The following is a 57,671-nucleotide window of genomic DNA, read 5'->3' as shown; positions in this document are numbered from 1 at the left end:
CAGACCATCGCTAACGGCCGCTATAGTTGGCCGGTCCCATGCTGCTTGCAAGGGTTGAAAGGGAAATAAACCCAGAGACAGAGCAATTATGCTGCTAACAACCTGTTTCTTCATCTCAATTCTTTTTATTTACTTTTGAACCTCAAAGGCATTAAGCAGAGAGAATATAGCCTACTCTGTCAATCATAGTTCAACCTTAAATAAAAAAAGTTCATTATTTAAGGAAAACTAAATATTTTCAGGTTGTAGGGGTCAACGGCCGTTGACCCCTACGAGAAACTCCTAGTGACATCCTCCCACGCACGCCACTACGTTTTGTGCGGGGAACCTCCCTAGCTCACGATAGGGCATTCCTGGTTATTCTCGTTGATACGAGGTTTCGCCACTTATCTAGAACACATTGGTACGAATGATGAGTACATCTCCCACTGTTGGTTCCCTGACAGAACGACTAATCAGGCGTTTTCGTTTCCCAGAGCCCCTGGGTACTTTATCAGATTTATGCAATTTTTCTCGTATTTCCCAAGCTCTGGAGGTTCCGTCAATGACTACCTTTCACTCTCATCTTGGATGGATACATTCCAAGTTCGGCTACAATTCAGGTACATACCTTACGGCCGCCTTTAGTCTATCACAAAAATTCTGTCCTGGCTCTCATCCCTCGATTTTCGTTCCTCAATCGGGGATTTCTCGCCAGGGGGGTTAAAAACCAGCGCTCGCAGTCCCTGGAAAGCCTAAAACCCCGTCGCTAAGGACAGGGTTCAAATTGTTGTTGTTCTTCGAGGAAATCAGTTGGCGCATTCCCAAATTTGCTAACCATCGATTTCTATAAACGAATTGTAACATCAGACACGAATTTTTGTAAACAATATTTAAAATATTTGTCTTAACCTTGATTTTTTAGATAGTATTGGATCTTATGTGGTTTTCCCCAAAGCACCTTTTCTCGTTTATAGATAACCATCCCTGGTTTGGCTCCTTTGGGCTTATAGACGTATTTGGGTTCTGTATAGACCACGGGAACTTGTTCGCTTTGACGGGCCCGACTATGATAAGCAGCCCAGTCAGCAGCACAGTTAAGATCAGCCTCATTGGGTTTGGCCCCCGGTTCAAGTCTCAATAATACATGACTGCCAGCACTTTCTTGGGTATGAAACCATAAATCATAGTCCCCGGCAGTACGAAAGGTGAGGCGATCGTTTTGTCGGTTATTACGACCGATCCACACTTCAAACCCCGATGGAGTTTTGTGTTGATAGGGTTGGGACTCATCGGGAATATTCTGAGTTTGTTGGGTTCGAGAGGTTAAATAATTTTGTTGTATTAATTCTTCTTTGATTTCTTGTAGGGTTTGTAAGTCTTCTGGGGAATTATAATTATCTATTTGTTGTAAGCTGTCTTCTACTTGTTCTAAATAATTAATTTCTTCTTGAACTTCCTTTAATAATGGCTCTACAGCACCTTTTGCCCGTTTTAATTTTTGATGTTTTTTATACAAGTTTTGGGCATTTTGTATGGCATTTTTTTCTGGGTTTAAAGGGATTTTTATGGGTTTATCTGTTTCAAAATCCTTCAAAGTCATAGAATTCATTCCTGGTTCCCACTGGTAAGAATGAGCCATTAATAAATCCCCTTTTTGACGATATTCCTCTGCTTCTGAAGATTGCTCCATTTTTTGCTGAAAATTATTGGCTTTGTTATATAGTTTTTTAAGACATGATTTGAGTTTTTGTTGTAGTTGGTGTTTTAATTGTTTAAATTTTTCTTGATTAATTTCCTTAGTATAATAATTATCTATCAAGGTTTGAATATTAATCTTTGGCTCAATTATTCCCCAACCTAAAACAGTATAACCGTTTTCAGTATAGCCGGGTTGAAAATTTTGATTTTGAAAACTTTTTAACCATACCTGCCATAATTTATATAATTCATTCCACTCAGCTACTGTTAAATTTTCTGTAGACTGTTCTGTTTTTAATCCAGCTTTTTTAATCAGAGAAGCAGCAACAACAGGACTTAAACCTCGATAACTGTTTAATAATTGTTCTTTGATAGAACCAGGAATTAAACTAACCCTTTCTTGCCATCTTTCTTGGGATTCTTCTGATTTTGGGAATGTCCCTGTTAAAGTTGGTGGAAGTTCATAACTTCTTCCTGTTTGTACTGTCCTAACAGTAGATTGATTGGCGTTAACTTGATGAGCAACAGTAACGATTTGTTGTTTATTATCCGTTAAAATAACATTGCTATATTTACCCATGATTTCTACATAAAGATGCCAAACTGTTTCATCTCCTGGGCGTTTAGCAAATTGTAAATTAACCACCCTTTCCCAAGGAGAAATCATCTTTAAATTGACCAGTGCAAAGCCATTTAATTGATGACGTAATTGATCGCTAAAAGTGAAAGTATCGGGAGTTCTTGGTGGGGGATCTCCTATACATAATCTAGCAGCTTGGGGATGCCAAGAAATGGTTAACCAACTGCGTTTTTTTAGGGTACGCAAAGCGATAGAAATGGTGTAGGGATCTTTTTGATAAACCTGTTCAACTTTAGCAGGTAGCCAATGGCTTTGTAAATCATGACAAATGGCGGTTAAGGTGGTAACGTCGACGGACTGCATGGTAGTTAATTGATAACTGATACTTTTCTATTTTCGCAAATTTTAGCTAAAATGAAAAGCAGCATTCTCTTGTTTTGATTAACGCTTACTGGGAATAAAGCTTAGGGTTATTAGTTCTCCTGATTCGTCTATTTCTAGAGAGTTAATGATATGAATATTCTTATTCGATAAATAATTGAGGTTTTCGTTTTCGTCGTATTGCAATGGTTCAGTAATCGTTAATAAAGCAGTTTTTGAACCTCGAAATAAGCTCAAACTAGCCAGAGGAATACTCTCCATAATTGTTGGTTCTTGTTCTTGATTCTGACTCAAAGGAACTCGACGACATTGATTATTGCTTTGTTGACATATAACGCTTTGATTAGCAGGAATCAACACTTGATCCTTAAACTCAATCGATTGAATATCACTTAAGGGAATACCTGCAACGTAATCTTTAAAACTAATAATTAAACTAAGGTTATTCAAATCAAGAAAGTTCCCTGTAACCCTATTTCCTGACTTCAATGAAACAACCACAAAATCAGGAAAAGCAACTTGAATTTCTCGTGTAATTTGTTCTTCTTTGTTTTGCTGAGACGGTAGCAAAGAGGGTGATAGAGGAATGCTTAATGCTGTATTAGTAACCGTAATAACAGCACTCATCAATAACATAGATAACAATCGTTTCATGGGTAAAACTTCTCTAGAAAACAATAACAAGACCCTAAGAGAAATATGATACTATAGCAACCAATTTCGTAGCAACCAATTTCGTAGGGTGGGCAAGTCTTTTAACTATTATAATCCCTTGCAAATAAGTTTCTTACTTGCCCACCTTATTATCTTAAGATGTCATTTAGAAATCATTTCTTAGAAAATAGCGTTAAGTCAATCATTAAAACTTATGACTGACATTATCAATTTTATTCAACTTATGTCAACGAATGGCAAACTGTAGAATCTCAACTTAAAACAAGTCTCCTACCGAAAGTTAACAATCAAGTGGTAACATCAAAATCTTGTGTTATCTTGCAACAAAGTTGAGGAAACTGTAATGGCTAATAATGTCCTTAACAAAATCAATCTCAATCAATTGGGAGAACGACTCCAACAAGCTCGAAAACAGTGCGGAATGACCCAAGCAGAGGCAGCTAAAATCATTAAAGTTGCCCGTACTACCATCGTCGCTATTGAAAAGGGAGAACGTCGTTTAAAGTCCTCTGAATTGATAAAACTCGCCCGTGCTTATGGACGGAATGTCAGTGATTTTGTCAAAGAGACTCCCGTTGCAGAATCGTTTGACGTACAGTTTCGTAAAGCTTATAGTCGTGGTGAAACCATCGAGACAGAAATCAAACCCGTTATTTTAGAGTTTGAAAACTTGTGTCAAAACTATCTCGAATTAGAGAAAATAATGGATGCTCCTCTTACTCGAAATTATCCACCAGAATATCATCTGGAAAATATGCCGTTAGAGAGTGCTGCTGAAAGTATTGCCAATACAGAAAGACAACGGTTAGGATTAGGCGATCGCCCCATTCCTCTATTAAGGGATATTTTAGAACAAGAAGTTGGATTACGCATCTTTTATTTAGTGATGCCAGCAAAATCTAAGTGTTCAGAAATGTATAGTTATAACGAACAAATGGGGGGGATGTTTAGCTATCAATGCTTATCATCCCAAAGAACGACAACTTTGGTCATTGGCACATGGTTATCTTCACTTTTTAGCCCATCGATATAAACCAGTTATTGATTATGAGAACCAATGTCAAAGAATGCCCATTAGTGAACAGTTAGCAGAGGCGTTTCCTAAATATTTTCTAATGCCAACCAGTAGTTTATTGAAACAATTTAATGATATGTATCAAACTCATGGGAAGTTTACCCCAACAAATTTATTAACCTTAGCTCATTATTATGGTGTATCGGTTCAAGCATTAACTTATCGTTTAGAAGAAATGAAATTAATGCCATCAGGAACTTGGAAACGCTTAAAAAATAGGGGTTTTAAAGTGAGAAAAGCACAACAAGAAATAGGACTGAAAGATCGTGAATCAAGGAATGATTTAACCCCTATTCACTATCAACATTTAGCCATAGAAGCATTCGATCAAGGATTAATTACAGAAGGACGTTTTGGTAATTTTCTGAGAGTTGATCGTCTAGAAGCGCGTCGCATTGCAGAAATTTTAAGAGAATCTTCTAGTGGGATGACAGAAGAAAATAGGAATTTAGATTTGTGTAAAAGTGAAGAAAATGGGAGATAAAATTAAATAATTTTTATTAATAATTATTTAATTTTATTAGATGCTTGTCCAGATATTATTAAATATTGAACCGACATTACTAGAGTTGTGATTCTGAAATAGATTCTAAAATATTCTCGCTTTCTTCTGGAATAGACTGTTGAATAATATAGGGTAAACAAGCACCTTTTAATCCTTTTTTGATTCTCTCCAAGCTATGTTCAAAGACAACAAAGAAAGGATACACTTTCTCTCCTCCTTCACTCAACATATGAGCTTCTTTCATGGGCATTAACCATTCATAATCTTTATCTAAATGAATTTGAGTTTGTCGCCAACGCCCCAATAAATGGGAAAAATATTCGTGAGGACGATGAATAAAAACAATAATATCTGACCCTAACTTAATTTTCCATTCTGGGTCACACATAATAATAGCTAAATCACAAGGTAACTGAATCGCTTCTTGAATATTGGGAGAACCCAAACGACTTTCGCTTAAAGGTTGTGGTTGACGAACTTTAACCACTGGCAGAGGAAGAGTAATCAGACTTTCTTCGGGACGACGTAAACTAGGGAGCATTTCTAAATAGGAACGATGCTGTTTTAAGAGGGAAATAGCCCCTAAGCGATCGCTATATTCGCATAAAAGTTGTTCATAGTGAGATGGTTTAATCGACATAAGAAAATTAATAATAAAATAGACTCAAAAAATATAATAGAGACGTTAGAAAAAACGTCTCTATTAGTGGGAAGCATTGAAAAATATTTTATACCACTTGGTCGAAAATTGCGAACATAGGTAAATACATAGATAAGAGGATAACCCCTACCATACCAGCGATCAAAACCATCATTAAAGGTTCAATAACACTGGTTAAAGCTTTCACCGCTTGTTCTACTTCATCCTCGTAAAAATCAGCTACTTTCATCATCATAGCATCCAGTTCCCCTGTTTCTTCGCCAATACAAATCATTTGAATAGCTAACTGAGGAAAAACATTGGCATTTTGTAGGGCTAAACTCATCATTCCACCCTGCTGAATTTCTGATTGGGCCCCAGCAACTGCGTTAGCAATCACCTTATTTCCCACCGTGTTACAAACAATTTCTAAAGAGGTAAGAATAGGAACACCAGAACGAGTTAACTTCCCAAAAACCCGACAAAAACGTGCCACAGCAGACTTTTCATTCAAGTCACCAAACAGAGGCATTTTCAGTAAAAATTTATCAATGTGTAAACGTCCAATAGGGGTTTTATAGTATTGTTTAATACCAAAAACTAAACCAGAAAAACCCACAATAGGAATAAGAATTTTCCAGCTTCTCATTATGCCACTTAAATAAAGCATAAATTTGGTTAACGCAGGTAATTCTGCCCCCAAACTTTCAAAAATTCCTGCAAAAACAGGGATTAAAAAGATGGTCATAGCAAAGAAAACAATTACCGCTAAAATACCCACTGTAACCGGATAAGCCATAGCAGATTTAATTTGGTTTTGTAGTCGGGCCATATCTTCGAGAAGTTTAGCCAAACGGTTTAATACTTCATCGAGTCCCCCCCCATTTCTCCGGCTTCTACCATGCTGACATACAGTTGATCAAAACAGTCAGGATGTTTGTCTAAAGCATCAGATAAACTAATCCCTTGTTGTACCTCAGCACTAATAGCTGATAAAGCCTTTTTCATTTTAGGATTGGTAGCTTGATCGGACAAAACTCCCAAACAACGAACAATAGCAACCCCAGCATTAATCATTACAGAAAATTGACGGGAAAAGACAGCTTTATCCTTAACACTAACTTTACTTAAAGCTCCTTCGATCCCTGAAAAATCAAATTGCATTCCTGCTTCACTAACTTTTCCAATAGCAGGATATTGCTGTCTAAGCATTGCTCTGGACTGAGCCGGTGAGGTTGCTTCAACTTTTTCTTTAGAGACTTTTCCTTTTGTGTTCTTGACTTGAACTATATAAGTAGGCATTTTCTTTCATATATAATAAACAGTGATTTAAACCCCGTCCTTAACTTAACGATGGGGCCTTTAAAGATGTTAATTAACGACGAGATTTCGTTTTTGCTCTCATGTTTGCGCCACCAATTAAGCGTTGTAACTCATCGGGTTTACCACTTTTAGAAACCGCCTCCTCAAAGGAAACTGAACCACTAACCACTAAACTAGCCAAAGCTTGTTCCATGGTTTGCATTCCCAGTTTCATTCCTGTTTGAATAGCTGAATAAACTTGACCAGCCTTTCCTTCTCGCATCAGGTTAGCGATCGCTGGGGTAACAATCATAATTTCTTGAGCCATTGCCCGACCAAATTCTCCAGGTTTGGGTTTATGTTTCTTAACTAAACATTGACTAAACACTGCAATCAAAGAGTTAGATAACATCGCCCTAATTTGTGCCTGTTGATTCGCTGGAAATACATCAACAATACGGTCAATAGTACCGGCGGCTGAATTAGTATGTAAAGTCCCAAAAACTAAGTGTCCCGTTTCTGCTGCGGTGATAGCTAAACCAATGGTTTCCCAGTCCCGCATTTCCCCCACCAGAATGATGTCAGGATCTTCCCGTAACGAGGCTTTTAAGGCATTAGCAAAGGACTTTGTATCTTCTCCTTTTTGTCGTTGATGAAAGAGACTTTTAACATTAGGAAAAACATACTCAATAGGATATTCCACTGTTAAAATATGTTCTTGTCTAGTGCTATTAATTAAGTCTAAAATCGCTGCCAAAGTAGTCGTTTTACCCGATCCCGTTTGACCAGTTACTAACACCATACCCCGTGGACGTTCAGCCATTTCTCGTACAATATTGGGCAATCCTAACTGTTCAAAATTAGGAATTTTGGAAGATAAAGCCCGTAAACAAGCAGCATAACAACCCCGTTCCTTATAAACATTGACCCGAAAACGTGCCAACCCTTTAACCCCATAAGAACAATCCAATTCCCAGTTTTGCTCTAACTCTTTTCTTTGACTATTATTGAGCATACTGAAAATCAACTTTTGACTTTCTTGAGGAGAAAGAGGTTCATCGTCAATGGGGGCTAATTTACCACTAGCACGAAAATAAATGGGCGCACCAGCTTGAATGTGCATATCAGAACCCCCCATTTCCACAAGTTGTTCCATCAAGTCTTCAATCATCATTTCCATAGCATTTTTCTCCTTAAAATTAAATTAGGTTATAAGATTCCGTTGTTAAAGACGGGGTTGAAATTAAGTAAATCTGGGAGTCATACAATAAGGACAGTCCATCCACTCCGGTTCGAGTATCGCAGAACAGGTTTTGCACTCCAGAGAACTCTTGCGCTTTGCTTTTAATTCCGCCTCAAGTCCCGTATCCGTAAACGTTACCCGTTCCACTTCTTCAAGGGTGGTGTAACCTTCTTGGACCAGTTGTAAACTATAGGCAAGGATGGTGATCATCCCTTCTTCCACGGCAGCTTCTTTGAGGCGATCGGTGGTGGCTCCTTCGTTAATCAGGCTTTGAATGCGTTCAGTATTGCGCATTACCTCATAAACCCCAACCCGTCCCTTGTAGCCACTACCCCCACATTTTGGACAGATAGAGCCATTTTCTTTGGCTTCGGCTATTTCCTCTGAGGTCAATTTATTAGCCTTATAGATGGTCATTTCCTCATCATTAGAAGCAGATAAACCAAAACGGGCTAATTCTTCTTTGGTTGGTTTGTAAGGCACTCGACATTCACTACACACCCGACGCATTAACCGTTGCGCCAGTACCCCTAATAACGCCCCAGAAATCATAAAAGGTTCAACCCCCATTTCATCCAGACGAGCAACTGCCCCAGGGGCATCGTTGGTGTGCAGGGTGGTTAAAACTAAGTGACCGGTTAAGGCTGCTTAGATCGCAGTTTTTGCCGTTTCTACGTCCCGAGTTTCCCCCACCAGAATAACGTCGGGATCTTGTCGCATAAATGCCCGTAAAATAGAGGCAAAGTTCATCCCTTTTTCGCGAATAACCTGAACTTGGGTAATGCCGGGTAAAGAGTATTCGATGGGATCTTCGGCGGTACTAATATTTACCCCAGGATTATTTCTTTCGGCTAAAACTGAATATAAACTGGTAGATTTACCCGAACCGGTTGGCCCCGTAACCAAAAATAAGCCAAAGGGACGACTAGCCAAGTCTCGGACAATATCTAGGGTTTCCTGGTTAGTAATTCGTTTATCTAACCCTAACTGAGTCGCAGAGTTATCTAAGATCCGTAAACAAACTTTTTCCCCGTAACGACTGGGTAAGGTATTAACCCGAAAATCCACTTTTCGACCTTGATAAATGCGTCGAATCTTACCATCTTGAGGAAGACGACGTTCAGCAATATCGAGATCCGCCATAATTTTGAACCGTGCTACCACCGCCGCAGTGACTTTACGTGGTAGGGGATCAAAAGCCTGTTGGAGTACCCCATCTTTACGGAAACGAACGCCAAGGGTTTCTTCTTGGGGTTCAACATGAATATCGGAAGTGCCTTCCTGGAGGGCTTTAGCGAGGATTTTGTTGACTAAATTAATGACCGGTGCCTGACCAGCATCGTTAGCATCTAGGGCATCGTGGCTCTCATCTTCTTCTTCACTTATGTTTGCATCGAGATTACCCACAATGTCGGTGAGATCCCCCATTTTATTGAGGGCTTCTTCTTTAGAGATGCGTTCTTTCTCTACATCAAGCTCCTGTTGAATTTCATGATACTGTTCTAATAAGCTGTCATAATCTTCTTGGGTTATGACCATACGCCGTAGGTCTAGGTTTCTCGCCCTCAAGATGCGGTTCAAGTCGTCTTGTGCCGCAAGGTTATCGGGGTCAACCATGGCCACCAAAACAGAAGGAGGATCTCCTTCGTGTCGAGATAAGGGTAAGATTTTATGACGACGACAAATATCAAAAGAGATTAAGGAATTAATTAATTCAGCCATCTGGAGATCCGCAACAGGAGAGACTTCGGGATCGATGGAGTCTACACCATAGAGGATTTTTAGTTCAAATAAATGGTGTTTTTTATATTGTCGTATTAAATCTGGAGATAAGGGTTCCCCAGTCATCACCTGTAACACATCGGTTAAGGGACGACCGGTTTTACGAGTTTCCACAAGGGCCTGTTTCATCTGATCTGGCCCGGCGTATCCGGCCTCGATCAGTTTGTTGCCAAAGGGTGAAAAATAATTACGTAGCGCAACTGCTCGGTTGCGCTTGGAAGCGGTTAAGTTTGAGGTAGACAAAGATGACATAAGGCAGTAATCATAGGCTGCTTACGTGCTTATTGTTCCCAGAACCGCCCTCAAAATTACCATCTCAGAGAAAATTTTTTCTCTTAAAGCCTAAATCAACTTAAAATGTGAGTTATCTGTTCATCCGTTCATAGTTTTGAATTATTTGTTTTGTTACTGTATGATTCTCCCCTTAGCCAATCCCCTTCTTTAAAGAAGGGGTAATTATTAATTATTAATTATTCATTATTAATTGCTGAAATCTCCTTGTTAATTTCTAAGGGTATCTGTTTAAACGAAGGTATTAGAACTTTATTGGATATTACTCCTCTGTCTTATCTTTCACACCCCGAACAATACGAGATAATTCGGTTTTTTCATCCACACTAATACGACTGGGAGAACCACTAATAATCCGTTCGTAATTTCGGAAGGAGTCTTGGATAATAGGCCCATCTTGATTGATCATGTATTCTCGGATACCTTTATCGTGCCATGAACCCCTCATTTTAAAGACATTAATGGCCCGTGACATTTCTCCCCGAATTTCTACATATTGCAACATTAAAATAGTGTCGGTAATAGTAGAAATATGAGATTCCGTAATGGAATGGGCCCCCATAAATTGATCGGTGGTATTGGTAAAGAAACCCGTAATTTCTTCCTGTTTAGCATACCCCGTAACTCCGATCACAAATTGACGGAAAGCATTATTAGTAACACCCCTAGCTAATGCTGATAAAGAGTCAATAGCAATTCTTGAAGGTTTAAATTCAGAAATTTCTGATTTAATAATTTGTAAATGGTCTTCTAAACCAGCAGATTCTGGATAGGTACATAACAGTTTTAAGAGTCCTTTTTGTTCCATTTCTTCAAAGTCAATACCCCAAGAAAAAGCATTACGAGATAACTGGGCCCGAGACTCTTCGTAGGCGAATAAAATCGCCCTTTCTCCTTGACGACAACCCTCTTCTAAGAATTTACTAACCAGTAAGGTTTTGCCCGTTCCGGTTGCCCCTGTAGCGAGGATAATGGAGTCTTTAAAGAACCCGCCACCACACATTTGATCTAGGGTTTTAACACCAGAAGAACTGCGCGCATTAGATGATCTTTGTGTCAATCTCATAGCCCCCAATGGGAAGATATTAATACCGTCATTGGTAATAGTAAAAGGATATTCTCCTTTCATGTGGGTTGTTCCCCGTAATTTGAGAATTTCAATGGTACGGCGACGACGTTCCCCTTCCAAAACATTCCGAACAATAATAACATTATCAGAAACAAATTCTTCGACCCCAAAACGGGCAATTTGTCCATATTCGTCCACCCTTTCCGTGGTTAAAATAGAAGTCACCCCTAACTGTTTTAAACGGGCAACTAAGCGAAAAATCTCCCGTCTCACCACAGAAGCTGCATCGTATTGTTGAAAGACTGCAGTAACCGAATCGATGGAAACTAACTTAGCGTTGTACTTATTAATAGCGTATTGTATGCGTTCGATCAAAGCAGATAAATCAAAACTTCCCACCACTTCTTGACCTTCGGGATCGGGGGAAGCATCTAAAATAAATAATTGACCTTCATCGATCAATTGTTGTAAGTCCCAACCAAAACTATAGGCGTTTTCAATAATATCACGGGGAGACTCTTCAAAAGTAACAAATAGCCCCGGATAATCGAAATACTTAATACCATGACAAAGAAATTGTACCGCCAAAAGGGTCTTTCCTGTTCCCGATGTCCCACTGGCTAAAGTCGTTCTTCCCAGGGGTAAACCACCGTGGGTAATCTCATCTAAGCCTTCGATCATTGTCCGAATTTTACGAACCCCTTTAGGGGTTAATTGTTGTGGTTGATTTTCACTCTTTAGCGGCTGATTCATGACCTATTTATAATAGTTTTATAAGTGAAAGTATGAAAGGTTATAAAAAAATGCAAGGGTAATATGGAAAAAAATCTAATTTAAACACTGTCGTTAAAAACTAGGTATTTATGGATCATTCTCCCGTTCCCGAATCTCCTCATAGAGAAGATCCAAACCAATTAAAACTTTCTCCCTATCGGAAAGATCCCCAATAATTTTACGTACAGGAGGTGGTAAAATTTTCGCCAAGGTTGGTGTTGCCAAAATTTTATCTTCTTCGGCTAATTGTGGATTTTTCAAAACATCAATAACTTTCAATGCGTAAACTCCCTTAAATTCGTCTTCGAGGATATTTTTTAAAGTTTTTAAAGCCCTCACTGAGTTGGGGGTATTACCAGCGACGTAGAGTTTGAGAACATAGGTTTTTTTGAAGTCAATCATGGCCACATATTGATAGAGCAAGAAAAATCATTAGACAAATTTTACAGGTTTAGGGAACAATAAGAATTATTTTAGTAGAGTTTTCTCGTCCTTCACTACTTTAATCCATTTGATTTAATAAATCAAAAAGTAAATCTCCTCTAGGAATGCAACGACGATACATTTCTCCCAAATGGGCCAAAATGTCAATAATGGTTAGGCGATAGTCTAGCAGAATTTCTTCACTGCGTCCTTCTAATTTGAGTTGTTGTGAGAATTCGTCCATCAGTTCCATGTGCAGTTCTAAGACACGGGACACAGAAATATCAGCAAAGAAAGCTTGATTGACAAATTGATCAATAGCTTGATTAATGTCGGCATCTTCGCCAAAATAATTTAAAATTATCTCTCGATAATTAGTCATTAATTCTTTCAGTAAGGCTTGTTTATCTTCTGGGGAAAGATTGCGATAAAAATATTGAGGATTTCGCTTATAATATACTCCTAAATAACCTAATCTTTCTTTGAGTTTTTCCGCTAGACGACGCTGTTGTAACAGTAAAAAACTCTGATGTTTTTCTGTATCAATATCTCCTTGAGCAGACAGGGAGCGATCAGCAAGACAACAACTAGGCCCCAAGTGCAAAAACTTGGTGATGGCACGATCAATAGTCATCTGAACATCCCCCAACTGGCTCACCCCATGACGCACCTCAGCACTATGGTAGAGAAAAGTGGGTGATTCTACATTAGCCAAAGCTATGGATGGATCTTCCCCCTTCTCGACAATAATAACTGGTAAGAGGGTTCCTCTTTCATACAGTTGGTTGAATAAGGGCAGAATAGATGCTTCCTCTCTGACAATTAAACAATCTATAGTTTCACTATGAGCCTTTAAGAAAGGTATTAACTCTTCTACTTGATCGATGATATGTAGACGATAGCGATCGCCACTCAGATGATTGGCCAATAACTGAGTGAAAGGTTTATCACTGCTACAAAGACAAATGGATAGTCGCGTCTGCAATGGTCTGTGGATAGATAAACACAAATAGTGAGAGTAAAACTCCCCTCTAAGAAGTTACCATAAAAGTCTCTGGTTTGTTATGCACAGAGAAAATTAATCAAGTCCGTGAATGACTAACTCATAATAGTCTTGATGAATAGCTTCTAACCCTTGATATAATCCGTCTGAATGTATCCACCCCACAAACCCGGCATATAAACATTGTTCTTGTTCACTGGACACAAAAACATGAAGAACGTTTAAAGGATTTTTCCACAATTTAATAGAAATTCCTCTTTCAAAATTAAGGTAAGCTTTGGCTTTTTCAAAGTCTCTAGAATGGGCATCGGTCATCCCTGGAATTAATTGTAGTCTTTCGATCAAAACTGTAGGAAAATCCTTTTCAAATAAGGCCGGGGTTGGAGAAGTTTCCCAAAATTTTTCAATAACATCTACTAAGGTAGGATGGTTTTTTAATTGACTATGGGAAATATTGGGTAAGCAGACAAAATAACTATAGGTTAATTTGGTTGATGAAATGGGAATAGTACCGTCGCTACCATTATCACTGTTACCGGCAATCACTAATGTTGGCACAATTTTTGTGATTCTATCTGCTTGCAAACGGCGGTTTTTTCCTAAGTCGGCAGCAACACCAACGCCAATGGATAATGGGTCAATAATTCTGGCTAAATCTGCCCCCCCAACGGGAGATCCAATTAAGACCAAAGAATGAATTTTTCCCCACCATTGGGGATTTTGATGGAGAATTTCTAGCCAAATTAAGCCCCCCATGGAGTGACCCATAATTCGCCACGGGGTTTGGGGATATTTTTGGCTAATTTCTTCAGCTTGTTCAGTGACCTTCTCAATTAATGGTTCCATACTTAACCAAGTTTTTAGGCAACCTAAATTGGGGCTAATAATCAGGGTTTTATCATTGGCTAATTTAGTGGCTAATTTCCTTATTTCTTCGTTCGTATCAGCCCATCCATGTTGAGCAAATAGTATAAAATCTGGACGATAATTCATAGTTTATTGGTTTATCTTAATAGTATAGTTTAGCAGCTAAGGCAATAGCAAGGGGAAAAATTTTATGTTCTTCTATTTGAATTCTATTGTGTAAGGTCTCTAGGGTATCGTTAGGTAAGATAGGGACTGCTGCTTGTAATAAAATCGGTCCACTATCCACCTCTAAACTGGCAAGATGAACTGTACATCCTGTAATTTTAACTTTTGCTTCTAAAGCTTGTTCTATTGCCTTAATTCCTTTGAAACTAGGTAACAAACTAGGATGAATATTGATAACATGATTGGGAAATGCTTCTAATAACACTGGGGTAACAATTCTCATCCAACCTGCCATAATTACCCAATCAACCTGATAAGATTTGAACAAATCTACAATAGCTTGATCTAAGTCTTCTCGTCCCTTAAATTCTCGATGATTGAGGAGTTTGGACTCAATGTTTAAAGCTGTTGCTTTTTCCTTGACTTTAGCTTGAGGATTATTGTAAATTAAGAGGGGAATTGTCGCGTTTAATTGTTGTTGATTGATAGCATTAGCGATCGCTTCAAAGTTAGTCCCACTTCCTGATGCTAATACACCTAATTTTAATGGGATCTCTAATATCAATTCTTCCCTAGATACTTGAGGAGAAATAAAACTAGGAGTGGCATTTTCCATCGTTGGTTATAATCGTCATATTGGTTATCTTTGTGGATTATACCATCTTCCTTTATTTGATTTTGCTCTTGATGTACATTTTGCCAAAAATGACACAAAAAAATAGTTTCAAGTCTCTAGGGTAATTCTAAATTCTAAATTATGATTGATTCTTTTTCTGCTTGTTTTTTGATAAATTTTTGAACAGCAGGAATAGTGGGGTTTATTTCATAGGTTGGTTCTCGGAGTTGTTGGTCATAAGCTTGTTGTTCTTGTTCTATCATAATGATATCTTGCTCAACCAATCCATCTAACATGGTTTGTGCTGTTCCATAGAGTCTATCCTTGATAAACTGTCTAAACCATTTTGGTAGTTTATGTAACCGCCAAAAAGCATTTAAAGAGGTAAAATGAATTAAGTAAGCTTTGGTATGAGTAAGACTAATGGGACAAAATAAACAATATATTGTAAAATCTTTCCCTAAAGTCGATTGCCAGTGAGGATAACAATAATTAACCATTAAAGGTTCGGGATGTAAAGAACGAAAGCGAGGAAAGAATAGCTGAGAAATTGACCAAATCTTATCAATTTTATAATAACTTTGTGCTTCGTATAATCCCTTAACTCCTTCTTCAGTAGTGAGTAATTCTTTTAATTTGGCATCTGTCCAAGCTTGATAATCATCATGAAGATGTCCATGATACATATCCATTAAATTTTCAATAAGAAAAGAAAAATGAGCCTGACAATCGATTACAGAAACTGTCCCAATATAATTAAGATGCTGCCATTCAGGAATACTCATTGGTTGAACTTGTTTAGACTCTAATAGGTGTTTTTCTCCTAAAAATATCCAGACAAAACCATCGTCTTCTTGGACAGGGTAACTCTCAATCTGACTCCTTGGTAAAGCTTGATTCTTGGAAAACTTTCCATTAAGATTCGAGTTTAAATAAGGGATAAAAGTACAACTTCCTTGGCCATTAAATTGCCAACCATGATAAGCACATTCCAGAGAATTTCCAACCACTTTACCCTCACTGAGTTTAACCTGACGATGAGGACAACGATTATCTAAACCATGAATTTTTCCCGTACTATCTCGATAAAGGACAATGGAGCGATACCATAGCTTAACTTCTATGGGTTTTGTGGTAATTTCTCTACTTTGTGCCACCACATACCAATGGTTTAAATTGATTCCGCAGGTTCTAACATCCATAATTAAACTATTATTCAAAAAGTTAGTATGGTAAATTTTATCAACAAATATAATCAAAAATTATTATCTATGGTAATATAACACTTAAAGAGGAATTTGGACAAACCAACAGCCATGACCCCAGAATGGATAACCATTAAAGGCACTATTAGGGAAGGCCATCAAGTTGCTTCAGGAATAGCAAAAGATAGTCCTTATTCTCAAGGAACCATTGAAATGCAAACTCCTTTCTTTAAACAGCGAGGATTAGACATTTCTTCTTTTTTCCCAGGAACTTTAAACGTTAAGATTAGTCCTTATAAGTTTAAACTGTGTAATCCTCAATATACTTTTGAACTTGTAAAATGGAATCTTGGCTCACCAGCAGAAACTTTTTCATTTTCTTTTTGTCAGGTTATTTACAACAAAGGCAAATATACTGGACTAATTTATTATCCTCATCCTGAAACGAAACCGAACCATTTTCAAGACGACTCAACCCTAGAAATTTTAACCCAACCCCTTGATTTTATTGAATATGGTCACTCTATAGAACTAAATCTAAACCCTACTGAAATCGATATTTTCTCTGATTAGAGATAGAATAGATTATGATGAAACTAGCGACGAAAATAGAAGCGATTCTTTATCTCAAAGGTCAACCCCTAAGCTTAATGGATATTGCTCAATGTGCCGAATGTGAAGTAGATACAGCACAAGAAGCGATGATGGAGTTAATTTCTGATTATGCTTATCGTGACAGTGCCTTAGAAGTAGTAGAAACTGAAACAGGTTACAGTCTACAATTGCGCTCAGTTTTTGATGATCTCACCGATGATATTATTCCGGCAGAACTCGGAAAAGGTGCTTTAAGAACCTTAGCGGCCATTGCCCTGAAAAATCCAATTGTTCAGACCGAATTAATCGAACTAAGGGGAAGTACAGCCTATCAGCACGTTCAGGAATTAGTTGAGATGGGTTTTGTGCGTAAACGTCGTCAAGAGAGCGGACGTTCTTATCTTCTCGAAGTTACCAATAAATTTCATCAGTATTTTGAAATTGATCAGTTTCCACAGTAGCACTAAAAGCTTGTGCTGAGGAATTGATTCTCTGGAAGTCCCTTAACCTGTGTCATGGCGATCCGCTTAGCTAATCAACTTTATGGCTTTATTATTCGCTCCTTTCTTCAAAATTGGGAATCTTTGACTTGGGGCATTGTGATGGGACTGGGAACTTCGTCTCAGTCAGATTACTCTTCTTAAGAGGAAGTGATTACTAGGTTAAAAAATATGGTATAAGCAACCCGAAAAGTTCAAGGAGAGATTGATTTATCGATCAATTATCAAAATTTATAACTGGAAAAAATCATGAAGATAGGGATGATGCAACCCCACGATAGTGTCTGGCAGGGATGTTTTGGCTATTGGCAAAAGCAATTCATCCAACAAAATTTTTTATTGATCGGATACATTGCTTGGAACGGTTATCTAAACACAGGCAGGGGAATGGTCGTATGCACTGTTGTCGATACCATCCCTTCCTGCATTGACTGGGAGGTGGATACTTTGACCTATGATCAAGTATTCATTCCACAAGCGCAAGTAGGGTGATTTCCACACTTGAATATACCTGCTTTTCCAATTATTCCCCCCTTAAAAAGGGGGGTTAGGGGGGATGGTAAGGGATCTCCTTTATCAGAAATCACCTAGAAGCGTACCTGCAAGTGCTGGAACTGCAACCAGAAGTCGTCACAACATTGCTAAATGCAATTAACACCTATGTCCCAACTCAGGCGATTGTGCTTCTGGTGCTTGGTAATGGTGTTGTCTATATTAACCTGCTAAAAAACCTCAAGATTTCTCCTGCCGGCTGTTATGCGCAGGTGCAACACCGTTGGGCAGAGTTTCAACCTAACTTAACCCCCCAAAGAGGCACTCATGAATAAAGCTGAGTTCGTTTTGACCACCTACATCAACAGCAGTAACCTGCGGGCAACTTATCAAATTCTCAATACCGTTGTGCCTTATGTTCTTTTATGGATTTTAGCGGTAAAAGTAGCGTCTATTTCTCTATGGCTTCTCCCCCCGATCATTGTTCTGCTGATTCTCTTTTCACTTCGCTGTTTCTCTTTGATGCACGATTGCGGACATTATTCTCTCTTTCAGTCAAAATCGGCTAACCGTATTTTTGGGTTCGTGCTAGGTGTAATCAATGCAATTCCCCAATATGGCTGGTCTAGAGATCATGCCTACCATCACAAAACCAATGGCGACTGGGAACGATATCGAGGCGTTGCCGATTTTTTATCTACTGAAGAGTTTTCTAAGCTCGATCCGTTCAATCAAAGACTATATGAACTCCTGCCACATCCATTAATGGCGATTCCTGGCGGCTTTTTCTACCTTGCCATCAAGCCCAGGCTCATTTTAATAATGGAAGTTTATGAGTTTATCCAGCATATATTCACTGATTTCAAGAAAGGTTCAGAGTTTAACTTAGCACAGACGATATCTGCCCACCAATCCAAACATTGGCAGTCGGCTACTGAATTTTGGGATCTCCTGCTCAACAATATTTGTGTGGTTGGTAGCTGGATTTTTCTGAGCCATTTATGGGGAGTTGGGTTGTTTTGGAGTATTTACTCCATTACACTCAGTTGTTCTGCGACGATTTTCATCTGGCTCTTTTTCGTACAGCACATTTTTGAGGGAGCTTATGCTCACAAAACAGCCGACTGGAACTATATTCTAGGTGCAGTTCAGGGCAGCAGTTATTTAGAATTACCCGCTATTCTCAGATGGTTTACTGCCGACATCGGCTATCACAATATTCATCATCTTTGTGAAAGAATTCCCAATTATCATCTTGCAGCCTGTCATCGTGAAAATAGTCATCTGCTCTCAGATGTGAAGACCCTACGAATGAGAGATTTGGCGGACTGTTCCCAGTTCCTTTTATGGAGTGCTGACTCAAACCGTTTGGTTTCGATCTCATCCTTTCGTCAATCGACTGAGGCGATTTTGAAAACCTGAAACTGTAATCTAGCTAAGTCAAGAAGATAATTGCTATAAAACTCAAACCATTATGTAGTCTGAGTTAAACCTTGATTTGAGGGGCGAGTAAAAAATAACAGTGTGCCATTTTAAGCGATCGCTTAAAATGGCACATCTAACCTCTAGCTGATTACTGATCAGTTTGTGAGAAATGCGGGTTTAGACCCAATTATTTTCGGTAACAAAATCCTGAAATCCTTGCCAATCCATCTTTTTGCATGAGTGCATGAGTGCCTTTTGACTGACCCGTAGCGGCACTATGGCTTTGATGCTCCCGTATCATTTCGGTAAAAAAGTATGGGTATATAATTGGAACATAAGTCAACCCCAATTTTGGAGTTCTAATGGTATTCAACTTTGATTTTTTCGCTTCCGAGCCAGAAGAACAAAACGTAAACACCCTCATTCAATATCTACAACAACAACATCCTGATACCCTCTCTCGTATTGCTCAATCCGCTAGTCCTGAGATTCAGCAAATCATTACCCAGAATGTAGAAGGCTTGGTGGGAATGCTCCCCTTGGAAGAGTTCAACATTCAAGTGACCACCGATCGCGAAAATTTAGCTAATCTTCTCGCTTCAGCTATGATGACTGGATATTTTCTCAGTCAAATGGAACAACGGAAGAATCTCGAAGCTAACTTATCCAACGTCGATTCTATTTCCCCCAATCAATCCCATGAACAAACAGAAGAAGATTGAGGGTAACGAGGGTATCTTATCAGAGGGAGAAGATTCAGCAATCTTGCCCTCTGATACCTCCTGTTAGGGGCTTAGCCACCTTTAGCAAAGCTTCCCATTACTAAGGCAGATAATAAAATTCCTGGGCTTAATAAAGCAATCAGTAATAGTAGTTGGTCAACAGTCATAGTATACTCGCAAATTTTTGTACTTTCTCTGGCCACAATAGCGTATTATTACGGAAATTTACCCTATTTAACTAATTTTTAAGACAATTTGCGGCAAGATAAGATTGATATTAATAAAGTTGTCGATTTGGGAATAACTGAAAAAAATGTTAAGAAAAATATTTCCATGTAAACCAGTCATGATTCTGATGACTAGCTTACTGATTCAGGTTTTGGTTACTCCACCACGGGCAACAGATGATCTACTAAGGATTAATTCCGATAGTACCGATTTCTACATAATCGCTCAATCAGATGAACCGGAATCTGCACCCGAAATACCAGAATCTTCCAATTTGATTGGCATTGTTGTTATCGGACTATCAATTATTTTTCTGACTAAAAAGAATTGATAACTAGCTTGATTCGGCACGTAGTTGATGAATTAAGCCAAAATCGACTATGATCGTGGTAGGAGAGGATCTCAGCTAAGTTCGATATAAGCAAATTTATTGGCCTCTGCTCCCAACTCCTAACACGAAACTAAGGTAACCTGAGCGGATTAACTCACCAATAGGTCTCCTAAGCAAAAAGTTGACAGAAAAACTTATCCTTAACAATGGCCAATGATATTTGTCGTGTCTTATTAATAGAAGATAAATTAGAAAGTATTGAACTATTGCAGGATTTATTCTCTAAAAGTCAACATAGTTCCCTAGCAAAAGGCTTGACTTTTCCCGTAACTTGTGCTAAGACTTTAAAGGAAAGTTTAACTTTCTTAGAAGCTCACCAGTTTGATGTAATTTTACTAGACCTAGACTTGCCAGATAGTCGGGGGTTACACACCCTAATCAAACTGAGAGAAGAAGTAAGCAACACTCCGATTATTGTAAAAATGGATGGGCAAGGGGAGGGGGCAGTTGTAAAGTCTTTTCAGTTAGGTGCTGATGGTTATTTACAAATCAAAAACCTCGATAGTAATCTCTTAATCTATGAGATTCGCTTAGGTATTGAACGACAAAAATATCGTGTCAAAATAAACCAGCAAGAACAAAAAATCAATCAAGCGCAGGAGTTTGCCGATCTTGATGCTCTGATTAAATCCAGTGGACAAACCAGTGTCACTGCCCGATTATTTGGATCATATCCCCTACAAGAAAGCTTACCTGATGTTTTTGATGAATTAGTAGAAACCTACGGTAAATTATTAGAATTATCTCTAGAGCAAAGAATCTATAAAGTAGATCATAATATCTCCGAACAACTCCGAAGTTTAGGGGACAAAATGGGTTTTCTCAAAGCAAGTCCTAGAGATACCATCGAAATTCATACAAAAGTTTTAAAAGAAAAAAGTAAAGACGCTTCTGTGGCTAAAGCTCAAGCTTATGTTGTAGAAGGAAGACTAATGATATTAGAATTAATGGGGTATTTAGCTTCTTTTTATCGCAAATATTATATAGGGTTGAGTAATATTAACCTTTCCTCCAGAAAAGATTATCCATAAGCAGCATGAACAAATATCTACTCAGACTCTACATTACAGGTAACACTATTAACTCTCAACGGGCGATCGCCAACTTATTTCGTATCTGTCATGAAGAGTTGCAAGATCAATACACCATAGAAATCATCGATGTCCTTGAACAACCCCAAACCGCCGAGAAAGAAAAAATTTTAGTTACCCCAACCCTAATTAAACAGTTACCTCCACCCTTACAACGTATTATCGGGGATATGTCCAACACGCAAAAAGTCCTCTTAGGGTTAGATTTAGTCTCAGAAGATAAAAACTAACTAATATTTCTTGGCAATAGACAAACAAACAGGCAAAATAAACAATGAACAATTAACAAAAATGTCAGTCAACTCCTGACTTCCACTCTAACCCTCTATTCCCAACAAAAACACGAATGACACCAGAAAACGAACTAGACTATATTGAGAAATTAGAAACCTCCATTCCAGGGTTTGATTTTTTGTCTGAAGGGGGACTCCCCAAAGGACGGGCCACCTTAGTTGCCGGAACCGCCGGAAGTTCTAAAACCGTTTTTGCTTGTCAGTTTTTAGCAGAAGGGATTAAACGAGGGGAAAATGGGGTTTTTGTAACTTTTGAGGAACCACCCAAAGCTTTACGCCGCAATATGCGAGGGTTTGGCTGGAATATTGCTGAATGGGAAATGGAGAGAAAATGGGCTTTTGTGGATGCCTCTCCTCAACCCGGAGAACGGATGATGGTGACAGGAGACTACGATCTCGGTGCCTTAATTGCCCGTATCGAGTTTGCTATTCGTAAATATAACGCCCAACGGGTGTCTCTGGACTCTTTAGGGGCAATTTTTAGCCATTTAAGCGATAGCGCAGAAGTTAGAAGCGATCTTTTTCGTATGGCCTCCGCTTTACGGGAATTAGGTGTAACTGCGATTATGACGGCGGAAAGAACGGAAGAATATGGGGATATTAGTCGTTTTGGGGTGGAAGAATTTGTGGCCGATAATGTGGTCATCTTACGCAATGTCTTAGCGGATGAAAAACGCCGTCGTACCATCGAAATTTTGAAATATCGGGGGACAGATCACCAAAAAGGAGAATATCCCTTTACTATTGTTCCTGGTCGTGGTGTGGTCATTATTCCCTTATCTGCCATCGAATTAGAACAAAAATCCTCTAACATTCGCATCACTTCCGGTAGTGAAGAGTTGGATCGTATGTGTGGGGGCGGATTTTTCCGAGACTCCATTATTTTAGTTTCAGGGGCCACAGGAACCGGAAAAACCTTAATGGTGACGGAATTTATGGCCGGTGGGGTTATCAATGAGGAACGATGTTTAATTTTTGCTTTTGAAGAAAGCCGAGAACAACTATTTCGTAATGCCATCGGTTGGGGTGTAGATTTTCAACAAATGGAAAAGGAAGGTAAGTTAAAGGTAGTCTGCCGTTACCCGGAAACCACAGGGTTAGAAAATCATTTGATCAATATGAAGGAAACTATCGAAAGCTTTAAGCCGAACCGTGTTGCGGTGGATAGTTTATCCGCTTTAGAACGGGTTTCTACTTTAAAAGGGTTTCGTGAGTTTATCATTGGTTTAACTTCTTTTATTAAACAACAAGAAATCGGAGGTTTATTCACTTCTACCACCCCGACTTTATTGGGGGGATCTTCTATTACCGAGGCTCATATTTCTACCATCACAGATTCAATTATTCTCCTGCGTTACGTGGAAATGTACGGGGAAATGCGTCGGGGTGTCACTGTTTTAAAAATGCGCGGTTCTATGCACGATAAAGATATTCGAGAATTTTCTATTGATGATAAAGGAATGCACATAGGTAAACCTTTCCGTAATGTAACTGGTATTTTATCCGGTTCCCCTATGTACACCGCACAAAGCGAAGTGGAAAGATTAAGCAATTTATTTGAAGAATAAGACAACTATCACTTCTTTATTGCTGTGAACTTGCTCAAAAGACGTTATCCTATGTAATAAAGATGACGGTTAAGTGATCACCCTATGTCGAAAATAGAAACTAGAACCGAACCCATGGTTTTGAACATGGGACCTCATCATCCCTCAATGCACGGGGTATTACGTCTAATCGTCACTTTAGACGGAGAAGACGTGGTAGACTGTGAACCCGTGATCGGGTATCTTCATCGAGGGATGGAAAAAATTGCGGAAAATCGCACCAACGTTATGTACGTTCCCTATGTTAGTCGTTGGGACTATGCAGCAGGAATGTTCAACGAGGCGATCACCGTTAACGCCCCCGAACAATTAGCGGATGTCAAAGTTCCTAAACGGGCCCAATATATTCGGGTCATTATGTTGGAACTCAACCGCATTGCTAACCATTTACTGTGGTTAGGCCCCTTTTTGGCTGATGTTGGCGCACAAACTCCCTTTTTCTACATTTTCCGTGAACGGGAAATGATTTATGATCTTTGGGAAGCAGCCTCGGGAATGCGCTTAATTAATAACAATTATTTCCGCATTGGTGGGGTAGCTGTAGATTTACCCTACGGTTGGATCGATAAGTGTGAAGACTTCTGTGACCATTTTGACCCCAAAGTGGATGAATACGAGAAGTTGATCACCAATAACCCTATTTTCCGCCGTCGTGTGGAAGGGATAGGAACCATTACTCGCGAAGAAGCGATTAACTGGGGACTGTCTGGCCCAATGTTACGGGGTTCCGGGGTTCAATGGGATCTGCGGAAGGTGGACCATTACGAATGTTACGATGACTTCGACTGGGAAGTACAATGGGAAACCGCCGGAGACTGTTTCGCCCGTTATTTGATCCGTATTCGGGAAATGCGTGAGTCGGTTAAAATTGTTCGTCAGGCGTTAAAAGCTATTCCAGGGGGTCCCTATGAAAACCTGGAAGCTAAGCGCATGATGGAAGGGAAAAAGTCCGAATGGAATAGTTTTGATTATCAACATATAGCTAAAAAAGTTGCTCCGACTTTTAAAATTCCTGAAGGGGAACATTATGTACGCATGGAAAGCGGTAAAGGGGAACTAGGAATCTTTATTGTGGGTAGTAATGATCCCTTCCCCTGGCGTTGGAAAATTCGCGCCCCTGACTTTAATAATTTACAAATTTTACCTCACTTACTCAAAGGGGTAAAAGTTGCTGATATTATGGCAATTTTAGGTAGTATTGATGTCATTATGGGTTCTGTAGATCGTTAAGGTTTTACTATCCATAATTATTAATTTTTGAGGGGTTTAGTAACCTCTCTTTTTTTATTTAGATTTTTATCTAGAATTAATGCTTCTAAAATTCCTAATTGGGGTTTGCTGAATAAAAGCAAAACCCTATTCTTTAAAAGGTTACACCCATATTCGCGATCGCAAAAAAGATCAGCTTTGTCGGCTACAAACCGCTATAATTGGTAGAAACACCTCCCAGTTGTTGGTCAAGAACAAATGTATCGAAAAGAGGAGCAACCTTTACCGCCCCCAGAAAAATTTGAATTACCTTTCGAGGGCAAATTGTCCCCCAATAATCGTTGGGTAATCATGGCAGAGTTGATACCTTGGGATGATTTTGAGGAAGAATATGCTAAACTTTTTTCAGCAGAAAAAGGTGCGCCAGCCAAACTATTTAGAATGGCATTAGGGACATTAATTATTAAGGAAAAATTAGGAACAAGTGATAGAGAAACTATAGAACAGATTAGAGAAAATCCCTATCTACAATACTTTATAGGTTTAAATTGTTATCAACAAGAGCCACCACTGGAATCTTCAATGCTAGTTCATTTTAGGAAAAGAATTGATGGAGAATTGATAAACAAAATCAATAAAAAAATAGTAAAAAGAGAAATAGACAAGAGTGATAAAGAAGTAAAAAAAAAGGATTGTCTCCAATAAAAAGGAGAAAAAATAAAAAATAAAGGTAAACTAATTTTAGATGCGACTTGTGCGCCAGCAGACATCAAATACCCAACGGATTTAGGCATATTAAATCAAGCCAGAATTGAGACAGAAAGAATAATAGATAATCTTTATAAACCATTAAGAGTAAAATTGAGAAAAAAGCCGAGAACTTCTAGAATAATTGCTAGAAAGGAATACTTAAAAGTAGCTAAAAACGAAAAATATCTTATCAAGAAAGAAGAAAAGCTATCGGGAAACAGTTAAAATACCTTAAGAAAAATTTAGGAAATATAGAAGACTTAATTCAAGCTGGGGCTTCCCTGGAAAATCTGAGTAAAAGACAGAAAAATTGTCTAGAGACTATCAAAAAAGTTTATGAACAACAACAGTCAATGTGGGAGAATAAGACCCAGAGTGTTCCTCAAAGAATTGTAAGTTTAACTCAACCGCATATTCGTCCAATAGTGAGGGGAAAAGCAGGAAAACCAATAGAGTTTGGAGCTAAACTCTCAGTAAGCTGTGTAGATAACTATGTGTTTCTAGACAAAATAAGTTGGGAAAACTTCAATGAATCTTGTCATTTAAAAGAACAAGTAGAAAAGTATAAAGAAACGTTTGGCTATTATCCCGAATCCGTCCATGTAGATAAAATTTATCGAACTAGGGAAAACAGAAATTGGTGTAAGGAAAGAGGGATAAGAATCAGTGGTCCGAAGTTAGGAAGACCTCCGAAAAATGTCAGTGAAGAAGAAAAGAAACAAGCCCACTCCGATGAATGCTTCCGTAATGCTATTGAGGGAAAGTTTGGACAAGCTAAACGAAGATTTAGCCTAAATCTCGTGATGACAAAACTCCCTGAAACCTCCATTACATCTATTGCTATTACATTTTTAGTTGTCAATCTTTCTAAACTTCTGAGGCAGTTTTTGTCGCTTTTTTTGTCCTTATTTACTAATAATAGAACAGGGGAACTCATCAAACCGCCTTTCATTAATTTTGATTATACTTTCAACAATTTTTATGTACTAAAACTTATTGATTTGTCAGAAAATTTTTGGTCAAAAGTGGCATAAATTTTGGAGAAACTTTTTCAGCAAACCCTAAGTAGTTTAATAAATTCAGACTAATTTCTATATCTCGAAAGTTATCATTGACTTTTTCCCAGTTGATAAAATAATTCCATTTTACAATAGATTCCTTTAGAGTCTGAATAAGATAATCAAATACTTGTTCAGAATTACCACAATCAATGATATCAGAAAAAATAGAACTATATTTCATTTTTTTAGTAATTGTTAACTAAAATTTCTCTAATTTTCCCACGCTTCTTACCCTTAGAATTAATCATCCTTGATGCTAAAATACGACTAATATTAAAATCCTGATATAATTCATCAAAGAAAGGATCGTCAATATAATTAGTGGGATCGGAATTACTCAATATTTGTAATGCACCTTGTTTTGATGTCTTTGTAAAAACATCTCTTAATCTTTTTTGTTCATCATCATTAAATTCTAAGGAACTATAAGAATTAAAATTTGAAGTTTCACTAATGGGACGATAGGGAGGATCGTAATAAATAAAGGTAGATTCATCAGCATAATTCAGAACTTCTGCAAAATCTGTGTGTTGAATTTCAACAATTTTAAACGACTCATGAACAGCAATTAAATTATCTTGATTCAGTATCTTAGGCTTTTTATAACGACCCATTGGCACATTAAAATATCCCTTACTGTTTACTCTATACAACCCATTAAAACAAGTTTTATTCAGAAAGATTGTATAAGCTGCTCGGTTTATCCATTCTTGTCTATAATTATTAGCATCAGTTTGTTTATCAAAAGTATTATAATCATCTCTCAATTGATAATAAAACTCTTTTCTGTTCTCAGTATCCAAAGTAAGATATTTACTTTCTAAAATTGATAATTCTTCAATCAGAGCATTAACATCATTTTGTATTACTTTATAAAGAATGATTAACTCTATATTTTTGTCAAACAGATAAGCTTGTTCAATTTCAAAGTTATGATAAATATCAAAAAATACCGCACCACCACCAAAAAAAGGCTCTATGTAGGTTTTAATTTTCCCTTGTTGAAGTTGTTGAGGGTACTGTTTTTTTATTTCTGGTAATAGTTGAGTTTTGCCACCCGCCCATTTTAGTACAGGAGACGGTTTTAAACCATCTTGATAATTATCATCTTCTAAAATAGATAGTTGCTTAATTTGCTGAGGTTTGACTTGATTAATCATCGTCCTTTAATTGTACCAGAAAATCTAAGAATACCTTAGTACAAATAACGAAGTCATCATTAATATTTTATGAATAATCACTGACTCATCTGCTAATCCCTTGATATTGACAAGAAAAATTTGCTAGAATTAATGTTGAGTTAAAAATCATCTATTCCCAGTTTTTATTATTGATCTATGTCATCATCAGAGAACACTTTACCCCCTAACTTAGCCCGCATTGTCGAAAAATTCAAAAAGCGTTCAGATCCCAAAAAACGCTATGAACAATTACTTTGGTATGGTAAAAAGTTAGAAGCAATGCCAGAAGATAGCAAAGTAGAAGAGAATAAGGTTCAAGGATGTGTCTCTCAAGTTTACATTACAGCAGACTTGAAAGACGGTAAAATTTGGTACAAAGGCGACTCCGACGCTCAATTAGTGAAAGGTTTAGTTGCTTTTTTAATTGAAGGATTAAATGGGTTAACTCCTAATGAGATCATAGAAGTTACCCCTGATTTTATCGAAGAAACAGGACTTAATGTTAGCTTAACACCATCCCGTGCCAATGGCTTTTATAATATATTTCAAATGATGAAAAAGAAAGCTTTAGCCTTTCAATGGGGAACATCAGCTTAGTCTTCTTATTCTGTCTCATGGGCATGATCATGGGAATCATGACTATGTTCATCAGAAATAGTGCGAGTACACATCCAATTACTGGGAAGAGAAGACGGCCAACCCATGCGTATTGCTTCGGGACAAATAGTCATTACGGTTAACTGACAATCGATCAATTGAAAACCCTCTTTTTCGCACTGTTTCAAGCTCTGTTTAAGAATAGAATCATTTTTAAATTCAATGGTGCGATTACATTGAATACAAACCATGTGATGATGATGATTTGGATGAGGATGGTTTAATTCATAATGTTTATGTCCCTCTGCTAATTCTAACTCTCGCAAAATTCCCATACGAGACATCAACTTAACACTGCGATAAATAGTGGATAAACTAATTGTTTCTCCCCTTTCCTCCAGTAATTCAAACAATTCCTCAGCACTCAAATGATTCCCCCTAGGGAGATTTTGGAAGACGTGCAGTATCTTTTCCCTTTGGGGAGTCAAACGCCAACCTCTAGCATTTAACTCGGCTTTCAGGGAATTCGTTGTATAGGAAGACATAGCAAATTGCTCTATACTAATACTATTAATTAAATATTATAGTCTTTTTTGAGGACAATTTGCAACAATTCTTGCTTATTGACAACAGTTAGCAACAGATTTTCTTAAGATTTCTCAATCGCAAGGACGGATGGTACTCAGTTGCAGAACAATTTTATCAATGGAACGGATCAAAGAGGAACCGGAAACATTGGGATTATTGGCTAAGATACTAAAGACTACCATTCCGAAATGAGGATGTTTCATGTAGCCAGATAAGGCTCTTACCCCCCGTAATGTACCCGTTTTAGCATAAACGGTTCCCTGTGCAGGTGTACCCTTCATACGGTTGCGAAGGGTTCCCGTTGATCCTGCAACGGGTAAAGATGCGTAAAATACGTCTCGTTGGGGTGTATAGTACATCGCTCGTAAAGTGGTTACCAAAGAGCGAGGAGTAGCCACATTACGACGAGATAACCCCGAGCCATCCACCTGACGAAAATCACTGGGGTCAACCCCTAATTTTCCTAAAGCACTTTTAACTGCTTGTTGTCCCCCAATATGACGGAGAAGGATGTCAGCATAATAGTTATTACTTCTAATATTGGTAACATTAACCCAAGATTGTAGAGACTTTGAGCGAATTTTCGATTGAGGACTTTTTAATTGTAAGGCAGCGGCCGTGGTAAAGATTTTAGTATTAGAAGCAGGGATAAAATGTCTATCCGCATTGTGGGTGTATAAAAGTGTCCCATCCTCTAATTTTTCTACTAAAACTCCCCAATGTTTTTGGTGAGGACTAATAACACTATCAATAGCTGGTTTAATTAAAGCTGCACAAGTTCCAGAATTATTATTTTCTGGGGGGGGAACATAAATTTCGATAGGGCCATCTGGGACAGGAATACCTTGGTTGGGAACGGAGAACGGTTCCTCTGGAACGGAAATAGGTTCAGGATTATCAAAAAGGGGTTGTAATTCGTTAGCGAAACTAGAATTAATTCCAGTTAAAGATGTAGTGACGAAAATAGCTAAAGTTGGGAGCCAAGAACGATTTAAGCGCATAATTCTAATGTTTCCTTCACTACCTCACTTGTTTACTCAAAAATATAGCTAGGAATTTAGGAAAGTTCTAATAGGAGTAAGACGGTTTACTGACGAAACCTTATCCTATGTTTCCCAATAAGTCAAGGGTGACTGGGTGATTGGGTTATGGGGAGTGTGAGCATCCTGCTCACTAACCTCAGTACAGAGACAATAATTATGCTTAGGAAGTTAAGGAGATTCTTCGTTCCTCACCAATGACAATTATTAATTGTTAACTGTTAATTGTTAATTATTTACCCAAACCTTCCACTAACATAGTCTCTAGTAGCTTTTTGAGCGGGATTTTGGAACACTACCTCAGTTTTGTCATATTCTACTAAATAACCTACCTTACTCCCCTTATCGGTAGCTTCTGCGTTATAAAATGCGGTTAAATCTGATACCCGTGATGCTTGCTGCATATTATGGGTAACAATAACAATGGTATATTCTTTTTTTAATTCGTGGATTAATTCTTCAATTTTTAGGGTAGAAATTGGATCTAATGCGGCACAAGGTTCGTCCATTAAGATAACATCTGGTTTAACTGCGATGGTACGAGCAATACATAATCTTTGTTGCTGTCCCCCAGACAAAGCTAACCCACTTTGATGTAATTTGTCTTTGGTTTCATCCCATACAGATGCCTTTCTGAGAGAGGTTTCTACTAACTCCGCCATATCTCCTTTAAACCCATTTAATCTAGCCCCAAAAGCGATATTTTCATAAATAGATTTCGGGAAAGGATTAGGTTGTTGGAACACCATCCCAACGCGACAACGTAAGTCTACGGGATCAACTTGTTTAGCGTAAATATCGTTACCATGAAAGGTTATTTTTCCATCAATTCTAGCAGAGGGAATGAGATCATTCATCCGATTTAAACAGCGTAAAACTGTACTTTTTCCACATCCAGAAGGACCGATAAACGCCACAACCTTATTGAGAGGAATATCTAAACTTACCTCTTTAACTGCTAAATTGGAACCATAGAAAACATTTAAGTTTTCTATTTTTAATACGGTGTCTGTTGCCACATCAGTCATCATGCCTTTTACCTCAATAATTAAGTCAAAATAAATTTCTAAAAATTAACCAAAACGTCCACTAACATAATCTTTAGTGTCTTGATGTTTGGGATTACCAAAAATGTTCTCTGTTTGATCGTATTCAACTAGAAAACCCACTTTACTACCCTTATCCGTAGCTTCTGCGTTAAAAAATGCGGTATAATCAGCTACCCGTGTCGCTTGCTGCATATTGTGGGTAACAATTACAATGGTATAATTTTCCTTTAATTCGTGCATTAATTCTTCAATTTTTAGGGTAGAAATTGGATCTAATGCGGAACAAGGTTCATCCATTAAAACTACTTCTGGTTGAGCAGCAACTGTACGAGCAATACACAATCTTTGTTGTTGTCCCCCTGATAAGGAAAAGCCACTTTCTCCCAATTTATCCTTAACTTCATCCCATAAAACTGCCCGTCTTAAGGAGGTTTCTACTAACTCATCTAAATCTCCTTTGTAGTTATTAACCCTAGCACCGTAGACAATATTATCATAGATAGTTTTTGGGAAAGGATTGGGTTTTTGAAAAACCATACCGATCCGTTTTCTTACCTCAATGGGATCGATATCAGGGGCGTATAAATCTTGTCCGTGATAGTTTATCTTTCCTTTTAAGCTAAAGATTTCGATTAGATCGTTAAGTCGATTAAAACAGCGTAAAATGGTACTTTTTCCGCAGCCAGAAGGACCAATAAAAGCAGTTACCTTGTTTTTAGGAATGGTAAAAGTAACATCACGAACAGCCCGATAATTTCCATAAAAAATATCGACGTGATCCACTGAAAAAACAGTCTCTAGGTTTTCTGCTGGCACCTTATCTTGTTCCATATTTTCCATCATAATCTTGTCCTCGAAAATTACTGAACTCCTAACTCCTAACTCAGATTAATAGGTTTTCTGACGAGTAGCTAAACGTGCTGCAACACTGGTAACTAACACCAATAACACTAAAATTAAAGACCCTGCCCAAGCTAATTCTTGTTGAGGTTTAAACGGTACAATAGCATAGTTATAAACCAACACTGATAAAGTGGCAATAGGTTCTAGAAGTCCTTTTGGTGGCGCACTTGGCCAGAAATTGGAGTAAAGTGCCGTAAAAATAAGCGGGGCTGTTTCTCCAGCAGCACGAGCAATGGCTAAAGTTACCCCTGTTAAAATAGAAGGAATGGCAGCAGGTAAGACCACTTTTAACACCGTTTGGTAATTATAAGCCCCGATACCAAAGGCCGCCCAGCGTACATTTTGGGGAACAATCTGTAAAGCTTCATCAGTCGTTCTGACAATGGTGGGTAACATCAACACCGATAAAGCAACACCACCTGCGATCGCAGAAAATCCCACAATTCCCGTAGCCACTAATAAACCGTAGGCAAAGACTCCAGTAATAATAGAAGGAACCCCACTTAATACATTAGTAGCAAACCGTACCCATTTGGCAACCTGGTTATCACCGCTAAATTCTGAGAGGTTATCCGCAGCTTATGACTCCAAAAGGAGCAGCAATTAAGGTAGCGATAGATACTGTAACTAAGGTCCCAATAATAGCATTAGCAATACCCCCATCCGAAAGACCAGGAGGAGGTGGTAACTTAGTAAATAGGTCTAAATTGATTTGAGAAGCCCCTTGGACTGTAACGAAAGCTAACACCGCAAATAAAGGAATTAGGGTGATAATCATACATAACGAAGCCACACCCGTCCAGAAACTATCAAATAAGGAACGGGGAGAAGTAGGCTTTTTTTTCAGACTTAATCCTTGACTTTCCATAATTATATAACTAATAGTTGATTACCGAACTCCGAACTCCGAACTCCGAACTCCGAACTCCGAACTCTTATTACTAATATTTTGCCCGAACCTGACTAACGATATAATCCGCAGCCACATTGACAACTAAGGTTAATAGCATTAACACTAACCCTGCATACATAAGGGCAGCAACCTGCATTCCTGAAGCTTCTGCGAACTGGTTAGCGATTAAAGATGAGATGGTATTAGCAGGTTCTAAGATAGAAATCCGGGTAATTCTATTGACATTCCCGATAATCATGGTAACAGCCATGGTTTCTCCCATTGCCCTACCCAAAGCTAACATAATACCCCCAACAATACCCGAAAAGGCAGCCGGAATTAAGACTCTGAAAATAGTTTCCCAACGAGTTGCCCCTAACCCTAAAGAAGCTTGTCGTAACTCAGGGGGTAAAGAAGCTAAAGAGTCACGGGAAATAGCCGTAATAATCGGTAAAATCATGATTGAAAGTACAATCCCAGCAGGAAACATTCCTGGCCCACCAGCCGGAGGGGTACTAAAAAAAGGTATCCAACCAAAAGTATTATGGAGAAACTGAGAAAAGGGTTGAACCAAAGGAATTAAAACGAAAATCCCCCATAGTCCATAAACTACACTAGGAATGGCTGCTAATAGTTCTACTAAAAAAACTAAGGGTGTACGAAATTTTAATGGGATAAAGTTTTCAGTTAAAAATATAGCTGTTCCAATGCCTAAAGGAACTGCAATAATTAGAGTAATTAAAGAACTAACTAAGGTTCCGTAAATAACAGGTAATGCTCCGTAAGATTCTCGGCCTTTAACCGGGTTCCAAGAACTATTAAAGAGAAAACCTAAACCGTATTCTTGAATAGCTGGCCAAGCACGCCAGGTGATGATACAAGCTATGGAAAAGAGAATTAAACCAATACCAAGGGCAAAGCCTAAAGTTACCCAAATAAACCAATTATCAACGGTTTTCTCAATTGTAGAGCGAGAGCCCACGCCTGTTTGTCGTCTAGAAGATGATGCAGTCACGATGAATCAAGCAAGTTATATTGCTGGCGAAAACAACAGTAAAAAAAGGGAGTAAAGAACGAAAGTATTTGAGTATGAGGAAAAATTAACAACTTAATTATGTCATTAATTAGTTCAATTTAATTTCATAATCAGGACTAATGACATCAGCAGCAGCAGCTACTTTTTCTCTCACACTAGGAGGTAAGGGAACATAACCTAATGCCTTGCTTTGTTCTTGTCCTTCGGTTAAAGCGTATTGGATCATGCTTTCTACTGCGATCGCCTTTTGGGGGTCGTCGTAGTTTTCGTAGGCTAAAATCCAAGTGTAGGTAACGATGGGATAAGAATTATCTCCTTCGGGATCGGTGATAAATGCCCGTAAATTCTCAGGTAGGGTAACAGCGTCTAAAGTTGCCGAAGCACTGTCATCGGTAGGAACAATAAAGTTACCAGAGGAATTTTGTAGGGTTGCTACAGGGATACTATTTTGTTTGGCGTAACCATACTCAATGTAGCCAATAGAACCTTGATTCTGTTGAATAGAAGCGGTTACCCCTTCGTTTCCTTTACCACCAATAAATTTACCTTTGTTTGTAGGCCATTCCACACTTTTACCTTGACCAATGGAAGCTTCCCATTCTGGGCTGATAGAACTGAGATGCTTGGTAAATACCCCAGTGGTACCACTACCATCGGAACGGTGAACTACGGTGATTGGTTGATTTGGTAGTTCTAAATCAGGGTTAGCTTCAGCAATTTTGGGATCATTCCAGTTGGTAATATCCCCTTTGAAAATACCAACGTAAGCGTCTCTTGAGAGTTTCAGTCCCTCTAATCCAGGTAAGTTATAAGCCATCACGATACTACCAGCAGTGACGGGGAGTAAAATTGTTCCTCTTTCGATTTTGCCAATTTCTTCGTCTGTCATGGCCACATCACTAGCCCCAAAGTCAACGGTTCCTTGGGTAAACTGTTCCACACCAGCACCACTACCAACGGACTGATAGTTAACTTTTAATTTGGGGACTGCTGTGTTGAGTTGCACAAACCAGTTTTGATATAGGGGGGCTGGGAAAGAGGCACCGGCACCAGTTAAAGCCACATCACCATCTAGGGGAGGGTTTAAAGCTGTAGTTGTGCCTTGGTTACCACCACCACTAGGGGCAGTGCCAGTATCAGAAGAACCGCCACCACAAGCTCCCAAACTGACCGCTAAACTCAGAATTGATAGGGATGTTATTATGGTGCGTTTACTTGATTTCACAGTTGTGAACATAGGTCTTTTTTGCTAATTGGGTAAACTAAAATAAATCTTAAAGCAGAATCTAACAATTTTTGGTAAACATTAGGTTAAGAAAGTTATAAAACATGAAAATTTAAGACTTTTTTTCTATTCTTAAAAAGACGTTGATAAAGAAAAGATTAATTTTTGGGAAATGAGGGGCAATCAACGATTATTATTGGCTTATTCTTAGGTAAGAGTAACCTTTGTTTAGGAAAAATTGGCAATAAGGAATGGCTAAGGAGAGGTTAATCTTTACAATTAGAGTTAAGTTAGTTTTCTACACTCAACCCTAATAGCTGTTATTTTAAAAAGGTAAAACTACAGATGATAACGAATATTCACAAAATTTTCAAGGGCAGAACTTGGGGCATGGCTGTGGCCTCTTCCACCTTATTAGCAGCTTGTGGTTCCGTTCCTGAATCAGCCGTTAAACCCATTAAGATTGATGGCTCTAGTACGGTTTTTCCCATCACGGAGATTGTTTTGGAAACCTATAAAAGCGAAGCTGCCAACCAATCTATTAAAGAGCTTAAGATAGAAGGGGAATTTTCAGGAACAGGGGGAGGTTTTCAGAAATTTTGTGCAGGGGAAACAGATATCAGTGCAGCGTCTCGCCCCATTTCTCAGGAGGAAATGGCAACTTGTAAAAATAATGAAATTAGTTATATAGAGCTTCCTATTGCCTTTGATGCCATTACCGTTGTAGTGAACCCGAATAATAATTGGTCCGAAACTTTAACAGTTGAGCAACTAAAAACCCTCTGGGAACCAGCAGCAGAAAATCAGGTTGGCCAATGGAATCAAGTGGATAGCAGTTATCCAGATCGTCCCTTAACCTTGTACGGGCCAGATCAACTTTCAGGAACCTACGACTATTTTACCAAAGCGATCGTGGGAGAAACTGGAGCCAGTCGTCAAGACTATGTAAAAAGCATGGATGATGAGGTATTAGTAACCAGGTTTTCTCAAGATCCTAACGCCATTGCTTATTTTGGCTATGGTTATTATCAGCAACACCAAGATAAACTCAAAGCTGTTGCCATCGATAATGGGAATGGTGGGGTGCTTCCCTCTCCCGATACCGTAGAAAATGAAGAATATGCTCCTTTATCCCGTCCTTTGTTTCTCTACGTTAACGCTAAACGGGCCCAAGAAAATCCTGCTTTAGAGATTTTTGTGGAATACTATTTAAATAAGGCTCCGGAATTAGTAGCAGAAGCAGGTTATATTCCTTTGCCAGAAGATGTTTATCATATTGCTAAAGTTCATTTACAACAGTTTGATGTGGGTAGTGTTTTTAAAGGTAGTCCTCAAGTTGGTTTAACTATTAGTGATTTGATGCGTCAACCAACAACGTTTTAAATTTTGCTCTCCCGTAGTTATGTTCAGCAATTAATAATTATTAATTATCGAAAATAGTTGGGTCTAAAACCCCGCCTTTTAAGGCGCATAGTTTTTGAAGCAGAGCATAAATCTCTGTTTCAAAAACAACTTCTGACTTCTGACTTCTGACTTCTGACTTCTGACTTCGTTAATTGCTAACCCACCTTTTTAGGGAATGTGTTAAACAACAGACATTCCATAAAAAGGAATAACTTCTGACCAATGGGGACGTTTTCCTTGTTGCCATTGATAATAAGCCAATTCTAAGATTGAACTAGCTGTCATTCCTAGTTTTGATGGGGTAATTAAGGGTTGACAAGATAGGTTTAAATCTTGTAAAGTTTTCTCCCAGTCTTCGGGCATCATTACCGCATCATTGACAATAATATCTAAGCCATTTTCTTGTTTATTTTTGTAATAAATGGCTCCATAAAGTTGACCTCTTGAAGCTTTCATCTGTACAAAAATAGGCTCATTAATTGTATAATTTTTCTGGTTAAACCAAGCAAAAGCAGCTAAACTAGAAATACCAAATAAAGGAATGTTTAATTGTTGGGCTAAAGTTCTAGCTGCTACCATACCAATGCGATTACTGGTAAAACTTCCTGGTCCTTTTGCTACAGCAAGAAAATGAAAATCTTGCCAATTTTTTGGTTGAATAAATTCTTGTAAATGTTGATGTAAATAATTAGATAATTGTCGATCTAAATCCCAAGTTTTTGTATAAGTTTCTGTACTAAAATCACTTAAACTTAGTCCTAATTGTGAACTGGTGGTATGTAATGCGAAACCATAAATAGAAGAATAAAAAGAGGTCATAAAGAAAAAAACTAGATACCTATAAAATTATAAACTATTGAGAAAAAAACATATATAATGAATTATTGCTGACTTTTCTAGCGTTTCTCGGACTCAATATGTACACCTAATATCGAGCCTCCGAACTCCGAACTCCGAACTCCGAACTCCGAACTCCTAAAACTAGAAAACAAAGTCTTGTGTCTTATATTCTGGGTTGTCTTTTCCTTTTGCGATCGCTATTGCTTGAAACTGATTAACGTCTAAAATTTCAAAGCTATGATCACTATTATAAATAATTTACAATTAAATAATGAGCAAATCTGGGAAAAATATAAACAAACTCTAACTTTGCCCTCCAGATTGACTACAATTGCCTAAGTAAGCGTAACGCGACTTTTTCAGGAGCCAATCGTGACCCATACCATCCTACCAGAAAAGCCCACTCAATCCTTTGATCCGCAACACTTTGATACCTATGTGATGCACACTTATGGACGGTTTCCCATCGCCATCGAACGGGGAGAAGGGTGTCGTCTCTGGGATACCAACGGCAAGGAATATCTTGACTTTGTAGCCGGTATTGCCACTTGTACCCTTGGCCATGGCCATCCTGCTTTAGTCAAAAGCGTCAGCGAACAAATTCGCTCCCTGCATCATGTTTCCAATTTATACTACATTCCCCAACAAGGAGAACTAGCACAGTGGATGATTGAGAATTCTTGTGCTGATAAAGTATTTTTCTGTAATTCTGGGGCAGAAGCCAACGAAGCAGCTATAAAACTTATTCGCAAATACGCCCATACCGTTCTCGACTTTTTAGAACAACCCGTTATCTTAACCGCTAAAGCCAGTTTTCACGGACGTACTCTAGCCACTATTACCGCTACGGGACAACCTAAATATCAACAAGACTTTGAGCCCTTGATGCCCGGGTTTGCCTATATTCCCTACAACGATATCAAAGCCGTTGAACACGCGATCGCAGATATGGATGAAGGAAACCGTCGGGTTGCGGCTATTATGTTGGAACCCCTACAGGGAGAAGGAGGGGTAAGACCAGGAGAAATCGACTATTTTCTCCGTTTAAGAAAGATTTGTGACGAAAACAATATTCTCTTGGTGTTTGATGAGGTTCAAGTGGGTGTAGGCCGCAGTGGTAAACTGTGGGGTTACGAAAACTTAGGGGTTGAACCAGATGTTTTAACCAGTGCCAAAGGGTTAGCCGGAGGGGTTCCCATTGGGGCAATGATGTGCAAAGAGTTTTGTAATGTTTTGACCCCTGGAACCCACGCTAGTACCTTCGGAGGCAACCCCTTAGCGTCCGCTGCTGCTTTGACAGTGCTTAAAACCATCGAAGAAGATAATATCTTACAAAATGTCCAGGCCAGAGGGGAACAGTTACGTACTCGCTTACGGGCGATCGCACAAAAAGATCCCACCCTATTTATTGATGTGCGTGGTTGGGGCTTAATTAATGGTATTGAAATTAACGAGGAAATGTCTATTACTTCCATTGATATCGTTAAAGCAGCCATGGATGAAGGGTTATTATTAGCTCCGGCCGGACCCAAGGTATTGCGTTTTGTTCCTCCTTTAATTGTCACAGAAGAAGAAATTAATGAAGCTGCCGAAAAATTAGAAACAGCTATTAGTGAGGTTTGCGCTGCTGCGGTTAATTAAAATAGAAACAAGGGGACGTTAATTGTTTAGCGAACTCTTGTTATCTTAATTAGTAATCGTAGTAATGAGAAAAACAGCAAGCAGTATACTTGTAACCGATCCAAAAATAATGTTAGTTTTGTTATCTTAATTAGTGACGAGAGGAGGAAGCCATTGTATGAGTAACGAAATTGCCAAAAGAAAATTATTGTCCGGTATTTGTCACGGATCAATCTTTTTTAGTGCTACTTTTGTCTGTATTGGGGTTCCCATTGTTATTCTTTTTATATCCGATGATGAAACAGTCCAAAATAACGCGAAAGAGGCTTTGAATTTTCATCTTAATGTTTGGCTATATGGTATTATTTTCGGAATTTTAACCCTAGTTCTGATTGGTTGGTTATTATTAGGAACTTTAGGCATTGTTACCGTATTTATGCCGATTATTGCTATTGTTAAAGTGTTAACCAATCCTAATAAAGTGTTTCGCTATCCTTTTATTTTGAGAGTTTTATAGATTTACGACATTATTAACAATTTTGTCTATTATGACATGAAAATATTAGCCTAATGCGCGCTACAAAATGTTATTTGTTTAGCTAAGATGAACTGCAAGCAGGATGCTTGTTATTTTTTTATTTTAGGTGTGGTGCATTACGGCATCATTAAAAATTTGCTTGACTATAACATAAAAATATGAGCCTAATGCACCCTACAAAATGTTATTTGTTTAGCTAATAAGCAAGAGTTTTACTAAGCTCGTAGATCGTAGGGTGGGTTAGGTGCGGATTTTATTCGGATAAAAACATTATAAGTTTTTATCCGCACTGTAACCCACCGTCCCATCTCATTGATTAATTACTATTATCTAATTAAATAAACATGAATTAATCCTCTACTGTATGACCAGCTTCGGTAATAATTTCTTTGATAATTTCTGTAGAAGCATCACTATCTACAGTTACCACTTTCCCCTCAACATCAACAGAAACCTTTGCTTCTGGTTTTTGCCCTGTGATGGCTTTGGTAATGGTATCACCACAACCACCACAGGCAATACTAGGAACTTTTAAAGTAATAGTCATAATCAATTAATTGAAGATAATTTGACTCTTTGATTATAATTTTACAAAGGCTCAAGCTGCGATTTTTTAACAAAAAGTTTGTTTTGACTGATAGTTATTGACTCGCTTTTTTTAAAGTATCAATCTCTGCTAAAGCAGTCTGAGCCGCTATTTTTTCCCCCATTTCTTCCCAAATATCAGCAGCTTTTTGGAAATCAGCGATCGCGTTTTCTCTTTCACCGAGATCAAGCAACGCTAACCCTCGATTATAATAAGCCTCTCCATACAAGGGATCAATCATCACCGCTTCAGTAAAGTCAATTTTTGCCAACCCTGGGCTTCCTGAGTTAAGATGAGCCAATCCTAAGTTATTTTGAGCAAAAGCATCGTTAGGATTGATTTCTAAAGCCTTTTCATAATCAGCGATTGCCTTTTCATCTTCTCCCAATTGTAGATAAACATTACCTCGGTTAACATAAGCTTCAACCATCTGGGGATCTAACTTCAAAGCGATGGTGAAGTCTGCCAATGCTTGCTCAAACTGGCCTAAACTGCTATGAGCATAACCCCGATTAAAATAAGCATGAATATCTTGAGGATTTTCGGCAATAACTTGATTAAAATCCTTTAAAGCTCCCTGATAATTCCCTCGACGGCTTTTTTCAATGCCCTGCTGCACCATTTCTACAGTATCCACCGTCAAGGCAGAGGTTTTAATGGGAACTGAAGAAGATGGATTACAACCCATTGTCAAACTTATCAGCAACAATGAACATAAATAAAACAACGAATTTCTGGTTTTTAAAGTGTATACAGAAGAAAAAAGGCAATATCTGGCAAATTGACCCAAATAATTAAACATTGAACTAAATTATCTTTTTTTAAAAGGGGTTTGAATGAAACTTGATCCCAATTTGATTGCTTACCATAAAAGCTACAATTTGTCAACTAGACAGATTAAAAATAACTAGGTATATTAGCTTAGAAGTATATCCTGTGGTGAGGAATAGTAGACCGTGAAAAAATTATCATTATCTATATTGATGATAGCCTTAGCCTCCGTCCCTGCACAGGCACAAACAGCAACTTATTATGCTTCTCATTATCAGGGACAGAAAACAGCATCAGGGGTACGCTTTAATAATAATGCCATGATGGCAGCCCATAGCAGTTTGCCCTTTGGCACAAAAGTTAAAGTGACCAATCGGAAAACAGGAAAAAGTGTTATTGTTCGTATTGTAGATCGCTGTCGTTGTAGTCTAGATTTGTCTCAAAGTGCCTTTAGAGCCATTGGTTCCTTAAAATCGGGGAGAATTCCTGTTAAAATTAAAGTATTAAATTAAGAAAAATTTAAGGGTGTAGGGGTCAACGGCCGTTGACCCCTACCTGAATGTGTCGAATAAAACAGCTAGTGACTTATCCCAATCACTAGCTAAATATCAATTATCTTCAGATGGTTTTTAAGTTAGTTTGCGTTACTAACAAAAGGAATGGTTAAGCTATCATGGACCAAGAAATGATCTAAATGATAAGCTCTCTCTTCAGTTTCTAGTAATATTTTTTCAAGTTGATAACGGGTGCCTCTATCCCCTAAGCTGTCAGCTTGGGCAGTAAGTCTCCGTAACATTTTGATAATTTCTTGTTCTGCAGCTAGGTCATTTTGAACCATTGTCCGACAGTCGTACATCCCATCTGCTTCAGGTGTAAAGCAGCATAGTTCGGCTAGTTTGCTGAAACTGGCCACAGGAATGCCACCTAACCCGTTCAAACGTTCCGCTAGATCATGAACATGACCGCGAACTTTTTCGTAGCTTTCATTAAAATATTCGTGTAGAGAGAGGAATTCTGAACCTTCAACCACAAAATGGTGTTTTTCATACTGTAAGAACAACCCTTGGAAACTAGCGATGAGAATGTTTAACCCTTCGCAAACAGGAACAGTAATACTCTTATCTAATAAAACTGGATTTTCTTTTACATCCCCAAAAGATTGGAGTAAGCCTTGTTGAACAGTTGCCATGTCTGTAATTCCCTTTTTAACGACACTTCTATCATTAAAATAACTCACTTTAGCAATAGTTTATCAAAACTATAGAAAACCATCTAGAAAATTTTAACTTTGGTAAACCCCAACGAGGGAAAGTCTTCCCTCCCTTCTGGTCTGGGTTAAGCTGAAAATTTTTTTGAAAATAATTGATAATTTCTTGCATTTATCTGGTACACTAGGTGAAGAAACAATGACAATTATCTTCAGTTGCTTGAGTCCATGAATTTAACAAATCTCCCTTTTGAACCCAGGCACGTTGTGGAAGTCGATTCCTGCGATCGCTGGATTGTCTACCATCGTCTTCAACAACTGGACATCCCTTGTATTTGTGAAACCCACAAACCCCTGGAAGTCCAAGTATCCAACCCCACAGCCATGATCCAACTGTGGAGTGTGACCAAACAATACTCAGCCTCCCGTCAGGAATTAGTCGACTGGCTTAAGGATTGCTGGAATTTTAACAAACGCTAATTTATCAAATCATCAATTTAAAAAAATTTTAAATAAAAAATAATGTCAAAAACCACTACAACATCACAATTTCGGATGGTGGGGCAACTAGAAAGTTTTGTCATTAAAAAAGGTGACAAAATTAAATATCTACGACTCAAAGTCGAAGAAAGGGAATACTGGTTGAAAATCCCCAAAAAATTACGTTCAGAGATCGATATTAATCTTTTTCCTGGAACCTGGCTAGAAATCACAGGAAATCGAGAACTTAAGCAGAAAAAGGGCTTCTTTGAACTGGAGGCCAGTCGGGTTAAATTGTTATCAAACCCTGACATTCCTTGTGCCGTGATCGTTTCAGAGCCAGAGTCAACTTCTGTTGGAAAAATTCTAGTTTGCCAAAAATCCAGTTGTTGGAAACGGGGTGGACAGAGTGTCTGTCAACGGTTAGAAAAAGAGTTAGAAAAACAGGGACTAAGCGATCGCATTAAGATTAAGTTAACAGGTTGTTTAAAACAGTGCAAAAAGGGACCAAACGTGGTAGTTATGCCCCATAAAGCCCGTTATTCCCAAATCAAACCCGGTGAAGTGGGGGAATTATTGACTAAACATTTCACCCCCTAAATAGTAAAACCACTGCATAAACTGCAATCCCTTCTTGTCGTCCGACGGGTCCTAATTTTTCATTAGTAGTTGCTTTTATTCCTATGTGATCACGATTAATCTGTAGGGTGCGAGCAATTTTTTCTTGCATGGCCCCTAAGTGGGGTTTCATTTTGGGTTTTTCGGCAACAATAACAGAATCAATATTACCAGTGTGCCAACCTCGGGCTTTTATTAACTGGTCTACCTGTTGTAATAATAATAAACTATCAGCCCCTGCCCATTTGGGATCGGAGGGTGGGAAATAGTGACCAATATCCCCTAAACTTAATGCTCCTAACATAGCATCCATAATGGCATGGGTGAGCGCATCAGCGTCGCTGTGTCCTAATAATCCCAAGTCATGGGGAATGTTGACACCCCCTAAAATTAAGGGGCGATCGGGGACTAAACGATGGATATCATAACCGTTACCGATGCGAATATTCATGGTTAAAGTTCTTTTTATCAGACTAATCTTTAATTATATAGGAATTCGGTATGCGTTCAAAAAATAACTCAGTGTTATAGCGATCGTATCATTAAGGGAAGAACTTATAAATATCTTTTCTGTTGTCCATTTTTCATTGTCAATTGTTGAATGATTTTAAATCCTTTTCAAAACTAGATTAAAATTTTACTTTCATTTTGGTTCTTCATCAAGTAGAGAAAATATGTTTTCTTGGGGAACAAAATCATTTTTTCTTCCTTCAGTGATGGCATTAGCGAAACCAACTTCTTCTAATGCTTCTATAATAATTTCATGAAATATATCTCGTCTTGTTTTAATTAGTTCAATCATAACTTCGGTTAAAAGTTCCTTCGTTTTTTCATCACTTATGCTGAGTTTCATGTACTATGTCTATGGGTTGAATTTTTTTACTTGCTATCAATGTTATTATAGCAGTTTCCATACTTGTGAGGTACAAAGGCGATCTCGAAGAGATCAGGTAAGAGGAAGGAGGGGAAGGGAGGCGTACGGTTAAAGCTTTGTTTTATTATACTGATATTGTAGGGGTCAACGGCCGTTGACCCCTACGGAGATGGATAGATAATTTATAATTTTTATATCTCTTCTCTTTCTTTGTCTCTTTTTTCTATTATTGTCAATATTGTTATTTTTATTGAGATTTTATGCTAGTTGCAGGAATGAATATTAATTTACCTCAATATTGGAAATGGTCAAAATGTCAGGAAGTTATTGACGTTAGAGATGGAACACATGATACACCTAAATATGTTAGTTCTGGATATCCTGTAATAACATCTAAAAACCTAAAAACATCGGGGATTGATTTTTCTAATGTTTCATATATTTCTGAAGCAGATCACAAAGAAATTAGTAAACGTTCAAAAGTTGATAAAGGGGATATTTTACTAGCAATGATTGGGACAATAGGAAATCCTGTTATTGTAGATATAGAAAAAGAATTTTCAATTAAAAATGTAGCGTTATTTAAACTTAGTAAAAGTAATATTTATCCGGAGTATTTTAAGTATTTACTTGATAGTTCTATTATTTCCAGACAATTAGATTTTGAACAACGAGGGGGAACACAAAAATTTGTATCTCTTAAAGTTTTGAGAAATTTACTTATCCCCTTACCACCCCTAGAAGAACAAAAAAGAATTGCTAAAATATTAGATAAAGCTGATGAAATTAGACGCAAACGTAAAGAATCAATCCGCTTAACTGATGAATTACTTCGGTCAACTTTTTTAGATATGTTTGGCGATCCAGTAATTAATCCTAAAGGTTGGGAGGTGAAAACATTAGGTTCACAAATTAAAGAACTTAAATATGGTACTAATTCAAAATGTAGTGAATTACAAAAAAATAACAATATCGCTGTTTTAAGAATACCTAATATTGATAATGAGAAAATATCTTGGAATGATCTTAAATATACTAATTTAGACTCCAAAGAAATATCAAAATTACTTTTGAAAAATGGTGACTTATTATTTGTGAGGTCAAATGGTAATCCTGACTATATAGGTAGATGTGCTATATTTGAAGAGGAAAGTAATAGAAAAGCTGTATATGCTTCTTATCTAATTCGTGGACGACTTAAAAGTATTTGTGATTTTCATCCCGCTTTTATTCGTGATATAATCGCCTTCCCTACTTTTCGTAGTTTTTTAATAAGAGAAGCTCGAACAACGGCAGGAAATTACAACATTAATATTCAAGAATTAAGTAGTTTAAAGCTTATTTGTCCACCACAAGATAAGCAAGAAGAGTATTTAGATATTACGACAAAAATAAATCGAAGTTTTCTCAATAAACAAAAATCTCTACAAGAATCAGAAAATTTATTTAATTCGTTATTACAAAAAGCATTTAAGGGGGAATTATGAGGGATAGAAGAGGTTATAATAAGGTGGGCAATGCCCACCCTACTATTAACTTGCTGCTAAAATCAACCGTTGACGATGTATTTTAGTTAACTGTAATTCTATCCCCGATATCTTTTCTAACATCAAAATAACCTGTTGAGGTTGTAACATGGTGCCATCATTACGACAACTGCCAATGTATCGCAAAATAGCAGTATTATTTTGATAGGATTCTAGAGATAAATAAGACAAACGCTCTCGCAAATTAACGGTTTTCTTTTTACCTGACTTAGTAGTTTTATCCCAGTTAATTTCTGAACTTTCTAAAACAGTTGTAAGCCAATTTTGCCAAACTTCCTCAGAGAAGATATCCTCAGTTCCCACAGTAATTAAATATTCCGCTTCCTCTAATAACCGAGTCGCTGAAGTAGAATTAACTGGAACTTCTTCCACCCTTAAAATAGGCATATCTGAAGGGAACTCTTGCTCTAAAGCGTGACGAAACTCATCAATATTCATCACTTTTGTTAGCTCAAAATCCACAATTTCCCCACTACTGGTAACACCCAAAGTTAAGGCATTAGCAATAGAAATTCTAGGGCCCGGATGATATCCCCCTGTAAAAGATATGGGTAAAGCTGCACGACGCACAGTGCGATCGAATAAACGCACCAGATCAAGGTGGCCAACTAAAGCCATTTCACCAATTTTACCAAAATAAACCCTAAACCTCTGTAAACGTTCTGATTTGGGCTGGAAATGACCGCTAAACTCAGGAATTGGTGGGGGTTGCACTACAACATTATGACCAAAATCTAAGCCACAAACCCCACAATGGTAACAACTGTCAAAAGAACAGTCGGGAACCGTTGCTGCTTCTAGGGCTTGTTGTAAGTCCTTTTGTAACCATTTTTTCTCAATGCCTGTATTAACATGGTCCCAAGGTAAGGGGGCTTTATATAAGGAGATAGAGGGGGTAGAGGGGGGTTGTACCGTTTCAAAAACGTTCCATTCTCCTGCTTCCACCTGACGATATTTCCAACTTAACCCGGCTTCATCGATCGCCTGTTCCCAAGCTTCGTAAGCTTGTTGAGCATTTTCCCACCAAGAGTCCATCCCGGCCCCTAATTCCCAGGCACGATGAATGACAGGGGCTAAACGGCGATCGCCTCGCCCGATAAAATCTTCCATGGCCGAAATTCTTATATCAGTATAATTAGCTTTAACTCCTCTCAGTCCACGAAATGCTTCCCTTAATAACTCCTGCTTCCGTTTAAACTCTGCCGTAGACACAGAATGCCACTGAAACGGCGTATGGGGTTTCGGGGTAAAATTAGACACTGTGATGGTAAATTGTAACGGCTTACGGCCTTTGATACGACATTCTTGCCGTAACCAGCGCACAGTCTCCACAATACCCAAGACATCGAGATCCGTTTCTCCTGGCAAACCGATCATAAAATAGAGTTTAACCTTATCCCAACCCTCCTCAACGGCGGTTTTTACCCCTCGTAATAACTCTTCATTGGTTAACCCTTTATTGATCACATCTCGCATTCTTTGGGTTCCGGCTTCTGGGGCAAAAGTCAGCCCAGACTGGCGGTTTCCCCCGACAATATTGGCGATATTTTTATCAAACCTGTCTACCCTTTGACTGGGTAAAGAAAGGGTAATATTTTCATCTTTGAGACGGTTTTTAATTTCTGTTCCCACCGCAGGAAGGGCTAAATAGTCGGAACAACTCAAAGATAATAAAGAAAATTCATTATGGCCAGTTTCTCTGATCCCCCGTTCGATAGTTTCGATAATATCGTCTGGTTGTACATCCCTTGCCGGGCGGGTTAACATTCCGGGTTGACAAAAACGACAACCTCTGGTGCAACCCCGTCTTATTTCCACTACTAAGCGATCGTGTATGGTTTCTATAAAAGGCACTAAACCGATAGCATAAGCTGGCATAGGAGGGGAGACACGGCGTAAAATTCTGGTGGGAACATCAGGCCGGTTGGGAATAACTGCCCCTGCTTCGGTTACATCATAAAAGCGAGGTACATAAACCCCTGGAATTTGGGCTAAATCTAATAATAATGCCTCTTTACTTAAGTTATTTTCCTTTCCTTGTTCAATAATTAAACCTATTTCCGGTAATATTTCCTCCCCGTCTCCCAAAGCCATAAAATCGAAAAATTCCGCAAAGGGTTCGGGGTTAGAGGTGGCGGTTTGTCCCCCGGCAAAAATCAAAGGATAATGGTCCGATTGTCTTTCCTTCCAGGTTAAGGGAATTTGAGCCAAAGCCAGCATTTCTAGGATATTGGTGGCTCCTAGTTCGTAACTGAGATTAAAGCCTAAAATATCGAAATCTGTTAGGTTACGACGAGATTCTAGGGCAAATAAGGGGGTTTTTGTTGTTCGTAATTTTTCAGCTAAGTCCGGTGCTGGTAAGTAAGTGCGATCGCAGAGTTGACGGGGCTGCGTATTAATAATATTGTAGAGAATGATATGGCCTAAATTGGATGCCCCCAGTTCATAAACTTCTGGATAGGTCAACACCCAGCGTACCTTTGCTTGGTTCCAAGGTTTATGTTTAGCCCCTAGTTCGTTGCCCAAATAACGGGCAGGTTTATTAATTTCTGGAGTCAGTAGTTTTTCAATCGCAATAGTCACAAGTAAACCTCCGGCACTTCCCTTATTTTCTCATGCTTTTCTAATATATCGGAAGTGTGGAGGATTGGGACAATATTTGAGGTTGTTAAGCAGCTATTTTCTCATCAACGGAAGCCTCATAAGCCTGACGGCCTTCGTAAATTTCTAGTGCCTGATCCAACTGGCTTAATTCAAAAATAATCCTAACCGATGGTGATAAGCAACAAACGCTTAACTTTTTATTTAAACGCTGAGCCAAACGAAACGCCGATACAATAGCCATTAGCCCGGCACTATCAATAAATTCTACCTGGTGCATATCCACCAAAAAATCTCTACAAGGGTTATGAGTAACAAAGTTTGTTAATTCTTCTTGAAAACTATCCACATTGGCTGCAGTGAGATAACCACTGGGTTCAAAAACAGCCACTCCTATATCAGTCAAAAGACTACCCATAATTTCGTATCTATCCTCTATTTGAAAATTAGTTTACTTATGGTATGACCAAATTATAGTCACTTTTTTGTCAACTGACTCAGTCTTAAACCTTTTGATATGTTTTTGCCAGAAATTAACCTTATATTAATAGTCGGTTAACTTCCGTGACTGAGCTATACTTTTGTTTTAGTTTAGTCAACTCTGGGTTTTTGTCCAGTAATATTCCAGATTTTACCCAAAATTAACATAATTTGGTTTTTACTGTCCCTTCCTTTGTTAAGTAATGTACGACAGTTTAGCATTGTACCAGTTTTTTTGTAAAAAAAAGTTAAGCAAGCTACAAAACTCACTACCCGATTAATGGTTTACTGGACTCAATAACTGTTGTTAAAAAAGCCTAAATATTTTTAGTCATTGCTCACTCTTGAAGTAGCATACTCCTTTACATCTACCAACTTAGCTGAAAATTCCCTGTTGTCAAGAGCCGAGAAAAATCTGTGAACCGCCCCCCTCTAATTCGCCAATTAGTCGAAAAAGCTCTATATCTTAAACAATTAACTCCAGAAATCGAGATGGCTATTAACCTTGAGCTAACACGGACTGGTTATATTTCTGATGTGGACTACGAGGCGTTAGAGTTGTTGATGTCAGAAATGGATGAAGGGCGCATTCGTTTTACCTAATCTTTCATCCCCATCAACCCTGTTAAAACCCCACCTAAAACCGCCATCACCCCTAAACTTAATAAAACGGGTTGTAAACCAAATAAGGTTTCGGCGATACCAGCTAAAGCTAAGGGTAAAGACAAAGCAATATTAACAGCATTATTTTGTAAGCCGAAGACTTTACCCCGCATATCCACAGGGGTTTCCGCCTGGATCATGGTTTGCATGGGAACCCCAACAAAGGCAGCGAATAGTCCCAAAAATGTGATCATAAGCAGGGTTAACCATAAACTTTTGGTAGATAAGGATAAACCCACCAAAGAAACAGCCATACCCATCGCTCCCCATAAACCTAACTGATTATTACGAAATTGTTGTCCCCAACCCCCTATAAGAGCAGCCCCACAGCCCATTCCTAAGCCACCAGTAGCCAATAAAAAGCCAAATTGTTCGGCTTTCATTCCTGGAATGGTTTCGGCCATGCGTACCGCTAAAACGGATAAGGCCGCAAAAATACAAAATAAAATCACCAATTGAACTAAGGCGTTACGAACCCGATGATTAGCCTTGAGATAACGAATACCATCTTTAATATCTTCGAAAACATGGGGTTGTTCTTTTTCCTTTGGTTGCCGTTTTTCCCCTGTTTTCAAGAATAGGAGGACTAAACCAGCCAGAAAATAAGATGCTCCCACCAAAAACGCTTTCCCTTCTTCCCAAGAAAAACCGAGATTTTCGGCGAAATGGGAGGCTACTTCCAGTAAAGGATCTCCAATAGCAAACCCCACAATAGTCATGGCCATCATGGTGGTGGTAAACAGAGAATTAGCCGATAATAAATCACGACGTTTCACCAAGAGGGGGATAGTCACTTGTTCGGCCGGGGCAAAAAATTGGGTAATGGTAGAATCTATGAGGGTTAATGTTAAAAGGATGACAAAGCCTAACGGTAATAAAAAGGCTTCTTGGGTTTGATTTTGCCAACTTCTTAACCAGTGAGGTAACCAAGTCAGGTGTAGGGTGATGTTATCTCCTTGAGATAACCAGAGTAAGGGGGGAATAATAAAGACAAAGGCAGCACGAATAAAGTTAGAGATCACTAAAACCCCTTTTTTCGGCCAGCGATCCACATATACCCCGGCCAAGGAACCACAAAAAACCGCCGGAATGGTAAAGGCGATCATGATCGCTGATACCCAACCACTAATGGGTTGATTTTCTCCTTGAAAATGCCCTGCAATAAAGGAGATCATCAACACCAAATAAACTTTGTCTGCTAGTTGAGAAAATATTTGTCCTATCCAAAGAATTAAAAATTGAGGATTCTCCAACACCGGAGCAAACCCTTCACGGGGGGGCTTCTTCGAGCCATTGGAACGGGCCATAGATTCCTCCTGGTTGGTAGTATCTAGGGTTTGATCAGTGGGATTTGGGGTGGTTTCTGATTCTGAAACAGTCATAATTTACATTTAATTTTTTTTCACACACACAAAAGTCAACTAACCGGAGTTAGGAGTTAGGAGTTAGGAGTTAGGAGTTCAAAGTTATAATTTTTTCCTAGCTGCACTAAGCAATGGGCAGTAGTTTATTAAGCAGCCTTACCTATGATAGTTGAGGAAGGGTTTGTTTAACAAAGCTCTGCAATATTTCTGTTCGTTTTGTCTGCTCAAACACTTGTTTTATTTTTGTGGAAAGCTTTTCTATATCTATGGTTTGATGATTGTTAAGATTGATATCTTGTTCTTTAAAATATTCCACTAAACTTAAACCAGCTACACGGGTTAAATAGGCTGCACTAATACCTTGTGTCGCTCCTCCAGCTACATAAGTAATAGCGTTACTCTTTAGTAAACCACTAATGGCATGGGTTGATAATTCAACCAAGCCTAATTTTATCATTAATTTACCGATAGTTGCTGCTATGGTTTGTCCTTGGGATAGGGTAAATTTTTGTTGATAAATGCTGCTTAAATCCACTATCATTTGTGCATTAATTGCTGCTGTTGCTAATAAGTCTAAGGAGGACACAGGGTTAGCAAAGGCTGCTGCTGCTGCTATCCATTGATATTTTTCCATCATAGGTAAAGCCCGATCCCGTCTTATTTTATTTAAAATATGCTTTCCTTGTTGTTTAATCTCTTGTGCATTTCTCCAAACTTTTCCTAAAATTAACTGTTCTCTTTCGTGGTTTAAAATAGAGTCTATTCTCTTGGTTAAATCAAGAATGTTGGGAGGTTGCTTTTCAGTCCATTCTTCATAGGATTTATCTTCTTTATACTGACGAACTTTTATAATTTTTGGTTCTGAATTAATCCCGATAACGTCATCAGACGAAATAATAGTTTTAACCCTTTGTTTTATTTCTTGTAAAATAATTTCTTGTTCTTCTGAGTTATATTGTTCCCTTTGATTTAAACTAATTAAACACCGTTGATTATTCTGATGGCATCTTTGTATAGTTTGCCACTGCGTTTCAGTTAAATCTGTGTTGATCAAGAAAACAATTAAATCTAGTTTTTCCTTGACATTTTCACTGTTCTCTGCTTCTAGGTAATTAAAGTTCTCTGGTGTTTTTTCTGGTTCTAGGAGTTGTTTTAAACTATCTTTCTCTGTATTAGAGTTGCTAATTATTCCCCAAGAAACAGATTGATTATTGAGTTGTTTGGGTAAATTTTTCCAGCTAGTTTCTAATTCTGCTAGATTATAGTTAGAATCTTCTTGTTTAACTATTTTTAATATTTTTTGTCCCTCAGAAATTGCCTGATTAACTTCTGTTATTGTTAAAGGTGAAAGGGGTTGATAGACCGGTTTTTGTGGTTGTTTTTTTTGCCACCACCAAACACCTGTACCTATAGCCATTAGACTCAAAACGCCCCATTCTCCCATAGCGATCGCTTGTTCATGGAGAGATTCTCCTAACCATAATAAGAAAGAAATTCCTAACCCTGCCACAAGAATAGGTTTTTTTACCTTAACTCTCATCATTTCCCCTCAAAATTTCCCTAATTTTATTTGTTTTGATTGTACTCTTTTTGGGGGGATTTTTCAATCAGCTTAAAGTTTTCCAAGCTGTCACAAGCAAGCTTGTGTTACAGTGATAATCAGGAATTTTTCAGGAACCCCAAGCGGTTTTAATACGATTCCAGACACTAGAAATTGAGGCTTTTATTTCCTTTTTTAAATACCATTGTTGAAAAGCTTGTTCGTATTCTTCTCCTTCTGTTTGAAACGTTTTAAATGTATCTAAGGTTAGGGGAAGTCCAAGAAAAAGCAAGATGTATAATGACCAAGAGAGGTTTCCTGCTGCCAAGAAATTCAGCACCATAGCGAAGGAATTAATGATAGCGTAGCGGATAACTTTTCGTTTAAGTTGTCCTTGACGATATTGATTAAATTCATCTTTTTTTTCTTGGCGTTGTTTTTGTAATAGCCAGTCGTTTTCGGCCACTTGTAAAACATCGGCATCAATATCTAATTCTGCCGCAATTTCCCAAAGTTGAGTACGAGACAATTCTTCAACCTCGGTTTTGCGAGCAATGGCCAAATGTAAAATTTCTTGAACTTCCTCTTTACGGTAGGATTGAGGAGGTTGTACTTCAGAAGCAGACATATATTTTATGTAACTCGATAGGAACTGACCAAAGGGGTTGAATGGCTGCAATTATAAGATCAAACATGGATCTTATAATTGCTGCTCCTATTATATTATGCCGAATTTTTCAACGTTTTGGCTTTGCTGTCGTTATGATTATGGTAGATGGGACTATAGCGATGGTAGGGTGGGTTAGGTGTGGGACTAATTTTAATGAAAAGATCATCAAGTTTTATTGAAGCCGTAACCCACCATTTTAAATATGTATTCATTCTTTAATTTTATCTTGTGTTCACTATAAATAACCATAGAATTTTATCTTGCACCGTGTTTTCTAAGTAATTGTATAGTCTCTTGGAGTCTTACCTTGTTTACTGAGCAAGTAGCACATGCCTTAAGCTGTTTTGCCACGTAAAGTGGAGTTCCGGATATACTTTTAGCATTAACATCAGCACCATGATTAATTAATAATTCTACTATCTCTTTATTTGGCTCCCAAACTGCAAGATGGAGTGGAGTTGATTTGTCATATCCATATCATTTAGCATTAATATCAGCACCGCGATTGATTAATAATTATACTATCTCTTTATTGTCTTTCATTGATGCAGCATGAAGTGGAGTGCCAGCATCATCATTTTTCGCATTAACATCAGCACCATGATTAATTAATAATTCTACTATCTCTTTATTTTGCTCCCAAACTGCATTATGAAGTGGGGTTGGGTTCATTTCAGATTTACTTTTAGCATTAACATCAGCACCATGATTAATTAATAATTCTACTATCTCTTTATTTTGCTCCCAAACTGCATTATGAAGAGGAGTGCCAGCATCATCATCTTTCGCATTAACATCAACACCATGATTAATTAATAATTTAAGTGCATCTTTATTGTCTTTTTTAACTAGAGTATGCAAGAAATATCCACATTTCTGAGCATCACTTTTTGTCAATTTTCCACCACTATGAAAATAGTCAGAGGTTATCTTGATTGTATCTTCTCTACAAATTTCTAAAGGTGCTGAAAACCCTAATCTATTTAAAATTGCCCATCTATAATTATAAGAAAACATCGCTACTGAAACACAAGCAGCAACCTAACCTAACCAAGCAAACCATCTTATTTTGCTTAGTTTTTCTTGCTTAACTAATTATCGAGTATTGGTTTATGGAAATCGCACCGTTGTCTTGGCTTAATTATTCGATCATCAATCGTTAAGTTTCACTAAAATATTTATTCTAATTTCTCTTTATTCTAAAATAGTATTAACAATTACAAGTAATAAGTTATTAAATCACTGATGACAGAAAAACTAGCATTTATTGGACTCGGTTTAATGGGAGGGTTTATGGCAGCAAATCTAGCCAAAAAAGGGTTTGCTGTCAACGGTTGGAATCGTACCCCAAACCGTCCTGGTATTACCATAGCACAGGGAGCAGGGGCGACTATTTGCCCTTCGATTGAAACTGCGGTTAGGGAGGCTGAAGTTATTTTTACTTGTGTCGGAGATGTACCTGATGTTAATGAAGTTATCTTTGAGGATAAAGGTATCATTAACTATGCTAAACCTGGGTCACTAATCGTTGATTTTAGCACAATTGGAACCCAAGCAGCACGTGACATTGGCACTCAATTAAAAGCGCAACAATTTCGTTTTTTAGATGCCCCAATTTCCGGGGGAGATATTGGTGCTAAACAAGGAAGTTTAACTATTATGGTTGGAGGCGAGAAAAAAGATTTTGACGAATGCTTACCTTACTTTGAAGCTATGGGAAAAAATATTATATATTGCGGTTCTACAGGCAATGGACAAGCAGTAAAAATGTGTAATCAAGCCTTATGTGCAGTTCATATGGTTGCCTTGTGTGAGGCATTAAAAATGGCAGAAAAACAAGATATTGACCCTAATTTAATGATAGAAGTTTGTAGCACTGGTGCTGCTGGTTCCTGGGCTTTAGGTAATTTAGGTCCGAAAATGACAGAATCAGATTTAGAACCAGGTTTTGCGATTAAACATCTATTAAAAGATTTAAGGTTAGTTCAAGAAATTATGGCACAATCAGAGTATCAATTACCAGGAGTTACTCTAGCAGAAAACTTTTTAAAAGTGGTAGCTAATCTGGATAATGGTGAGGGAAAAGAACAGGGAACTCAAGCCATGATACGTTATTATAATCAGGAGAAAAATGCCTAATAGATTAATTTTTCAAGGAACAACAACTTATTTAAGTAAACACTGGTATGCCAAAATAATTTCCCCTTTAGTTGAAGTTAAAAAGCTACTACAAGCTATTTATCAATTTTTGCTACATCTGATTTGGTCTGAGTTTATTTATGGGAAACAACTTGAAAATGAAATCGAGAGCTTAGTAGCTTTTCTTGTTTTTTATCTCCTGTCTCTTCTAGGTTATTATTTGAGGGATTATATTCAAATAATTTTAATTATTTTCTTTTTGATTTGGTACTTAGACTGTTGGTTTGCAAAATATCAATATTTTCAAAAAAATTATAAAATTGATATTTTTATCTATGAGATTGATCTGAGTAAAATAATTTGTTGTTTATCTTTACCTCATACCCAAACTCAATCTATTTTCGCCAGTTTTTCTCCGCAAGAAGTCAGTTACATTGCTATAGAGAAATCGCCCTTATTAGGAGGAGCTTTTCAAGAAGTTTTAGATGAGGTTTGGCAAATAGAAGTTTATTTATTTAATGGCAAACATTTTGTTATTGACGAAAACCTCATAGTAAACGAATCACTATTGACTGCCAAGAAATTAGCTAACTATTTTTAAAGTAGATATTATTTTTACTCATAGCAAAGGGAATAATTCTTATGTTGAACAGGAACTAAAGAGCAGAAATTGCGCTAATATTATTAATCAGAATTTAGTGGGAGTTAAGTGTCAAAAAAAGTCTAAGAAAATACATATTTATACCCAATGGCGATGGTCAAATACCTGGAATTTTCTGAAAATGCTGTTTGAGAAAGCTGGGTTTTTACTCTTTATTATTATTATGAGTGGGTTTATGATCAAGCTAGGAGGATTATTGGACAATATCATTTCAGTCATTAGAGGAAAAGATGATATTATCTATTTGTCTTCTCCCCTTGTATGGTTAATACCTAATTGGCATTGGCGTAATATTTTAGAGTTAGTTTTAGTCCTGGGTATCTTTATTTATCAAGGCTGGCAATTAAGTCGTGTTAAACATATTTATATTACTCAGCATTATCTGAAATTCTTTGTTGATAATAGAATGATTGATAAGATCAAAACTTCGGAAATAGAAGCATCATTAGTTATTATAAATAACAATTATGAAATTTTAATTATCGGAAAAAATAAAGTTGTGAATATCACTAATTTTCAACAGGAAAAGTTAGCTCAATTATTTTTGTTGTATCTCAATGAAGCTATTGATGAACTTCAGCAAAAGCTACCCAAATCACTCGATGGAAAACTTCAAGATGAAAGGTGATATCGTTTAATTGTTATTCCTGGGCAGTTATCAGTTAACAGTCATCAGTTACAGTTTTTTCGCCTATGGAAGTTAACAAAAATAAGTTAATCGTGTTATTCTAAATAACTTAAAGGTTATCTGGGATAAACTATCCAAACTATGAATGTAGTTGATCGTGTTCGTTTAGGTTTAGCTGTAGGTGTAGCAAAAGCTATCACTGCTATGGTTCGTTTATTGGGTTTAGGAGCCGCTAGTGTCTTACCTGGGGCTATTTCTCGTCGTTTTCATCCTAGACTATTATCCTTACTGTGTGAACAGGTTAAACAAGGGGTTATCCTGGTAGTAGGAACCAATGGGAAAACCACCACATCTCTACTATTAAGAACTATTTTAGAAGATCAGAATTATCAAGTTGCCCATAATGAAACAGGTGCTAACTTAATTAACGGTTTGGTCACAGCTTTATTAGGAAATACCAACTTAATTGGTACCTTAACTGCAGATTATGCGATTTTAGAAGTGGATGAAAATATCGTGCCACTTTTATTAAAGGACTGTCAACCTAGAGTTATTTTAGCACTCAATCTATTTCGGGATCAACTAGATCGTTACGGTGAAGTTGATGCTATTAGTCAACGCTGGCAAAAAGAGATCGCAACTCTTTCTCCTAATACCGTTATTATTTTGAATGGAGATGATCCAACCCTTTGTTATTTGGGACAGCAATTAAATCAAAAAGTCCGTTATTTTGGTCTTTCTGAACCTAAATTGTATTTAGAGGAGATTCCCCACGCTGTTGATTCAATTTACTGTCCTAGTTGTGGTCATCCTTTGAATTATCAAGGGGTTTACTTATCTCATCTAGGGGATTATTCTTGCGAAAAATGTGGATTCAAAAAAAGTAAACTCGCTTTGAATAGTGAAGACTGGCCACAAATTTTGATTGGAGTTTATAATAAATATAATACCCTAGCTGCTGGATTGGTTGCCCAAGAATTAAACGTCGAAAAAGCTGCAATTTTTAAGACAGTTAAGAACTTTAAAGCAGCCTTTGGCAGAGCAGAGGAATTGACCATTAATGGCAAGCACGTTCGCATTTTATTATCTAAAAACCCAGTGGGTATGAATGAAACTATTAGGGCAGTTAGTGATATTAAAAAAACTGGTCAATCTTCTACCACATTATTAGTATTAAATGATAGAATTCCTGATGGAACCGATGTTTCTTGGATCTGGGATGTAGATACAGAACCCTTAGTAAAATTAGGTGGTAACTTAGTGGTTAGCGGCGATCGCACTTATGACATG

At 37.9% G+C, this 57,671-nt stretch carries 56 protein-coding genes and 5 pseudogenes (2 of these 61 only partly in view); 25 read left to right on the top strand and 36 right to left on the bottom strand.

Annotated features, from left to right (window positions below):
- The 3 genes from CWATDRAFT_RS07880 to CWATDRAFT_RS07870 all read right to left on the bottom strand — a co-directional run.
- Positions 1-114: the 5' end (the start) of a neutral zinc metallopeptidase gene (locus tag CWATDRAFT_RS07880; RefSeq protein WP_007304501.1), read on the bottom strand. The gene continues 495 nt to the left of window position 1, outside the view; 114 of the gene's 609 nt are visible here — the first part of the coding sequence; its start codon is at positions 112-114; its stop codon lies off the left edge, out of view.
- A 772-nt stretch (positions 115-886) separates the two neighbouring features.
- A complete protein-coding gene (locus tag CWATDRAFT_RS07875; RefSeq protein ID WP_007304500.1) occupies positions 887-2,623 on the bottom strand; it encodes an Rqc2 family fibronectin-binding protein in 1,737 nt (578 codons plus the stop codon).
- Between the two features lie 78 nt (positions 2,624-2,701).
- Positions 2,702-3,295: a PH domain-containing protein gene (locus CWATDRAFT_RS07870; RefSeq protein WP_042711347.1), complete on the bottom strand. Its 594-nt coding sequence runs from the start codon at positions 3,293-3,295 to the stop codon at positions 2,702-2,704.
- Positions 3,296-3,659: 364 nt separating this feature from the next.
- Between CWATDRAFT_RS07870 and CWATDRAFT_RS39485 the strand changes: the two genes are divergently transcribed.
- Together CWATDRAFT_RS39485 and CWATDRAFT_RS39480 are read left to right on the top strand one after the other, a co-directional pair.
- Entirely contained in the window at positions 3,660-4,349 is a 690-nt protein-coding gene (locus CWATDRAFT_RS39485; RefSeq protein ID WP_007304498.1) for a helix-turn-helix domain-containing protein, read from the top strand.
- Positions 4,309-4,875: an ImmA/IrrE family metallo-endopeptidase gene (locus CWATDRAFT_RS39480; protein ID WP_007304497.1), complete on the top strand. Its 567-nt coding sequence runs from the start codon at positions 4,309-4,311 to the stop codon at positions 4,873-4,875. Before CWATDRAFT_RS39485 ends, CWATDRAFT_RS39480 begins: the two co-directional genes overlap by 41 nt.
- 79 nt (positions 4,876-4,954) lie before the next feature.
- Here CWATDRAFT_RS39480 and CWATDRAFT_RS07855 read toward each other — a convergent pair whose 3' ends face one another.
- The 11 genes and pseudogenes from CWATDRAFT_RS07855 to CWATDRAFT_RS07810 form a co-directional block, all read right to left on the bottom strand.
- A complete protein-coding gene (locus CWATDRAFT_RS07855; protein WP_007304496.1) occupies positions 4,955-5,536 on the bottom strand; it encodes a hypothetical protein in 582 nt (193 codons plus the stop codon).
- A gap of 88 nt (positions 5,537-5,624) precedes the next feature.
- A complete protein-coding gene (locus CWATDRAFT_RS39475; RefSeq protein WP_232287044.1) occupies positions 5,625-6,068 on the bottom strand; it encodes a type II secretion system F family protein in 444 nt (147 codons plus the stop codon).
- A gap of 255 nt (positions 6,069-6,323) precedes the next feature.
- Positions 6,324-6,613: pseudogene (locus CWATDRAFT_RS39470) on the bottom strand (type II secretion system F family protein); the annotation flags it as partial.
- A 298-nt stretch (positions 6,614-6,911) separates the two neighbouring features.
- Positions 6,912-8,018, bottom strand: coding sequence for a type IV pilus twitching motility protein PilT (locus CWATDRAFT_RS07845; protein WP_007304493.1), 1,107 nt, complete (start codon positions 8,016-8,018; stop codon positions 6,912-6,914).
- A 63-nt stretch (positions 8,019-8,081) separates the two neighbouring features.
- Positions 8,082-10,115, bottom strand: a pseudogene (locus CWATDRAFT_RS07840) (GspE/PulE family protein).
- Positions 10,116-10,416: 301 nt separating this feature from the next.
- Positions 10,417-11,976 carry a circadian clock protein KaiC gene (gene kaiC, locus CWATDRAFT_RS07835; protein WP_007304490.1) on the bottom strand — a complete coding sequence of 520 codons (1,560 nt, stop codon included), beginning with the start codon at positions 11,974-11,976 and terminating at the stop codon, positions 10,417-10,419.
- Between the two features lie 108 nt (positions 11,977-12,084).
- Positions 12,085-12,399, bottom strand: coding sequence for a circadian clock protein KaiB (gene kaiB / locus CWATDRAFT_RS07830; RefSeq protein ID WP_007304489.1), 315 nt, complete (start codon positions 12,397-12,399; stop codon positions 12,085-12,087).
- A 100-nt stretch (positions 12,400-12,499) separates the two neighbouring features.
- Positions 12,500-13,405 (bottom strand): circadian clock protein KaiA, encoded by a 906-nt coding sequence (locus tag CWATDRAFT_RS07825; RefSeq protein ID WP_035825446.1) that lies wholly within the window; start codon positions 13,403-13,405, stop codon positions 12,500-12,502.
- 93 nt (positions 13,406-13,498) lie between these two features.
- Positions 13,499-14,416, bottom strand: coding sequence for a serine aminopeptidase domain-containing protein (locus CWATDRAFT_RS07820; RefSeq protein WP_007304487.1), 918 nt, complete (start codon positions 14,414-14,416; stop codon positions 13,499-13,501).
- A 16-nt stretch (positions 14,417-14,432) separates the two neighbouring features.
- A complete protein-coding gene (gene purN, locus CWATDRAFT_RS07815; protein WP_007304486.1) occupies positions 14,433-15,071 on the bottom strand; it encodes a phosphoribosylglycinamide formyltransferase in 639 nt (212 codons plus the stop codon).
- Between the two features lie 134 nt (positions 15,072-15,205).
- The gene (locus tag CWATDRAFT_RS07810) at positions 15,206-16,273 is read right to left on the bottom strand and encodes an aromatic ring-hydroxylating dioxygenase subunit alpha (protein WP_007304485.1); all 1,068 of its coding nucleotides are present in this window, start codon (positions 16,271-16,273) and stop codon (positions 15,206-15,208) included.
- Between the two features lie 114 nt (positions 16,274-16,387).
- Here CWATDRAFT_RS07810 and CWATDRAFT_RS07805 point away from each other — a divergent pair, with 114 nt between their 5' ends.
- The 10 genes and pseudogenes from CWATDRAFT_RS07805 (at position 16,388) to CWATDRAFT_RS35590 (ending at position 26,612) form a co-directional block, all read left to right on the top strand.
- On the top strand, positions 16,388-16,849 hold the full coding sequence (locus CWATDRAFT_RS07805) for a hypothetical protein (RefSeq protein ID WP_007304484.1): 462 nt from the start codon (positions 16,388-16,390) through the stop codon (positions 16,847-16,849).
- A gap of 14 nt (positions 16,850-16,863) precedes the next feature.
- Positions 16,864-17,331 (top strand): SMC-Scp complex subunit ScpB, encoded by a 468-nt coding sequence (gene scpB, locus CWATDRAFT_RS07800; protein ID WP_007304483.1) that lies wholly within the window; start codon positions 16,864-16,866, stop codon positions 17,329-17,331.
- A gap of 644 nt (positions 17,332-17,975) precedes the next feature.
- Positions 17,976-18,197, top strand: coding sequence for a hypothetical protein (locus tag CWATDRAFT_RS07790; RefSeq protein ID WP_198138952.1), 222 nt, complete (start codon positions 17,976-17,978; stop codon positions 18,195-18,197).
- Positions 18,190-19,284, top strand: a complete 1,095-nt coding sequence (locus CWATDRAFT_RS07785; protein ID WP_007304482.1) for a fatty acid desaturase — start codon at positions 18,190-18,192, stop codon at positions 19,282-19,284. The genes CWATDRAFT_RS07790 and CWATDRAFT_RS07785 overlap by 8 nt, the downstream gene beginning before the upstream one ends.
- A gap of 365 nt (positions 19,285-19,649) precedes the next feature.
- Complete coding sequence (locus tag CWATDRAFT_RS07780; protein ID WP_007304481.1) at positions 19,650-20,009, top strand: DUF760 domain-containing protein; 360 nt, start codon at positions 19,650-19,652, stop codon at positions 20,007-20,009.
- 765 nt (positions 20,010-20,774) lie between these two features.
- The gene (locus CWATDRAFT_RS07770; protein ID WP_007304480.1) at positions 20,775-21,659 is read left to right on the top strand and encodes a response regulator transcription factor; all 885 of its coding nucleotides are present in this window, start codon (positions 20,775-20,777) and stop codon (positions 21,657-21,659) included.
- Between the two features lie 5 nt (positions 21,660-21,664).
- The gene (locus CWATDRAFT_RS07765) at positions 21,665-21,949 is read left to right on the top strand and encodes a circadian clock KaiB family protein (protein WP_007304479.1); all 285 of its coding nucleotides are present in this window, start codon (positions 21,665-21,667) and stop codon (positions 21,947-21,949) included.
- Positions 21,950-22,065: 116 nt separating this feature from the next.
- Positions 22,066-23,580 (top strand): circadian clock protein KaiC, encoded by a 1,515-nt coding sequence (kaiC, locus tag CWATDRAFT_RS07760; RefSeq protein ID WP_007304478.1) that lies wholly within the window; start codon positions 22,066-22,068, stop codon positions 23,578-23,580.
- Positions 23,581-23,664: 84 nt separating this feature from the next.
- On the top strand, positions 23,665-24,849 hold the full coding sequence (locus tag CWATDRAFT_RS07755; RefSeq protein WP_007304477.1) for an NAD(P)H-quinone oxidoreductase subunit H: 1,185 nt from the start codon (positions 23,665-23,667) through the stop codon (positions 24,847-24,849).
- 237 nt (positions 24,850-25,086) lie between these two features.
- Positions 25,087-26,612 (top strand): annotated as a pseudogene (locus tag CWATDRAFT_RS35590) (IS5-like element ISCwa2 family transposase).
- Here CWATDRAFT_RS35590 and CWATDRAFT_RS07740 read toward each other — a convergent pair.
- Together CWATDRAFT_RS07740 and CWATDRAFT_RS07735 are read right to left on the bottom strand one after the other, a co-directional pair.
- Entirely contained in the window at positions 26,572-26,820 is a 249-nt protein-coding gene (locus CWATDRAFT_RS07740) for a general secretion pathway protein GspE (RefSeq protein ID WP_021830246.1), read from the bottom strand. The pseudogene CWATDRAFT_RS35590 and the gene CWATDRAFT_RS07740 sit on opposite strands and share 41 nt — an antisense overlap.
- Before the next feature lie 4 nt (positions 26,821-26,824).
- Positions 26,825-27,799, bottom strand: coding sequence for a DNA adenine methylase (locus CWATDRAFT_RS07735; protein WP_007304475.1), 975 nt, complete (start codon positions 27,797-27,799; stop codon positions 26,825-26,827).
- Positions 27,800-27,976: 177 nt separating this feature from the next.
- Between CWATDRAFT_RS07735 and CWATDRAFT_RS07730 the strand changes: the two genes are divergently transcribed.
- On the top strand, positions 27,977-28,417 hold the full coding sequence (locus CWATDRAFT_RS07730) for a SufE family protein (protein ID WP_007304474.1): 441 nt from the start codon (positions 27,977-27,979) through the stop codon (positions 28,415-28,417).
- Positions 28,418-28,422: 5 nt separating this feature from the next.
- Here CWATDRAFT_RS07730 and CWATDRAFT_RS07725 read toward each other — a convergent pair whose 3' ends face one another.
- The 7 genes and pseudogenes from CWATDRAFT_RS07725 to pstS form a co-directional block, all read right to left on the bottom strand.
- Positions 28,423-28,962: a transcriptional repressor gene (locus CWATDRAFT_RS07725; RefSeq protein WP_007304473.1), complete on the bottom strand. Its 540-nt coding sequence runs from the start codon at positions 28,960-28,962 to the stop codon at positions 28,423-28,425.
- Positions 28,963-29,076: 114 nt separating this feature from the next.
- Positions 29,077-30,006 carry a D-alanyl-D-alanine carboxypeptidase/D-alanyl-D-alanine-endopeptidase gene (locus CWATDRAFT_RS07720; protein WP_007304472.1) on the bottom strand — a complete coding sequence of 310 codons (930 nt, stop codon included), beginning with the start codon at positions 30,004-30,006 and terminating at the stop codon, positions 29,077-29,079.
- Positions 30,007-30,281: 275 nt separating this feature from the next.
- Positions 30,282-31,076 (bottom strand): phosphate ABC transporter ATP-binding protein PstB, encoded by a 795-nt coding sequence (gene pstB / locus CWATDRAFT_RS07715; RefSeq protein ID WP_007304471.1) that lies wholly within the window; start codon positions 31,074-31,076, stop codon positions 30,282-30,284.
- Positions 31,077-31,118: 42 nt separating this feature from the next.
- On the bottom strand, positions 31,119-31,934 hold the full coding sequence (gene pstB, locus CWATDRAFT_RS07710; protein ID WP_007309889.1) for a phosphate ABC transporter ATP-binding protein PstB: 816 nt from the start codon (positions 31,932-31,934) through the stop codon (positions 31,119-31,121).
- 48 nt (positions 31,935-31,982) lie between these two features.
- Positions 31,983-32,865 (bottom strand): annotated as a pseudogene (gene pstA / locus CWATDRAFT_RS07705) (phosphate ABC transporter permease PstA).
- A gap of 73 nt (positions 32,866-32,938) precedes the next feature.
- On the bottom strand, positions 32,939-33,871 hold the full coding sequence (gene pstC / locus CWATDRAFT_RS07700; protein ID WP_412093208.1) for a phosphate ABC transporter permease subunit PstC: 933 nt from the start codon (positions 33,869-33,871) through the stop codon (positions 32,939-32,941).
- Between the two features lie 142 nt (positions 33,872-34,013).
- The gene (gene pstS, locus CWATDRAFT_RS07695; protein WP_007304466.1) at positions 34,014-35,162 is read right to left on the bottom strand and encodes a phosphate ABC transporter substrate-binding protein PstS; all 1,149 of its coding nucleotides are present in this window, start codon (positions 35,160-35,162) and stop codon (positions 34,014-34,016) included.
- A gap of 333 nt (positions 35,163-35,495) precedes the next feature.
- Here pstS and CWATDRAFT_RS07690 point away from each other — a divergent pair, with 333 nt between their 5' ends.
- Positions 35,496-36,533: a PstS family phosphate ABC transporter substrate-binding protein gene (locus CWATDRAFT_RS07690; RefSeq protein ID WP_007304465.1), complete on the top strand. Its 1,038-nt coding sequence runs from the start codon at positions 35,496-35,498 to the stop codon at positions 36,531-36,533.
- A 201-nt stretch (positions 36,534-36,734) separates the two neighbouring features.
- Here the strand turns inward: CWATDRAFT_RS07690 and tsaB are convergent, their stop codons facing one another.
- Positions 36,735-37,373: a tRNA (adenosine(37)-N6)-threonylcarbamoyltransferase complex dimerization subunit type 1 TsaB gene (tsaB, locus tag CWATDRAFT_RS07685; protein WP_007304464.1), complete on the bottom strand. Its 639-nt coding sequence runs from the start codon at positions 37,371-37,373 to the stop codon at positions 36,735-36,737.
- 393 nt (positions 37,374-37,766) lie between these two features.
- Here tsaB and CWATDRAFT_RS07680 point away from each other — a divergent pair, with 393 nt between their 5' ends.
- Both CWATDRAFT_RS07680 and CWATDRAFT_RS07675 read left to right on the top strand, forming a co-directional pair.
- A complete protein-coding gene (locus CWATDRAFT_RS07680; RefSeq protein WP_007304463.1) occupies positions 37,767-39,035 on the top strand; it encodes an aspartate aminotransferase family protein in 1,269 nt (422 codons plus the stop codon).
- A 157-nt stretch (positions 39,036-39,192) separates the two neighbouring features.
- Positions 39,193-39,531 (top strand): DUF4870 domain-containing protein, encoded by a 339-nt coding sequence (locus CWATDRAFT_RS07675; RefSeq protein WP_007304462.1) that lies wholly within the window; start codon positions 39,193-39,195, stop codon positions 39,529-39,531.
- Between the two features lie 370 nt (positions 39,532-39,901).
- Here CWATDRAFT_RS07675 and CWATDRAFT_RS07670 read toward each other — a convergent pair whose 3' ends face one another.
- On the bottom strand, positions 39,902-40,099 hold the full coding sequence (locus tag CWATDRAFT_RS07670; RefSeq protein WP_007304461.1) for a heavy-metal-associated domain-containing protein: 198 nt from the start codon (positions 40,097-40,099) through the stop codon (positions 39,902-39,904).
- 94 nt (positions 40,100-40,193) lie between these two features.
- A complete protein-coding gene (locus tag CWATDRAFT_RS07665) occupies positions 40,194-40,826 on the bottom strand; it encodes a tetratricopeptide repeat protein (protein WP_021835559.1) in 633 nt (210 codons plus the stop codon).
- A 268-nt stretch (positions 40,827-41,094) separates the two neighbouring features.
- On the opposite strand from CWATDRAFT_RS07665, the gene CWATDRAFT_RS07660 reads away from it, so the two are divergent.
- The gene (locus tag CWATDRAFT_RS07660) at positions 41,095-41,421 is read left to right on the top strand and encodes a septal ring lytic transglycosylase RlpA family protein (protein WP_007304459.1); all 327 of its coding nucleotides are present in this window, start codon (positions 41,095-41,097) and stop codon (positions 41,419-41,421) included.
- A 122-nt stretch (positions 41,422-41,543) separates the two neighbouring features.
- Here the strand turns inward: CWATDRAFT_RS07660 and dpsA are convergent, their stop codons facing one another.
- Positions 41,544-42,098 (bottom strand): DNA starvation/stress protection protein DpsA, encoded by a 555-nt coding sequence (gene dpsA / locus CWATDRAFT_RS07655; protein ID WP_021835561.1) that lies wholly within the window; start codon positions 42,096-42,098, stop codon positions 41,544-41,546.
- A gap of 285 nt (positions 42,099-42,383) precedes the next feature.
- Here dpsA and CWATDRAFT_RS07650 point away from each other — a divergent pair, with 285 nt between their 5' ends.
- Entirely contained in the window at positions 42,384-42,596 is a 213-nt protein-coding gene (locus tag CWATDRAFT_RS07650) for an Asr1405/Asl0597 family protein (RefSeq protein WP_412093207.1), read from the top strand.
- Between the two features lie 42 nt (positions 42,597-42,638).
- A complete protein-coding gene (locus CWATDRAFT_RS07645) occupies positions 42,639-43,196 on the top strand; it encodes a (2Fe-2S) ferredoxin domain-containing protein (protein ID WP_007304456.1) in 558 nt (185 codons plus the stop codon).
- On the opposite strand, the gene ispF is transcribed toward CWATDRAFT_RS07645, so the two are convergent.
- Positions 43,186-43,665, bottom strand: coding sequence for a 2-C-methyl-D-erythritol 2,4-cyclodiphosphate synthase (gene ispF, locus CWATDRAFT_RS07640; protein ID WP_007304455.1), 480 nt, complete (start codon positions 43,663-43,665; stop codon positions 43,186-43,188). The two genes, CWATDRAFT_RS07645 and ispF, sit on opposite strands and share 11 nt — an antisense overlap.
- 192 nt (positions 43,666-43,857) lie before the next feature.
- Positions 43,858-44,067, bottom strand: coding sequence for a hypothetical protein (locus CWATDRAFT_RS07635; RefSeq protein WP_042711317.1), 210 nt, complete (start codon positions 44,065-44,067; stop codon positions 43,858-43,860).
- Between the two features lie 281 nt (positions 44,068-44,348).
- Here CWATDRAFT_RS07635 and CWATDRAFT_RS07630 point away from each other — a divergent pair, with 281 nt between their 5' ends.
- Positions 44,349-45,575 carry a restriction endonuclease subunit S gene (locus tag CWATDRAFT_RS07630; protein WP_007304454.1) on the top strand — a complete coding sequence of 409 codons (1,227 nt, stop codon included), beginning with the start codon at positions 44,349-44,351 and terminating at the stop codon, positions 45,573-45,575.
- A 45-nt stretch (positions 45,576-45,620) separates the two neighbouring features.
- On the opposite strand, the gene CWATDRAFT_RS07625 is transcribed toward CWATDRAFT_RS07630, so the two are convergent.
- Both CWATDRAFT_RS07625 and CWATDRAFT_RS07620 read right to left on the bottom strand, forming a co-directional pair.
- Positions 45,621-48,218 carry a TIGR03960 family B12-binding radical SAM protein gene (locus CWATDRAFT_RS07625; RefSeq protein WP_007304453.1) on the bottom strand — a complete coding sequence of 866 codons (2,598 nt, stop codon included), beginning with the start codon at positions 48,216-48,218 and terminating at the stop codon, positions 45,621-45,623.
- An 85-nt stretch (positions 48,219-48,303) separates the two neighbouring features.
- Positions 48,304-48,654 (bottom strand): STAS domain-containing protein, encoded by a 351-nt coding sequence (locus tag CWATDRAFT_RS07620; RefSeq protein WP_007304452.1) that lies wholly within the window; start codon positions 48,652-48,654, stop codon positions 48,304-48,306.
- A gap of 479 nt (positions 48,655-49,133) precedes the next feature.
- Between CWATDRAFT_RS07620 and CWATDRAFT_RS07615 the strand changes: the two genes are divergently transcribed.
- Entirely contained in the window at positions 49,134-49,319 is a 186-nt protein-coding gene (locus tag CWATDRAFT_RS07615) for a hypothetical protein (protein ID WP_007309871.1), read from the top strand.
- Here the strand turns inward: CWATDRAFT_RS07615 and CWATDRAFT_RS07610 are convergent.
- The 5 genes and pseudogenes from CWATDRAFT_RS07610 to CWATDRAFT_RS07590 form a co-directional block, all read right to left on the bottom strand.
- On the bottom strand, positions 49,316-50,761 hold the full coding sequence (locus CWATDRAFT_RS07610; RefSeq protein WP_007304451.1) for an MFS transporter: 1,446 nt from the start codon (positions 50,759-50,761) through the stop codon (positions 49,316-49,318). The two genes, CWATDRAFT_RS07615 and CWATDRAFT_RS07610, sit on opposite strands and share 4 nt — an antisense overlap.
- A gap of 142 nt (positions 50,762-50,903) precedes the next feature.
- Entirely contained in the window at positions 50,904-52,286 is a 1,383-nt protein-coding gene (locus CWATDRAFT_RS07605; protein WP_232287036.1) for a YcjF family protein, read from the bottom strand.
- 127 nt (positions 52,287-52,413) lie between these two features.
- Positions 52,414-52,911, bottom strand: a complete 498-nt coding sequence (locus CWATDRAFT_RS07600; protein ID WP_007304449.1) for a 2TM domain-containing protein — start codon at positions 52,909-52,911, stop codon at positions 52,414-52,416.
- Between the two features lie 297 nt (positions 52,912-53,208).
- Positions 53,209-53,406: pseudogene (locus CWATDRAFT_RS41680) on the bottom strand (hypothetical protein); the annotation flags it as partial.
- Positions 53,407-53,469: 63 nt separating this feature from the next.
- Positions 53,470-53,970 carry an ankyrin repeat domain-containing protein gene (locus CWATDRAFT_RS07590; protein WP_007304448.1) on the bottom strand — a complete coding sequence of 167 codons (501 nt, stop codon included), beginning with the start codon at positions 53,968-53,970 and terminating at the stop codon, positions 53,470-53,472.
- 228 nt (positions 53,971-54,198) lie between these two features.
- Between CWATDRAFT_RS07590 and CWATDRAFT_RS07585 the strand changes: the two genes are divergently transcribed.
- The 4 genes from CWATDRAFT_RS07585 to CWATDRAFT_RS07575 all read left to right on the top strand — a co-directional run.
- Positions 54,199-55,092 carry an NAD(P)-dependent oxidoreductase gene (locus tag CWATDRAFT_RS07585; protein ID WP_007304447.1) on the top strand — a complete coding sequence of 298 codons (894 nt, stop codon included), beginning with the start codon at positions 54,199-54,201 and terminating at the stop codon, positions 55,090-55,092.
- Positions 55,085-55,693 carry a hypothetical protein gene (locus tag CWATDRAFT_RS39465; protein ID WP_007304446.1) on the top strand — a complete coding sequence of 203 codons (609 nt, stop codon included), beginning with the start codon at positions 55,085-55,087 and terminating at the stop codon, positions 55,691-55,693. The genes CWATDRAFT_RS07585 and CWATDRAFT_RS39465 overlap by 8 nt, the downstream gene beginning before the upstream one ends.
- 181 nt (positions 55,694-55,874) lie before the next feature.
- Positions 55,875-56,381 (top strand): hypothetical protein, encoded by a 507-nt coding sequence (locus CWATDRAFT_RS39460; protein ID WP_007304445.1) that lies wholly within the window; start codon positions 55,875-55,877, stop codon positions 56,379-56,381.
- Positions 56,382-56,522: 141 nt separating this feature from the next.
- Positions 56,523-57,671 carry the 5' portion of a Mur ligase family protein gene (locus tag CWATDRAFT_RS07575; RefSeq protein ID WP_007304444.1) on the top strand. 198 nt of this gene lie beyond the right edge of the window, so the window shows 1,149 of its 1,347 coding nt (coding positions 1-1,149); it begins with the start codon at positions 56,523-56,525; its stop codon lies beyond the right edge, outside the window.

Origin of the sequence: Crocosphaera watsonii WH 8501 (assembly GCF_000167195.1) — a bacterium.
Classification (GTDB): domain Bacteria; phylum Cyanobacteriota; class Cyanobacteriia; order Cyanobacteriales; family Microcystaceae; genus Crocosphaera; species Crocosphaera watsonii.
The sequence above is the reverse complement of the archived record's forward strand: the minus strand, read 5'-3'. Positions and strand labels throughout refer to the sequence as shown.

Excerpts from the sequence above, each read along its gene's own strand:
- CWATDRAFT_RS07875 (WP_007304500.1), bottom strand. The coding sequence starts at position 2,623 with ATGCAGTCCGTCGACGTTACCACCTTAACCGCCATTTGTCATGATTTA.
- CWATDRAFT_RS07870 (WP_042711347.1), bottom strand. The coding sequence starts at position 3,295 with ATGAAACGATTGTTATCTATGTTATTGATGAGTGCTGTTATTACGGTT.
- CWATDRAFT_RS39485 (WP_007304498.1), top strand. The coding sequence starts at position 3,660 with ATGGCTAATAATGTCCTTAACAAAATCAATCTCAATCAATTGGGAGAA.
- CWATDRAFT_RS07855 (WP_007304496.1), bottom strand. The coding sequence starts at position 5,536 with ATGTCGATTAAACCATCTCACTATGAACAACTTTTATGCGAATATAGC.
- CWATDRAFT_RS39475 (WP_232287044.1), bottom strand. The coding sequence starts at position 6,068 with ATGCCTCTGTTTGGTGACTTGAATGAAAAGTCTGCTGTGGCACGTTTT.
- CWATDRAFT_RS07845 (WP_007304493.1), bottom strand. The coding sequence starts at position 8,018 with ATGGAAATGATGATTGAAGACTTGATGGAACAACTTGTGGAAATGGGG.
- kaiC (WP_007304490.1), bottom strand. The coding sequence starts at position 11,976 with ATGAATCAGCCGCTAAAGAGTGAAAATCAACCACAACAATTAACCCCT.
- kaiB (WP_007304489.1), bottom strand. The coding sequence starts at position 12,399 with ATGATTGACTTCAAAAAAACCTATGTTCTCAAACTCTACGTCGCTGGT.
- CWATDRAFT_RS07820 (WP_007304487.1), bottom strand. The coding sequence starts at position 14,416 with ATGAATTATCGTCCAGATTTTATACTATTTGCTCAACATGGATGGGCT.
- purN (WP_007304486.1), bottom strand. The coding sequence starts at position 15,071 with ATGGAAAATGCCACTCCTAGTTTTATTTCTCCTCAAGTATCTAGGGAA.
- CWATDRAFT_RS07810 (WP_007304485.1), bottom strand. The coding sequence starts at position 16,273 with ATGGATGTTAGAACCTGCGGAATCAATTTAAACCATTGGTATGTGGTG.
- CWATDRAFT_RS07805 (WP_007304484.1), top strand. The coding sequence starts at position 16,388 with ATGACCCCAGAATGGATAACCATTAAAGGCACTATTAGGGAAGGCCAT.
- scpB (WP_007304483.1), top strand. The coding sequence starts at position 16,864 with ATGATGAAACTAGCGACGAAAATAGAAGCGATTCTTTATCTCAAAGGT.
- CWATDRAFT_RS07785 (WP_007304482.1), top strand. The coding sequence starts at position 18,190 with ATGAATAAAGCTGAGTTCGTTTTGACCACCTACATCAACAGCAGTAAC.
- CWATDRAFT_RS07780 (WP_007304481.1), top strand. The coding sequence starts at position 19,650 with ATGGTATTCAACTTTGATTTTTTCGCTTCCGAGCCAGAAGAACAAAAC.
- CWATDRAFT_RS07770 (WP_007304480.1), top strand. The coding sequence starts at position 20,775 with ATGGCCAATGATATTTGTCGTGTCTTATTAATAGAAGATAAATTAGAA.
- CWATDRAFT_RS07765 (WP_007304479.1), top strand. The coding sequence starts at position 21,665 with ATGAACAAATATCTACTCAGACTCTACATTACAGGTAACACTATTAAC.
- kaiC (WP_007304478.1), top strand. The coding sequence starts at position 22,066 with ATGACACCAGAAAACGAACTAGACTATATTGAGAAATTAGAAACCTCC.
- CWATDRAFT_RS07755 (WP_007304477.1), top strand. The coding sequence starts at position 23,665 with ATGTCGAAAATAGAAACTAGAACCGAACCCATGGTTTTGAACATGGGA.
- CWATDRAFT_RS07740 (WP_021830246.1), bottom strand. The coding sequence starts at position 26,820 with ATGAAATATAGTTCTATTTTTTCTGATATCATTGATTGTGGTAATTCT.
- CWATDRAFT_RS07735 (WP_007304475.1), bottom strand. The coding sequence starts at position 27,799 with ATGATTAATCAAGTCAAACCTCAGCAAATTAAGCAACTATCTATTTTA.
- CWATDRAFT_RS07730 (WP_007304474.1), top strand. The coding sequence starts at position 27,977 with ATGTCATCATCAGAGAACACTTTACCCCCTAACTTAGCCCGCATTGTC.
- CWATDRAFT_RS07725 (WP_007304473.1), bottom strand. The coding sequence starts at position 28,962 with ATGTCTTCCTATACAACGAATTCCCTGAAAGCCGAGTTAAATGCTAGA.
- CWATDRAFT_RS07720 (WP_007304472.1), bottom strand. The coding sequence starts at position 30,006 with ATGCGCTTAAATCGTTCTTGGCTCCCAACTTTAGCTATTTTCGTCACT.
- pstB (WP_007304471.1), bottom strand. The coding sequence starts at position 31,076 with ATGATGACTGATGTGGCAACAGACACCGTATTAAAAATAGAAAACTTA.
- pstB (WP_007309889.1), bottom strand. The coding sequence starts at position 31,934 with ATGGAAAATATGGAACAAGATAAGGTGCCAGCAGAAAACCTAGAGACT.
- pstS (WP_007304466.1), bottom strand. The coding sequence starts at position 35,162 with ATGTTCACAACTGTGAAATCAAGTAAACGCACCATAATAACATCCCTA.
- CWATDRAFT_RS07690 (WP_007304465.1), top strand. The coding sequence starts at position 35,496 with ATGATAACGAATATTCACAAAATTTTCAAGGGCAGAACTTGGGGCATG.
- tsaB (WP_007304464.1), bottom strand. The coding sequence starts at position 37,373 with ATGACCTCTTTTTATTCTTCTATTTATGGTTTCGCATTACATACCACC.
- CWATDRAFT_RS07675 (WP_007304462.1), top strand. The coding sequence starts at position 39,193 with ATGAGTAACGAAATTGCCAAAAGAAAATTATTGTCCGGTATTTGTCAC.
- CWATDRAFT_RS07670 (WP_007304461.1), bottom strand. The coding sequence starts at position 40,099 with ATGACTATTACTTTAAAAGTTCCTAGTATTGCCTGTGGTGGTTGTGGT.
- CWATDRAFT_RS07665 (WP_021835559.1), bottom strand. The coding sequence starts at position 40,826 with ATGGGTTGTAATCCATCTTCTTCAGTTCCCATTAAAACCTCTGCCTTG.
- dpsA (WP_021835561.1), bottom strand. The coding sequence starts at position 42,098 with ATGGCAACTGTTCAACAAGGCTTACTCCAATCTTTTGGGGATGTAAAA.
- CWATDRAFT_RS07645 (WP_007304456.1), top strand. The coding sequence starts at position 42,639 with ATGTCAAAAACCACTACAACATCACAATTTCGGATGGTGGGGCAACTA.
- ispF (WP_007304455.1), bottom strand. The coding sequence starts at position 43,665 with ATGAATATTCGCATCGGTAACGGTTATGATATCCATCGTTTAGTCCCC.
- CWATDRAFT_RS07635 (WP_042711317.1), bottom strand. The coding sequence starts at position 44,067 with ATGAAACTCAGCATAAGTGATGAAAAAACGAAGGAACTTTTAACCGAA.
- CWATDRAFT_RS07630 (WP_007304454.1), top strand. The coding sequence starts at position 44,349 with ATGCTAGTTGCAGGAATGAATATTAATTTACCTCAATATTGGAAATGG.
- CWATDRAFT_RS07620 (WP_007304452.1), bottom strand. The coding sequence starts at position 48,654 with ATGGGTAGTCTTTTGACTGATATAGGAGTGGCTGTTTTTGAACCCAGT.
- CWATDRAFT_RS07610 (WP_007304451.1), bottom strand. The coding sequence starts at position 50,761 with ATGACTGTTTCAGAATCAGAAACCACCCCAAATCCCACTGATCAAACC.
- CWATDRAFT_RS07605 (WP_232287036.1), bottom strand. The coding sequence starts at position 52,286 with ATGATGAGAGTTAAGGTAAAAAAACCTATTCTTGTGGCAGGGTTAGGA.
- CWATDRAFT_RS07600 (WP_007304449.1), bottom strand. The coding sequence starts at position 52,911 with ATGTCTGCTTCTGAAGTACAACCTCCTCAATCCTACCGTAAAGAGGAA.
- CWATDRAFT_RS07590 (WP_007304448.1), bottom strand. The coding sequence starts at position 53,970 with ATGTTTTCTTATAATTATAGATGGGCAATTTTAAATAGATTAGGGTTT.
- CWATDRAFT_RS07585 (WP_007304447.1), top strand. The coding sequence starts at position 54,199 with ATGACAGAAAAACTAGCATTTATTGGACTCGGTTTAATGGGAGGGTTT.
- CWATDRAFT_RS39465 (WP_007304446.1), top strand. The coding sequence starts at position 55,085 with ATGCCTAATAGATTAATTTTTCAAGGAACAACAACTTATTTAAGTAAA.
- CWATDRAFT_RS39460 (WP_007304445.1), top strand. The coding sequence starts at position 55,875 with ATGCTGTTTGAGAAAGCTGGGTTTTTACTCTTTATTATTATTATGAGT.